Raw genomic sequence first — 57,671 nt, forward strand, 5'->3', positions numbered from 1 at the left:
TCGTCGAAAGCGGGGCGAATATTATCGGTGCCAATGATTGCTGTCAACTCTGTTTAAACAAGATTTTTATATACGGCGGCTGTTTGGTCAAAATACCGTCGAGAAGATGTAAGCTGTTGCTCATCCTATACACAACTTCTTTTGTTTGATGGACTCGGCTCACTGAGCAGCAAGAGAAAAAGCAACTAAACTGCCTGTGAAAAAGCAGCCAATGAGGCTGTGGGCACATCGTCGTCTCGAAAGCAGATACATTTTCATATTGATTCAAAAATGATGGCACTCGAGGGCTATTTAGGAACAGTGCTCAACCGTTACAGGTCATCGTTACTGCGCATAAATACAGATCGCTCAAAATATAGTCAACTCAAGTGTTTTTCACTTTCCTTTGACCATACATCGACTGTGTATACCGACTGTAAAACTGTGATTCAGGTCTAATTTGGTGGTTAATTCGTCGGTTGCTCAAATTTTACTGAATTACCTCAAAAAATTGTTGACTTTTCGGACGTCAAAAAGCGATTGGCATTACAGTAGTTACCCACAAATTCTGTGGATAAGTGTGTTAATCACCAAAGTTTTCCACTTTTAACCGCATGGGATACCTCCTTTGTGCCGGTGGATAATTATTCGCTTCGTTCGTTAAATCATCGTCATACGTTTTTAAAAGCCGTTTCAAATGAAGAATAAGCCTGTTTTATCTCGCTACAGTTGTACACAAGAGAGTGTTTTCATACAGTAATCTCAAAGACACTCCAATTTGAACTTGTGTCGATCTGCGTAATGACACAAGGTAATGTGATTGCTCATAGAGAGTTAAGGAGATGAATGTGCACGACCTGCCACAGTTGAATCTTAAAAATAAGGTTAGCGATATTGAATGGCAACTCAGGATTGATCTTGCTGCCTGCTATCGGCTGGTTGCCCATATGGGCTGGGATGACCTGATATATACGCATATTTCGGTAAAAATACCGGACACCGACACCTATCTGGTCAATGCGTTCGGTGTGGCTTTCGATGAGGTAACAGCTTCAAACCTGGTGAAAGTTGACCTTGATGGTAACGTGCTGGATGACTGTCCTTTTACTATCAACCCTGCTGGCTTCACGATCCACAGCGCAATTCACCAAGTGAGGCCAGATGCCCGCTGTGTCATGCATTTACACACCAACGAAACAATGGCCGTCGCGACGCAAAAAGAGGGTCTTTTACCCCTCTCTCAGTATTCAATGTTCTCAATACCATCCATGGCCTACCACAGGTATGAAGGATTAGCGGTAGATGAGGATGAGAGAAAAGTCCTGCAGGACGATCTCGGTGACAAAAATCATATGCTACTCGTTAACCACGGCGCATTGACGGTGGGTCCGAGTGTCGGGGATGCATTTATGCGTATGTACGACTTACAACGTGCCTGTGAAGTTCAACTGATGCTACAGGCGTCGGGTCAGGAGGTGATGCCTGTCCCACAAGCGATTCAGGATAATATATATGCTCAGGCAAAAGTTGTTCACTCTGGTGCGACAGGGGGCCAAAAAGCTTGGCCTTCACTGCTACGGAAAGCCCGACGTCTTGACCCGGGTTTTATGGAGTAGCAATTCCGATACATTTATATTGCAGCCCGCGAAAGCGTGAGCTGCATCGAAACGAACAAAGACATAATGGAGAACAAGGATGAAAGTTACTTCGGTTGAAGTTTTCGATATTCACTGTCCGGAGCGTCCACCGTGGAATCCGGTGTTTATCAGGATTCATACCGACGAGGGCATTTCTGGAGTAGGTGAAGCAGGACTTGCTTATGATTTAGGCCACAGTGCTGCTGCAAATATGATTAAGGAAATGGCAGAGGCCTTTCTGATTGGTCATGACCCTTTCCAGACTGAGAAACTCTGGTCCAGAATGTTGAGAGAGAGCTTCTGGGGGCTGGGCGGCGGTCCGGTTGTCTATGCTGCGATGAGTGCGATAGATACTGCGCTTTGGGATATCAAAGGCAAGGCACTTAATCTCCCTGTTTATCAATTACTGGGCGGCAAAGTAAATGATGAATTGAGAACCTATGCTTCTCAGTTACAGTTCGATTGGGACAAAGAGTTTAAGGCGTTATCACAGCCGGAAGAATATGCAGAGGCTGCGTTAAAAGCAGTCGCAGAGGGATATGATGCGGTTAAAGTTGACCCTATCATGTACGACAAAGACGGCAATACCTACTACGAGCGTACAAAAATCATCTCTCGTGCTGAAATGAAACTTTACCGCGCAAGAATGAAAGCAATTCGAGATGCTGTTGGTGATGAAGTAGATATTATCTTTGAATGTCACAGTCTTCCCGGTGCAACAACTGCTATTCAGTTGGGGGCCATCGCCGAAGAGTTTGATTGCATGTACTACGAAGAGCCAGTGAACTACTTAAACCACTCACTGCATGCAAAAGTGGCAGATAAAGTCGCCGTTCCTATTGCAGGTGGAGAGCGCCTGTATAATCGCTGGGGTGTTCGTCCTTATCTCGAAGATCAGAGCGTTGATGTGCTCCAGCCAGATATTGGTTTGTGTGGAGGATTTACAGAAACGAAGAAGGTATGTGATTACGCAGATATTTTTGATGTCCGTATCCAGGCTCATGTGTGTGGTGGGCCGGTAGCAACGGCGGCGTCTTTGCACTTGGAAACAGCTATACCTAACTTCCTTATCCATGAGCATCACACCTATGCGATAAAATCATGGAACCGAGAGCTCTGTTTGCAAGATCCACAGCCAGAAAACGGGACATTTAAAGTGTCAGAAGCGCCGGGAATAGGCATCGAACTCAATGACGAGGTCGTTAACCGTTCACCACGTATTACCGTGAAGTAACCAGCAATGATTGAGAGAAAAACCAGCCATTTGGCTGGTTTTTTTAATTGTCGAACCGGTAAAGCCGAAAGGCGTTATCGTGCAAAATATTATTCAATGCACCATCTGAAAGCGATGCTCGACAATATTGCTGCCAGAGTTCCTTATAGCTGTGGCTAAACAGACACAGTGGGAAGTTGCTCGCCAGCATGACCCGTTTAATCCCAAAATATCCAATGAGCTGTGTCAGAGCCTGCCAGACAAATGTGAAATGAAATGCCCTGTCTGTCATTTCCCAGCCTGATGCTTTAACAAATACATTAGGGAGTGCAGACAGTTTTTGCATGGACAGATGCCATTGATCCATCGAATGGATAGCAGGAAAAGCGGCATGGTTGAGTATGACATTCAATCTCGGCATTGATTTGATTACGGCCACCAATGCATCAACACCTCTTTCATCACTGCCACTGAGCTGTGCTTCAAAGAGGAGTGCTTGCTCAGCCAAATATGCAAGATTGGCAATGACTTCCGGTTTTGCTAATAGGATTGACGCCTGTTCATCAAGGATATGCCTCACTCCTGTCAGAGAGGGGTAGGCCTTTAGCTGGCAAATATTCTGCTGAAATATCGATTCGGATTGTGTCAGATCGACACAGGCAATAGACCTGAATGGTAGGTCGACCGTCTTCTCCAGCCACTCCACCTCTCGCCAAGGTGCTTGATTGTCAAAACCTGCCTCGATATGAACGAAGCCAGCCAGTTCTATGTCCTTTGGAGGTCTTAGTGAATCCTCACCGAAGTGCCGATTAATCGTCGCTTTGTCAGACCAGAACGGTGGATTCTCTGGCTTTAGCCAGTGATAATTGCCACGTTCAAGATCAAAAAGATGAAGGTGAGGATCAATGATTTTTCTCATCGCGTCGTATAGCCGCCGTCGATATTGTATAGGCTACCTGTTATGAAACGCGCTTTATCGCCGGCGAGAAAGATGACTAAGTCGGCGACTTCTTCTGGCTGTGCAATGCGTCCTAGAGGCTGAAGTGCTGCTTCTTCTTTGTGTACCTCTTCTTTATTTGCTCCGGAACGAGCACAGTAATTATCGATGGCCTGATGATATAAGGGTGTTTCTGTCGTACCTGCACATACGACATTTGCGCGAATATTAAAGTCTGCGTAATCAATGGCTGTAGTTTTACCCATTGAGGCGAGGGCGTGCTTGCTTAGGTTGTACGCAAACGAATTAGGTTTAGCGATATGGCACTGGTCTGAACCAATTAAGACGATACTGCCGTCCTGTTGGCTTTTCATCGTTGGCAGGCAGGCCCGAATAACGGAGTAGGCACCTTTTACATTGATAGCCATTACTCTATCGAGCTCATCCTCAGTGGTATTTTCAATGTTTGCGCTGTAATGGATCCCTGCATTACAAATTAGTGTGTCGATTCGACCAGCTTCGAGAATCACTTGCTTTACTGCTGCAGTGACTTCAGCGGAATTTGTGATATCGCATCGGATAAATGGCTGTGTATCACCCGATACTATATCTAGATTGTAGACTTGGTAGCCCTGTGAGATTAAACCTTTAACAATGGCCAGCCCAATACCTTTAGAGCCACCTGTTACAATTGCTACCTTTGTCATTTACGTCTCCACTTGGTTTTTGCGAGATAAACACCATATCAAGAAGCAAAGGTCTATCCGCTTCTTGGCTTAAGCCGTGCGCAGTCGACTTAATGGATGCCAATACAATTGGCGGTGATGTTCTCGGGTCGTACTAAATAAGTCAACCCAGATTGCTGTGACTCAACGTATTGAACAAAATACTGCAGTGTAATGGCAGTACATGGAAGTCATTATGTGTTCTTTTTACCGAAAAAGCTGTTGCAGTAAGTATTTGACTTCATCTCATGTGTCATCAAAATAGTAAGTGCTAACCAAAAATAACTCAGGATAAATCATGGAAAAAGCGTTCAAGCTGCAATCTCCCTTTAAACCATCGGGTGACCAGCCGACAGCTATTGCTCAATTGTTGGATGGTCTTGATTCGGGGTTAGCTCATCAGACGCTACTTGGAGTGACGGGGTCGGGTAAAACCTACACCATGGCAAATGTGATTGCGCAGACTGGCAGACCGACCATGGTTTTGGCTCCGAATAAAACGCTGGCAGCTCAGCTTTATGGAGAAATGCGCGAGTTTTTTCCCGACAACGCAGTTGAGTATTTTGTTTCCTACTATGACTACTATCAGCCTGAGGCGTATGTTCCCACGACAGATACTTTTATAGAAAAAGATGCATCAATTAACGAGCATGTTGAACAGATGCGCCTGTCTGCAACTAAAGCACTGATGGAGCGGAGAGACGTTATCATTGTTGCTTCTGTCTCTGCCATTTATGGTTTGGGTGATCCAGACTCTTATCTAAAGATGATGTTGCATGTTCGTCGTGGCGATATGCTCGACCAACGTCAGATCCTGCGCAGACTGGCAGAGTTACAGTACACTCGTAACGATCAGGCATTTACCCGGGGTACATTCAGGGTCCGGGGAGAGGTTATTGATGTTTTTCCTGCCGAGTCCGATCGTGATGCAGTGCGGATTGAACTTTTTGATGATGAAGTTGAAAATATTAGCGTCTTCGATCCGCTGACAGGCTCAATGACCGAGCGAAACCTGCCGCGATTCACGATTTATCCTAAGACTCACTATGTTACGCCGCGAGAAAAGATTCTTGAGGCGATTGATAACATAAAAGAAGAGTTAGTAGACCGTAAGAAGGTTTTGTTAGAAAACAACAAATTGTTAGAAGAGCAACGGATATCGCAAAGGACATCTTTTGACATCGAAATGATGACTGAGCTGGGGTACTGCTCAGGTATCGAAAACTATTCTCGTTACCTTAGTGGAAGAGATGAAGGCGAGCCACCACCAACCCTGTTCGATTATCTGCCCGCCGACGGCTTGCTGATCATTGACGAATCACATGTTACCGTGCCTCAGATTGGTGCGATGTTTAAAGGGGACCGCTCTCGTAAGGAAACACTGGTTGAATTTGGTTTTCGCTTACCTTCAGCGCTTGATAACCGTCCCTTAAAATTTGACGAATTTGAATCCCTGGCACCACAAACCATTTATGTGTCTGCCACACCCGGAAAATACGAGCTTGAGAAATCGGACGACGATATTGCGGATCAGGTTGTCAGACCAACAGGGTTGTTGGACCCTGAAATTGAAGTACGCCCGGTGGCAACACAAGTCGACGACCTGTTGTCTGAAATTCGGATTCGTGAAGATAAAAATGAACGAGTTCTGGTCACCACCTTGACCAAACGAATGGCTGAGGATCTCACAGAGTACCTCGAAGAGCATGGTGTCAGGGTGCGCTATCTCCACTCTGATGTCGATACCGTTGAGCGAGTTGAGATCATTCGCGACCTTAGGCTTGGCGAATTTGATGTTCTGGTTGGTATCAACCTATTACGGGAAGGACTGGATATGCCAGAGGTTTCGCTGGTTGCCATACTGGATGCCGATAAAGAGGGCTTCTTGCGCTCTGATCGCTCATTAATCCAGACTATAGGTCGTGCTGCACGTAATCTTAATGGTAAAGCGATTCTTTACGGTGATCGTATTACCGGATCGATGGAGCGTGCAATACAGGAAACGGAACGGCGCCGCGAAAAGCAGGTGGCATATAATGAAGCCAACGGCATTGTTCCTCAAAAGCTGAACAAGAAAGTCATGGATGTGATGGAAATTGGCGGCAGGAAACGCAAGAGCCAAAAATCACGTCCCATTCCAGCACTTAGCCAGGTTGCAGAACCTGACGGTGGGTATGCTTCTCAGACGCCACAACAACTGGACGCAGAAATTCAGAAGCTGGAAGGTTTAATGTACGAAGCTGCTCAGAATCTTGAATTTGAGCAAGCAGCAGCACTGAGAGATCAGATCACTGAGCTGCGTAAATTGTTTATCAATAATAGCTGATTGTGGATAAAAAAAAGCCAGCCCAAAAAGTGGCTGGCTATCTTGTTTGAGTGAACGAATTGCTCACAAACAACGTCAGTTGGCTAGGTGACCCAGAAGGGTCACAATAATCAAAGCATATTGCGTGCCATTTTTTATTTGACCAATGTGACTGTTTTTTTCATGGTTTTACCAGATTGAAAGAGTTTCATTTCGCATTTTGCAACGCAAAACGCTTCATGGGCAATTTTTTGAACTATTATCGTTATAACTTCAAACGTAACGACGTGATTCTCAGCATGGAAATGGGCTGGAGGAAGAATGCAACAACCATTTGCAGATAAACGAATATTGATGGTAGAGGATACTGCGTCGGTCGCTGCATTATACAAGTCTTACCTAAATCCGCTGGATATCAAGGTTGACGTGGTAACGTCGGGCGGTGCGGCATTAGCCTTGCTCCCGACAATGCATCAGTTCTCTCTGGTATTGCTCGATCTGAGGCTACCGGACATTTCGGGGTTTGAGGTGTTGTCTGACATTCGAAAACAACACCCTGATTTACCAGTGATAATCATGACAGCTCACGGCTCTATTGATGCTGCTGTTGAAGCCATTCGACACGGTGCCAGTGATTTCTTAATAAAACCCTGTGAGGCTGACATTTTGCGGATGACAGTCAATAAAGCACTGAAACCCAAAGGTGATTCTGTCCCCAACCTAGATAACGATGAAGAGGGCTCTTACTTCGGTTTTATCGGTAGCAGTCTTGCTATGCAAGCTGTCTATAGGGTTATCGAGTCTGCTGCGCCAAGTAAGGCAACCGTCTTTATTACTGGCGACAGCGGTACAGGTAAGGAAGTCTGTGCTGAGGCGATCCACTCAGCCAGTTCACGGTCGAAAAATGCTTTTGTTGCCATAAACTGTGCAGCTATACCTAAAGACTTGATTGAAAGTGAATTGTTTGGTCACGTGAAAGGTGCTTTTACCGGCGCTGTTGTCGATCGTGAGGGAGCCGCTGAGTTGGCAGATGGAGGCACACTTTTCCTTGATGAAATTTGTGAAATGGACCTCGATTTGCAGTCAAAACTTCTGCGTTTTATCCAGACAGGTGCGTTTCAGAAGGTTGGCTCATCCAAAATAAAAAAGGTAGATGTACGATTTATTTGTGCGACAAATCGCGATCCATGGAAAGAAGTGACAATAGGAAACTTCCGCGAAGACTTGTACTACCGATTGCATGTTATTCCATTAGCACTGCCACCATTAAAAGAGAGAGGGCAAGATGTTATTGATATTGCTCACTCATTACTCGCCCTTTTTTCAGCCGAGGAAAATAAAAGTTTTTCTAGGTTTAGTCCTGAAGTGAGACAAAGGTTACTCAGCTATGACTGGCCGGGTAATGTTCGACAGCTACAGAATATCCTTCGAAATGTAGTTGTTTTACATAATGGAGAGGAAGTCACAGAACATATGTTACCACCTCCATTATCTGACTTTTCTGGTGCTAAAATTGCATTAAGCTCCGGTAGGCCGCGAAAAACACCAGAGTCGGTTGTCAGTGAAAGTACTTCGACTGTGCAGTCGTGACTACAAAAGCTGACATAGAGCCGCTCTGGATAGTAGAAAAGCGCGCAATTGAAGAGGCTATCAATATATGCGAGGGAAATATTTCGCAGGCGGCGGGCCTCCTAGAGGTCAGTCCATCAACCATATATCGTAAGCTTCAAAGTTGGCAATTGTCTCAGGAAAGTAACAGGGAATAGCGGATGGGAACGACAATAAATCGGGAGACACTGCGTCGCCTTGCGGCGGAAGTTGGTGAAGAGACGGTAACCGTTTTACTGAATGTTTTCAGCGATGAGTTGAACCGTTACCAATCACAATTATCACATGAACCCAGTGTTTCCGATGTAAGAGATATCAGTCATGCTATCAAGAGCAGCGCAGCGAGTTTTGGTGCGGATGATTTAGCGGAGTTTGCTCAGGAGTGTGAATCCAGAGTGAAACTTGGTCAGGATGTGTGGGTCAGGGACCATCTCCCCGAACTCACATCTATGTTAAAAGGTGCCGCAACCGAATACCGTGCGTTAGCTATTGATGAGCATCTGCTCGATAGCCTTTGATAGACTGTCTCTGTCATGCCGCCATCTGTGGTTGGCAGAGGCAAGTTTTTCACGTCTGTAGTGATAACATTCATCTATTTCTGGCCTATCTTCCTCACCCAATACCAAATCGATTTTTCTTCCGCCCATAGCACGCTCACACCAATGCAGCATAGTGTTCAGGGTCATTTGGCCCGCAGGGCCTGTTTCAGCATCTAGGTTACATATGAAGATAACCTTTGCTTTCACTGTTTTCAGCGCCCTACCAATTTCTGGAAGTAGGAGAGGGGGCATAACACTGGTCAGAAAACTGCCCGGTCCCAACAAAATAATGTCAGCATTTACGATGGATTCCACAGCTTCATGAGTGGCAGGCACTGGTGGATCTATAAACAAGCGACTCGGCGGTTTTTCAAGTTCATCAACGCTCGTTTCTCCACTAATAATTTCACCGCAACTCGTTATTGCGGCTAGATCAGCTGAATGCTCGGACATCGGCAGGATATGTGTGTCCACTTTCAACATATCTCTGATCAGATTGATGGCTTCAAGGGGACGAATAGACAAGTTGCCTAAGGCTGTCAGTATCAGATTACCGAGATTGTGACCATCTAGCTCTCCATTTCCTTTGAAACGATACTCGAAAAGCATAGATCCGGTGGAGGGCTCTGTGATGAGCTGATTGATACAATTGCGGGTATCTCCCCAAGCAATACCTCCCTGACATGCTCTAATTCTGCCTGTAGAGCCGCCATTATCTGTGGTAGTCACGATACCCGTGACATTCTCACCGTGGTGAGTCAGGGCAGAAAGTACTCTACCGAGCCCATGGCCACCGCCAATAGCGACGAAACGAGGGGTTGTTAGACTGCTGTTCATGAAACGTCCGATCTTGAAGAGAGATGTAAATGATGTCGGAGGAATAATACTACAGCTCCAGTTTCTGTCTGAATAATCCGTCCTGTGTTTGAAAAATCCATCTTGAAAATGTGATGTTAGTTAGTTTTATCCATCAGACTCATTAAATAATCGCACGTACTTCTGCATGAATCACTTGCGACCAGAATTTGTTTTTCTTTGGCACACAGAGGCAACAGTTCTAGCCATCTCTGGCAAAGCCAAGTCAGGTTCTCAAATTCTGTATCTACATAGAGTTTCTGGAGGTCAGGGAAGCGCTCAAATAATATCAGTAGTCTATTTGCCAGTGCTTCAGTGTCCTCGCTAATGTCTTGCTGAGGCCAGTCCGGCAAAAGTGTACATTCTCCGGTCAATACGCCTTCACTTTCTTCAAAAACTCGATTCACTCTAAAGCAGCTCAAACCACGGAGTATCAGCATGATACGATTACCGTCTCTGCTACTGAAATCTTCGATAGCAACTTTGGTGATAATGGAGTTCGCCATTGGAGAGGTCATTCCCAATCCAAACTCCTGATTCGTTTTGAGAGCGTGAACCAAAGTGTTTTGTTGTTCACCCGGTAAAACGAGAAGAGGTAGACGCCCCGAAGGCAAAACATGACGTCGACTGAAGATCAGTGGCATCATTTCTGGCATGGGCTTTCTCCTCTCGGGTCATGCTGAATGACTCTGTGAACATGTACTTTATATGTTCGGCTCGTAATTACTTACTACTTAAAGTTATATGACAACTTTTCAATAAAGCAAAAACAGATGCCTACTTTGATGGTTTACTCCTGTTGAATTCACATGAAATCCGAGAGACGATTAAATTGTTGGTAGGTGCTCATTAACGATATTTCTTTATAAACGTAGGAAGCGTTTAAGTAATCTTCCTTTGATCTGTGTCAACGATAAGATAGTTTAATTGAAAATTTGACGCGACAAGGCGTTTTTTTCTCTTTTTTAACCCGTTCTCTTGTTACTCTTGAAATCCCGATTTACATTCAAATAACGTGCTGGCATCACACTACATTTTGTAATTTGTCAGCAGGCGACCAAAAACCGAAGCTTTCTTTGCTACGTCAGGGCTTAGCCCGATATGTAAAGTTGGCCGTGATCTCGCGATCACCAGGGCGGGCAATAGAAATGTTCCCGTCTCCCGAACTTGGAAAGGTGATTAGTTGCAATGCAATTAGAAGACAGTTATCAGCGCAAGTTTTATTACTTGCGTCTCTCTATTACTGATGTTTGTAATTTCAAATGTCAGTATTGCCTCCCTGACGGTTACAAACCCAAGGGAAAAAATTCAGGTTTTTTACAGCTTGAAGAGATTCGTCGTGTGATCGCGGCTTTCGCTCATTGTGGCACGACAAAAGTCAGGATCACAGGTGGCGAGCCCAGTTTGCGAAAAGACTTTTCTGATGTGATTGCTGTTGCCGCTGAGCAACCGGGCATTGAGAAAGTCGCAACGACCACAAACGGATACCGTCTTGCTAAGCAGGCTGCTGTTTGGCGAGAAGCTGGCCTGACCCATATAAACGTAAGTGTTGATAGCCTCGATTCCAGAATGTTTCACCAAATTACTGGTGAGAATAAATTTACTGAAGTAATGGCAGGGATTGATGCTGCGTTTGATGCTGGTTTTCCCCAGATCAAGGTTAATGCTGTTTTGATGAAGGATCTCAACAGTAACGAATTGCCTGCTTTTCTCTCTTGGATCAAAAGTCGCCCCATACAACTAAGGTTTATTGAGTTGATGCAAACTGGTGACATGGATGATTTCTTTTCCAGATATCATCAATCAGGCATCAGCATTCGCAACTATCTTATTGCCAATGGCTGGTTGATGAAGGCCAGAGAAGCCAACGATGGCCCTGCTGAGGTGTATACGCATCCAGAATATCAGGGTGAGATTGGCTTAATCATGCCCTATAAGAAAGACTTCTGTCAGACCTGCAACCGACTACGGGTATCTGCGCTTGGTAAACTACACATGTGTCTTTTTGGTGATTATGGTGTGGAGTTGAGGGATCTCCTTCAGGAAGACAGTCAGCGTGACCAACTGATCACGGCTATTCAAACCCAGTTAGCAGATAAAAAAGTAAGCCACTTTTTAGATGATGGATACACTGGAATGACTCCAAATCTTGCCTATATTGGCGGCTAATATAAATTTCAACCATAACGTTTTATTGAGGAAACAATCATGGGCCATGCGGTCAGCAGTTTTAAGCCAGCAAACATTGCCGTTCTTACCGTGTCTGATACCCGTACAGAAGAAACAGATACGTCGGGTGGTTATCTGGCAGATGCACTGAAAGAAGCGGGGCATCACCTAGCAGACAAAAAAATTGTTATTGATGATAAGTATCAAATCAGATCTATCGTTTCACAGTGGATTGCTTCAGATACTATAAAAGCGATTTTGATCACGGGCGGTACCGGCTTCACAGCTCGCGACCGCACACCTGAAGCGATAACACCATTATTTGATAAGCAAGTAGAAGGGTTTGGTGAGGTGTTTCGTGCCGTTTCATATGAAGAAATTGGTACATCTACGATTCAATCTCGTGCAATTGCTGGTTTCGCTAATAATACGGTTATTTTTGCTATGCCAGGCTCGACAGGTGCTTGTAAAACGGGCTGGACAAAAATTGTCAAAGAGCAATTGGATGCAAGCCACAAGCCTTGTAATTTCATACCGCATCTGGGGTAAATAAAGTGTCTGAACTGACCCACATAAATGCATCTGGTGAAGCGAACATGGTTGATGTTTCCTCTAAAAGTGAAACTGTTCGTGAGGCACGTGCTGAAGCTCTCATCGATATGGCTCCAGATACACTAGCGCTGATTTTGTCGGGAAAACATCACAAAGGTGATGTTTTTGCTACAGCGAGAATTGCTGGTATCCATGCCGCTAAACGCACTTGGGATCTGATTCCACTTTGCCACCCTTTGATGTTGTCTAAGGTCGAGGTTTCACTTGAACCGCTCCCTGATTCATCGCAGGTCCGAGTAGAGTCTCTGTGCAAGCTGACAGGAAAAACAGGTGTAGAGATGGAGGCATTAACAGCAGCTTCTGTCGCTGCTCTGACCATTTATGACATGTGTAAAGCTGTACAGAAAGACATAGTAATAAGTTCAGTCCGTTTATTAGAGAAAACTGGCGGCAAATCTGGCCACTTCAAGGTTGAGGCATGATTCGGGTTTTATTTTTTGCTCAAGTAAAAGAAATCACTGGTACTGCTGCAGTTGAACTGGAGCCAGTGTTTAATACTGCCGAAGCCGTGCGTCAACATTTGGCTGCACAGAGTGGAAAGTGGGCGTTAGCACTGGAGCAGGGAAAACTCCTGGTGGCAATCAACCAGACCATCGCATCGCTGGATACGCCAGTTAAAGATGGTGACGAGGTGGCTTTTTTTCCGCCTGTGACAGGGGGCTGAGGTGATTTCTGTTCAGGAGAAAGACTTTTGCGTTGGCGATGAGTACACAAATCTCAATCGCGACAATGCGGACGGGGCAGTAGTAACATTTGTTGGCAAAGTCAGGGATATGAATCTTGGTGACGAAGTAACAGGACTGACTTTGGAACACTATCCGGGAATGACCGAAAAGTCTCTGAGTAGCATTGTGTCGGAGGCGAAAACACGCTGGCCGTTAAATAGGGTACGAGTCATTCACCGTGTTGGAAAGTTAGCACTGGGCGAGCAGATTGTCTTCGTTGGAGTCAGCAGTGCTCACCGCAAAGCGGCTTTTGAAGCATGTGAATTCATCATGGACTATTTAAAAACCCGTGCACCTTTCTGGAAAAAAGAGCAGCTAAAGGATGAAGAGCGTTGGATTGAGGCAAAGGCATCTGATGATGTTGCAGCTGATCGCTGGTGACCTAATCACTCTACTTTTATTTTTAGATAAAAAAACGCAGCGATAATGCTGCGTTTTTTTGCTCGCTAGTTGACTACATTCTTTGTGACGTAGCCACACATAGCTTATTTATTTTTCTTTCGATTTAATACTTACTGGCAGTTAGCGTCACCAACGAGTTTCCAGACACCCCATGGACCAGTTGTTCCTGGCTCTTGGCCCTGTGTCCACCACTTCGCTGAATACTCTTTACCCTGATGGGTCACGACATCACCGCCTGTGTAGACAGCAGCGCTATCCCATGCGTTATCACAACCTACGTCAACTGCTTCAACGGTAACTGTTGCGCTCACGCTGTCTGACAGTTTGCCGTCAGAGACACTCACTGAGAATACTAATGCAGTATCAACTGAGTAGCTTCCCGCAACAAAGGTCACGACGCCGCCACTGAACTGTGCATCAACACCTGCTGGCACTGTCCAATCATATGACAGAGAGTCACCATCTGGGTCAGTAGAGCCTGTGGCATCCAGAGTCACTGTATCGCCAGATTTAGCCATAGAAGGTGCGACTACGTTAGCGACAGGGGCTTTGTTCGTGTCTCCTTCACCCAGAGCAGTGATTGATACTGAATCTGAGCTGGTAGCACCTTTATCATCAATTACCGTGAGGGTGAAAACATACGTGGTGTCACTTTGTACTTCTGGCACTGACACTGAGGCATTGGCAGTATTCGCATCGGTAATAGTTAAGGCCGGACCGGATGTTTGCGTCCATTGATGTTTTTCAATTTCACCATCTGCATCTGATGAGCTGCTGCCATCAAGTGTAACAAGGCTTGGACCTTTGACACTGACATCGTCACCTGCACGAGCGATAGGTGCTTTATTGCGTGGAGGACAATTATCGCCACAGCCTCCGCCTTTCAGTGATTCCTGCATCGCGTTAAGAATATCACCGTTATCTGCATCAATTTCCCAAGCAAACAGACCACCAAGTCCGAGTGAGCGAACATACTCACCTTTTGCCAAGACAGAACGCTCGTTGTCATACGTCACCAAGTCACCGTTAGATGGATCCCAAGCGTAAGGCGCTTCAGCTTGCTCATCGTAACCGACTTTTACATTCGGGTTATTGATATAGCGAGTTACCACATCTTTATAGTCAATAACGCCATCTTCCCAAGAGCCTGCAACTTTACCGTTACCGACACCCGTCATAGGATTGGAAGGATCAGACATTGAAGCTTCAGTTACACCAGTCCATCCTCGTGCGTACATCGCTGTTCCAACAACCAGTTTTTCAGCTGGCACGCCCTGTGCGAGAAGCAAATCAATAGCGTTGGACGTTGTGTAAGCGGGACCTTTACGCGGTTTGCCACTATCATCACGGCCAGTACCATCGCACTCTCCAGCAGAGACATGACTCGCACAGTTAAGTGCAGTCTGGTGACCGACTACATTACTCCAGCCGCCGTAGAAGTCATAAGTCATCGCTAAGATGAAGTCCATGTGCTTCGCAGCTTCTGCGTAGTCAACATCTTCGATTTTGTCATAGCCAGAACCGATGGCCGATGTCAGTTCATACTCGCGACCTGTATCAGCTTCTAGCTCATCCAGCATCTCGCGCAACTCTTGCATGAGTGCAATGTAAGCTGGTCCATCACGAAGTGGATCGCCTTTGGTCGGATGCGCGCCTTGTCCGCCCGGGAATTCCCAGTCGATATCAACACCATCGTAGAATTTCCAGGTTTGAAGGAAACGCTTCACTGAGGCAACAAAAATATCTCGTTTAGACTTATCAACGAAATCATAGAAAGGGTCAGATAGCGTCCAGCCACCTACTGAAGGGATGATCTTCAGGTCTGGATAGCGTTGTTTAAGTGCCATTAACTGACCGTATGTACCTTTGTACGGAGTGCTGAAACTATGTCCAGACTGAGGTTGTGGCATTTGCACCGCAGCCCATGGGTCATGAATAACCACTTCATAGTCTCCAGTACCAGCACAGGCCCGATTTAATGCAGCCAGACTACTACCGTTGTCAACTTCTCCCAGAGAATCATTCGGGCCACAGACTGGGATGAAACCATAAAAAATGTGAGTAAGATTTTGAGCCGGAATATTGTCTACCGAGAACTTGCGTCCGTATACACCCCACTCAACAAAGTAAGCACCAACGACTGTGTTGTCTGGTGTGTCATAGTTACCATTATTGGGGTCAACATTCATCGGTAACGGGTCTAGGTGTGCGCCGTCAGTGTCCGCGACCACAATGTCTTTCGCCGCACTGGCAGTACACTGTCTGTCTGCTGAATCACCACTACATAGTTCGACAGTCATTGCATATTGACCGCCTTTTTTGACCATCAGGGTTGTGCTGCCGCTCTGAGTGGCTGATTCAGTAATATCTGCTTCATAGACAACTTCGTTGTTGAGTAGTACTCGCCAATGGTTGCCCGCATCGCCTGACCAGCGGTTCCATGAGACTGGAACTTCAGCGGCATCTTTAACTGTAACCAAGCTTTTATACGCCGATGCTGACTGACTTACCTCAACAATTGCGAAGTCAGTATTCATCCATGAAATCTGCGGTGCGCCGGGGGCAGCAAAAACTGCCGGGCTGACTAATGTTGCGAATGCTGCTGGCGCAAGGCATTGCATCAGTTTGTTAGGTTTCATTTACAGATCCTTGAAAAATTGTAAAAAATGGCTTGAAGCTCGCTATGACAGCCAAAGGCTAACGAGTAAGACGAGTGTCTTTGTTATTAATCTGTTAGTGAAGGGTTAAAAAGAAGTTTTGGAGTGACTACAAATACAACGTTAGTCGTATACTTATTTTTTCAAGAGAAATTAGACCTGTAAGGGATAATAAGAATTTTGTCATTAATAACAAATCTATTTAAAACAGAGGTATATAATGTCAATAAAGTAAATAAGGCCTCACTGAATGCATGAGGCCCTACATTTACTTCTTCGGCGCTTCGTTTTTGTTTTTCTTGCTAGAGCAAGGAACAAAACCATGTCTCACACGTGAGCTGAGAGGACGAGACTGAGAACCGACTGGCATCATAAGCTTTATTACCTTTTCGTTCTTACTGTTGAACATTAAACACATGGGATTATTGTTTAATAACATGTGTTTAATGAAAGTATCAGCCTTAAATTCGTATTTGACAATCCAACTAAGTGGAAAAGCGTGATTATTCCCACACATAAAGTATGCTAATAGCGAAGGTCACAGTGGAGGTAGGGAGAAAATAGGGATATTAGTCTGTGAAAAAGGGATGTCGCATTTGTGAATATCACGTTATTTGAATGGTTTGCTAGACTTACTTTGCACAAGTAATTGTTCTCGTACTACTCGAATGGGAGTTCCACATGAAGCATAGACGTTATTCAAGCAAGCGATTAAAGCAAATGATGAATGAAGTATTGCCAGACAGAGCGAGTGATATGACTCAAACTGGGATAGTGGAAAAGAAAAACGAAGATAATGAAAAACAACATCCAGTAAATCTTGAAGAGCAGCAAAAATAATCAGGCTGTAAACTTTTATTTCCAGATGCCAGCTAACACAATAGCTGGCATTTTTATCTGTTTAATTGCTATCTGTGAGAACATTTTCCTGTAGTCAGTGGCATGATTTATAGCCCCAATTGTTATGATGTTAATCACATGTTAATTGTTTGTTTTTGGTTGGGCCTAACATTTTTATATTGAAATTTATGAAATCTTTAGCGGCAATCTTGAAACAAGATCTGAATTCTCATGCCAAAAAAATGCGTTTTAATGCGTGGTTAGAATTACTGCCAGTAGAACAAATGACCGTTCAAAATTTAACCTGATCGCATTATTCCTAGAAGAATCTGCTTAAAAAACTCTCCTCAATGGTTAATTCTCGCCAATAATTATATTAATTCTATTTTTTATGGGGTTTTAGACTGCTATATCATCACTATTACAGGATGATGTATTAAGTTTGACTCATATGTTGGTTTAATGTAACTTTTTAAGCTCTGTTTATGGTAAATTACTTTGATGCTTGGTAATGTTCAAAGCAGTTCTCCCACCTCCGACCTGTTGATGGCTCAGTGTTTGGCTATCACTTTTTAAGGTTGGGACAGGGAGAGGACATGGATGCAATTACGGACAGATTGGAGTTCTAAATGTTAAAGAACAAAATAACTCAAGCACTTATGATGAGTGCAGGCATGGCAGTCGCAGCAACCTCTTTTTCCTCTTTTGCGGCAGATGTTCCAGCCGGTGTAAAGCTGGCAGCGAAGCAAGAAATTCTTCGCGGTAACGGTGCGGAGCCTGAGTCTCTTGACCCACACAAAATTTCTGGTGTGACAGAATCGAACATTGCCCGTGATCTCCTAGAAACACTGGTTATTCAGGATGAAAACGGTAAAACGATCCCGGGTGCAGCAGAAAGCTGGAAGCAAGTTGACGATACAACATACGTATTCAACCTGCGCAAAGATGGTAAGTGGTCAAATGGTGACCCAGTAACAGCACACGATTTTGAATATTCTATTAAGCGAGTTACTGACCCGGCAACGGCTTCACCATACGCTTGGTATATAGAAATAATGCGTATTCAGAACGGTGATCAAATTGTTGCTGGTAAAAAACCAGCCGACACTTTGGGTGTGAAAGCGCTTGATGATTATACATTAGAATTTAAGTTGTCTGAGCCAGTACCATACTTCGTGAAAATGGTAGGCCACACAACTGTTAGTCCTGTACATAAAGCAACAGTTGAAAAATACGGCGACCAGTGGACCAAGCCTGAAAACTTTGTAGGTAATGGTGCCTATAAAGTGACCGATTGGGTTGTGAATGAGCGGATTGTTCTTGAGCGCAACAAAAACTACTGGAATGACGCTAAAACTGTCATTAATAAGGTATCTTACTTACCGATTGACGACCAAAATGCTGAGATGAACCGTTTCCTTGCTGGTGAACTTGAGCTGACAAGTTCAATTCCACCGGAGCATTTTAAGCGCCTTAAAAAACAACATCCTGAGAGCGTTTCTGTCGTAGGTAGTCTCTGTACCTATTACTATCGCTTCAACACTGGTGTTAAACCATTTGATGATGCTCGTGTTCGCAAAGCGTTATCATATGCAATCAACAGAGACGTAGTTTCTAACGCACTACTTGGTGCCGGTCAAAAGCCAGCATATTTCTTAACACCTGAGATCACAGACGGTTTTGATCCTGTTAAGCCAGACTATGCAAAACTGACACAAAAAGATCGAGATGCAGAGGCTAAAAAACTACTGGAAGCAGCAGGCTTCAGTCAGTCGAACCCACTTGATTTCACCCTTCTATACAACACTAGCGAATCACACAAGAAAATTGCTGTTGCACTTGCTTCTATGTGGAAGCGTCTCGGTGTGAAAGTGACATTGGAAAACCAAGAGTGGAAGACGTATCTCGACACTACTCGTAAAGGTAACTATCAAGTTGCACGTGCAGGCTGGTGTGGTGACTATAATGAAGCTTCAACATTCTTAACGCTAATGCAAAGCACGAATACCAGCGGCGGTATTCACTATGGCAGCACAGACTATGACAAGATAATCAATACTGCGTTGTCTGCATCATCTGACAATGAGCGTAACAGACTGTACCTAGATGCTGAAGCGAAGCTTGCGGAAGATATGCCAATCGCACCTATCTACCAATATGTCAATACTCGCCTTATCAAGCCTTCTGTAGGTGGTTTCCCATATGGAAACGCTGAAGGCAACATCTATACCAAGGACCTTTATTTAAAAGCTAACTAAGTATTAGCTTAGAGAAGCCAACTCTTTCGGTACAAGAGAGAGTTGGCTTTGTCTCATAAGAAACATGCGTGGTTGAGTTATGTTGAAGTTTATTTTTAAGCGAATTTTAGAAGCGATACCTACCATACTGGTATTGATCACTATCTCTTTCTTTTTGATGCGTTTTGCGCCCGGAACACCTTTTTCTTCTGAAAAGGCTCTCCCACAAGAAATTATCGATAACATAAATGAAAAGTACGGTTTTGATAAACCGTTGGCCGAACAGTATTTCAATTATCTAGGCAATATTCTCCAAGGTGATTTCGGTCCATCTTTCAAATACAAAGACTACACAGTCACAGAACTTATTAGCGGCGCCTTCCCAGTTTCTGCTCAGATTGGTTTATATGCCTTTATTTTTGCAGTGCTAGCAGGAGTGACAGCAGGTACTATCGGTGCTTTAAAGCAAAATAGCTGGGGTGATTACACTATCATGGCTTCGGCAATGTTAGGTATTGTGTTGCCTTCCTTTGTTTTCGCCCCGATCCTCATTTATGTGTTCTCCATTCAGTTAAACGTATTGCCAGCCGGCGGTTGGTTTAATGGCTCCCTCGAATATATGGTGATGCCTGTTGTTGCCATGTCGATTCTTTATGCGGCTGCTTTTGCCCGGATTGCCCGTGGAAGCATGATTGAAACACTAAACAGTAACTTTATCCGAACCGCTAGAGCGAAGGGTATGGGTTACGGCTACATCATTATTAAACACGCCCTCAAACCAGCTCTAATGCCTGTGGTTTCATACATGGGGCCTGCGATGGTGGGTATCATTACTGGCTCTGTTGTAATTGAAACAGTATTTGGTCTTCCCGGTATTGGCAAAATCTTTGTTCAGGCAGCATTTAACCGTGATTACTCATTGGTTCTCGGCATCACCATTCTTATCGGCACACTGACCATTACTTTCAACGCCATTGTTGATGTGATTCTTGCCGCTATTGATCCAAAGATTCGTTATTAAGGGCTGCGTTATGTTGACGACACATAAAGAAAAAATAGAAACCGTAGAGAAGCTATCTGAGCAACTGGAAATTGAAGGTCGCAGCCTTTGGCAAGATGCGTTTATTCGATTCAGAAGAAACCGTGCGGCTATGGCAAGTCTATGCGTCTTGGGTCTAATTACTTTAGCGGTGATTTTTGGACCGATGTTGAGCAAATATGCCTTCGATGATACAGATTGGAACGCGCTCTATGCAGCACCAAGTCTTGCTGAAGATGGTCACTTATTTGGTACTGATAGTCTTGGACGAGACCTCTTTGTTCGTACTTTAATGGGCGGACAAATCTCACTAATGGTCGGTATTTTAGGGGCACTGATCGCTGTTACTGTCGGTACACTTTACGGTGCAACTTCAGGGTTTTTGGGAGGGCGTGTCGATTCAGTTATGATGCGTATTGTTGAGATATTAGGCTCAATTCCCTTTATGTTCCTCGTTATTGTCCTGGTGACCATACTTGGCCGAGACATTGTTTTACTGTTTCTTGCTATTGGTATGGTGTCTTGGCTGGACATGGCGCGTATTGTTCGCGGGCAAACTCTCAGCCTAAAAAATAAAGAATTCATTGAAGCCGCGCACGTATGTGGTGTTAGTCAATGGAAAATAATTACTCGACACATTGTTCCAAACGTTTTGGGCATCATTGCTGTCTACTCAACACTGACTATACCTGGTCTGATTCTTTTCGAATCGTTCTTGAGTTTTATTGGACTTGGCGTTCAGGAGCCAATGACGAGCTGGGGCTCGTTGCTGAACGAAGGTTCAAAGACAATGGAATTTGCCCCTTGGATGCTTGTTTTCCCAACACTGTTCATGGTGACAACACTGTTTTGCTTCAACTTTGTGGGTGACGGTCTTCGTGATGCTTTGGATCCGAAAGATCGATAGGGAGGATGTATGAGCCTGTTAGATGTAAAAGACCTACGCGTTGAATTTGCGACCCAAGATGGCATTGTTACTGCAGTAAATGATCTGAATTTTTCGCTGGAGAAAGGTGAAACCCTTGGTATTGTTGGAGAGTCTGGCTCAGGTAAGAGCCAGACAGCTTTTGCCATTATGGGGTTACTGGCTAAAAACGGTATAACAAAGGGCAGCGCGACTTTTGAAGGTCGTGAAGTTCTTAACTTGCCTGAGGCGGAACTGAACAAAATCCGTGCTGAACAAATCTCAATGATTTTTCAGGATCCAATGACCAGCCTTAATCCCTACATGAAAGTCAGCGATCAACTGATGGAAGTCTTGATGCTTCATAAGGGCATGGGCAAAGCTGAGGCTTTTGAAGAATCAGTCAGAATGCTTGAAGCGGTCAAAATCCCGGAAGCTCGCAAGCGTGCCACTATGTATCCACATGAATTCTCAGGCGGTATGCGTCAGCGTGTGATGATAGCGATGGCACTGCTATGCCGACCAAAACTTCTGATTGCAGATGAGCCCACGACAGCGCTTGATGTGACAGTACAAGCTCAGATCATGGAACTGCTCAACGAACTAAAAAAAGAGTTTAATACTGCCATTATCATGATCACTCACGACTTGGGTGTTGTAGCTGGTTCATGTGACAAAGTATTAGTTATGTATGCTGGCCGAACCATGGAATATGGCAAGGTCAACGAGATATTTTATAGCCCAAGTCATCCGTATACAGAAGGTTTGCTGAAAGCAATACCGCGTCTTGATACGGAAGGTGAATTTCTACCAACTATTCCTGGTAATCCGCCAAATTTATTACAGCTTCCTCCGGGTTGTCCTTATCAGGACCGGTGTCATCGTGTGCAGTCTGGTTGTCGGGTAGAAACACCTGAGCTCAAACCATTTGCCGATGACAGACTAAGAGCGTGTTTTTCTGATCAGGGGACGTGGTAATGACAGTCGCAGAAAAGAAATTATTGCTGGATATCAATGATCTGAAAGTTCACTTTAATATTATGCCAGCATCTTCGTGGCCTTGGACTAAACCGGGCAAGCTTAAGGCAGTAGATGGCGTAAATATCCGTCTTTTTGAAGGTGAAACGCTAGGCGTGGTCGGTGAGTCGGGTTGTGGTAAATCTACCTTAGCACGCGCGATTATTGGCCTTGTTGAAGCAACTGATGGTAAAGCGGTTTGGCTGGGTGAAGATTTAACGCGCATGCCAGCGAGCCAAAAGCGCGAGAAGCGGAAAGAGATCCAGATGATTTTTCAGGATCCTCTTGCATCGCTTAATCCACGGATGACGATCGGTGAGATCATTGCAGAGCCACTGAAAACATTTTATCCGCAATTAAGTAATGATGAAGTCAAGGAACAAGTCAGAGCCATGATGAAGCGAGTCGGCTTGTTACCTAATGTAATAAACCGGTACCCGCATGAGTTCTCAGGCGGTCAGTGTCAGCGTATTGGTATTGCTCGTGCTCTTATTCTCAAGCCGAAGCTTGTTATTTGCGATGAGCCTGTGTCAGCACTGGACGTCTCTATTCAAGCTCAGGTTGTTAACCTGCTTAAAGAGCTGCAAAAAGAGATGGGATTGAGCCTTATCTTTATTGCGCATGACCTTTCAGTTGTTAAACACATCTCTGATCGTGTTTTGGTTATGTATCTTGGCAATGCGGTTGAATTGGCAGAAGGCGATAAACTTTTTGCCAACCCTCAGCATCCATACACCAAGGCGCTGATGTCAGCAGTGCCTGTTCCAGATCCAGATAAAGAGCGTTCAAAACAGATTCAGTTGTTGGAGGGCGATCTACCGTCACCTATGCATCCACCATCAGGTTGCGTGTTCAGAACCCGCTGTCCTATTTCGACAGAGTCTTGTGCGCAACAAAAACCTGTACTGAAAGGCGGTGATAGCCACGCTGTTTCATGTCTTCAGGTTTGAGGTGACGTGACGATTTGGATAAATGATAAAAAAGCGCGATGAAGGTCGCGTTTTTTTATATAAAAAAAACGGTTTATCTGGCGATAAACTCGATATAAAGACAACAAACACACCAATGCTCGCTTTTGGTAGCTGTGGACGCAAGGAGCGTGATTATGCAAAAGCTGTCTGTTCAATGGAAAGTAACACTGGTGTCAGGCCTTTGCCTGCTTTTTACTGCCATTGCATTGCTGTCGATTTCGGCTTACTTCAACAATCAAAGTAAGGAAACGATTGCTCAGTTATCTGTTTCATCCCTGAAAGGCAAAACAGAAAACTTGGTATTGAGCCAAGCGCAAAATGAGGCGACTCGAGTTAAAGGTTTTCTCGATGAGGCGATTTTTCGTTCTCAAACTTTGGCTCAAAGTGTTCTGTTCTTAAAACGAAATGCTGAGGAAAATTACACCAATAGTTCAGAATTACGTAACTCAGTCAGTGAGATACTCAAACTGGCTGTCGAAAACTTCAGTAATATTGAAGGTGCCTACGTTGTTTTCGAACCCAATCAACTGGATGGCGAAGATGGGAATTATGTTGATGCCGATTATGCAGGGGGTAATGACAAAGGCCGTTTTGCTGCATACTGGTTTAATAATGGAACTGAGCCAGACAGAAAAATTTTGACAGAGGCGCAAATCTCCGGCAGTGAGAGTATGCCTGGCTTCGTCTCAAACTGGTATCAATGCTCTGCCAGTTCTTCAAACTTCTGCATATTACCTCCATACATTAATGGCCAATCGGGTTCATCAGTGTTGACTTCATCAATAACGGTTCCCCTTATAGACAATGGAAAAGTTATTGGTGTCATGGGCTTGGATATTAATCTTAATCAGCTCGAGTCAATTCTGCTCGAAGTAGACAGTAAGCTCTATGATGGCGTAGGGAATGTTAGCATCATCAGTGATAATGGTGTACTCGCGGCATGGGATCAGGATAGTAGTCGCATCGGTGAGTTGATTTATCAGGATGAGAGCATGCCTCACTCGTTACCAGAGTGGCTAAATAGTGGTGAAACTCAAGTTAACTGGACGTCTGACGGTAAATGGCTTCAGGTTTTCCGTCCCATCGATACGGGAACGTCAAACTGGGGAGTTTACATTCAGCTTCCTGTCCAAAGCGTGTTGACCGACGCCTATAAATTAGAGAATGTGGTTGCGGAGCAATTCTCCAATTCTCAAAAAACCAACTGGTTAATTGGCGTGATCGTTATCGCTCTGGGGCTAGTGGTTGTTTACTTTGCTGCTTATCAGATTGTTAAACCTATCCGTGTGGTGGTGGAGCGCCTTAAAGATATCGCAAGTGGCGAAGGGGACTTGACTCAGCGTATTGAGCTTAAACAGCAAGATGAAGTCGGTGAGTTGGCAAACTGGTTTAACCGTTTCCTTGATAAGCTTCAGGGGATCATTCGTGATGTCGTCGAATCAGTATCTGAAATTGAGAAGACAGCGCATGGGGCCGCTGATGTGGCCGGTAACACCCGCGATGGCAGTGAGTCTCAGTTCCGTGAGGTTGATCTTGTTGCTACGGCAGCAGAGCAGATGACGATGACGGCCAGCGAGGTGGCAAGCCATACAGAAAATGCGTTGAATGCCGCTATCTCTGCAACCACTGCCGCTACCTCCGGGCAATCGGTGGCGACAGAATCTGCCAAGTCGATGAATACCCTTGTTGAGCGGATGAATTCTGCAAAACCTGTTGTTGAGCAACTTGAGCGCAGCAATGACAACATCAATCAAATCCTTACAGTTATCGAAGGTGTATCTGACCAGACGAATCTTCTTGCCCTTAATGCGGCTATAGAAGCTGCAAGAGCGGGCGATCAGGGCAAAGGCTTTGCAGTGGTTGCTGAAGAAGTCAGACAGTTATCGATTCGTACTCAGGAATCAGTCAGCCAAATCAGAGAAGTTATCGAAGAAGTGGGGGTTGGTACAAAGTTGGTTGTCGCAGCTATTGAGGACGGAAACCGTCTTGCTGGTGATACCTCTTTGCAAGTTGAAGAAGCCGCAAACAGTCTAGATAACATCGCTGAAGCGATTCGCTCAATTGAGGAGCTTAATGCTCAAATTGCCAGAGCAGCTGAGGAGCAACGGACGGTGTCTGCGGAAGTGAACGGAAATGTGTCCAATATCCGGGAGCAAAGCGAAGGTATTTTGACCAATGCAGAACGCTCGGCGGAAATTGGTCAACGGCTTGCTGCCCTGTCAGAGCAGCAGCAAAGCTTAGTTGGACAATTTGTCGTTTGATTCTCACCGCATAAAAAAGCCTTCCTAATTTGGAAGGCTTTTTTGTTGGCGCTCATCTATGCCTGCGGATACCAGTATCCCTGATTACAGAGCATTAACAGGAGGTCGAGAAATGCAGGATTTTCGGTCAGTTCTTGCATATGAGATCCAGTAAAACTCTCTTGGTCACAGAGAAGACTTGCTGCTGTTGTGCAGTTGTCCGGGAGTCGATAGGTTTCGCCATTAATGAAAATGACCGATGGATCTGCCTCATGGTAGAGCGCCTTTAATCCGGCCACGCGCTCAAGCACCAAACCATCATTAACAAACTCAAAGAGTTCAGCAGGCTGCCAAGGCGGCTCAGCTGGCATAATATCCAGTTCATGTCTGGATTGACTCAGTAACTCTCCCATCCAGCATGCTTTGATAGCATCATCATTGAGTAAAGACAGCAACATCTGATTCAATTCATCAGATTCGGATGAGGGGATCATGCCACTCTGTTTACGGCTTTGAAGCTTGGGTTGGTGGTAATGGCTATCGCCTTTTTCATTTGAAATGATATGGTCTGCGAAGCTGCTTAGTAGTTCCCGTTTCTTTGGTGAACGATAACCGATTGAATAACTTAATGAGACTTCACTAGTATCTCCCTCATGCGGGAAACCGGGCGGGATATAGAGGATATCTCCCGGGTTTAGTTCCTCATCAATGATTGGATCAAAACCAGTGATCTGGCGAAGACCTGTTTCGTGGTTAGCATCCTGATATTCACCTTGCGGTCCAACCCGCCACTGTCGTTTTCCCATCCCCTGTATGATGAACACATCATATTGATCAATGTGCGGACCTACACCGCCCCCGGGCATTGACAGGCATGTCATAACATCGTCGAAAAGCCAGTTAGGTAAGGCGCTAAAAGGAACAGACAGAGCTCTTGGACCCGGGTGCCAGTGATTAGAGGCCTGCACGATCAATTGAGAATGCGTATCGGGAAAATGTTCAAACGTGTCGAACGGGCCATGTTGAACTTCCCATTTTCCTTCTGCGTTTGAGATAAAACGGGAATCGATTTCTTCTTCCATGGCAAGTCCCGCCAGCTCATCCGGGCTGATTGGGTCTTCAAACTCTACAAAACCGTTTCGAATAATAGTGGGCTTTTTGTGCCAGTATTCAGCCAGAAACTGGTCGAGGTCAAAATTAAATTGATACATAGTGTTGGATGTTGTTCTGTATTTGGCTGAAGTATAGCGTTATTCCCTGCCAGATTTAACCTATCAGAAGAGCAAAGCATACATGACGGCTTAATACGCTCGCATGAGCAATGATGCGTTGAATATGAACATGCGCTGGTTTCTGTGTGATTGAGTGGGTGCTATTTACGTATCTGTGGATGCATAGATAGAAAAAACCCGGACAAATGCCCGGGTTCAACACATACTGACAAGGGTGTTTATAGTTTGTCAGTCAGAGAAATGGCATCACCAATATAATTCGCTGGCGTCATTTCTTTAAGGCGCTCTTTCTCAGACTCAGGCAGTTCAAGGCTATCGATAAACTGACGCATACCTTCACCATCTACACGTTTACCGCGAGTAAGTTCCTTCAACTTCTCATATGGCTTTTCAATACCATAGCGACGCATCACTGTTTGTACAGGCTCTGCCAACACTTCCCAGTTCTTATCCAGTTCAGCTTCAAGTGCAGCGCTGTTGACTTCCAGCTTGCTGATCCCTTTAAGGGTTGAAGTATACGCGATGATGGCATAACCACAGCCAACACCCAGATTACGGAGGACAGTAGAATCTGTCAGATCGCGCTGCCAGCGTGACACGGGAAGTTTCTGTCCCAGGTGGGCAAAAACGGCATTGGCCAAGCCGAGGTTACCCTCAGAGTTTTCAAAGTCGATAGGGTTGACTTTGTGTGGCATGGTTGATGAACCAATCTCACCTGCAATCGTTTTTTGTTTAAAGTGACCTAAAGCGATATAGCCCCAAACGTCACGGTCGAAATCAATCAAAATGGTGTTAAAGCGCGAAATGGCATCAAACAGTTCCGCGATATAATCGTGTGGCTCAATTTGAGTAGTGTAAGGGTTCCAATCAATACCAAGTGAGGTAACAAACTCTTCACTATACTGATGCCAGTCAATTTCAGGGTAGGCTGAAAGGTGCGCGTTATAGTTACCCACTGCACCGTTTATTTTACCGAGAATCTCAACATTTTCGATCTGACGGAACTGACGCTCCATACGATAAACAACGTTCGCCATTTCTTTACCCATGGTAGATGGCGAGGCAGGTTGACCGTGAGTACGAGAGAGAAGTGGTACTTCACGGTACTCGTTGGCGAGATTTTTTATCGCATCAATAACATTGCGAATTTCTGGCAAGATGACTTGCTCACGTGCTTCATTGAGCATCAAAGCGTGTGAAAGATTATTAATATCTTCAGACGTACAGGCAAAGTGAATGAACTCATTGACAGCATTCAGTTCTTCATTGCCAGCAACTTTCTCTTTCAGGAAATATTCAACTGCTTTTACGTCGTGGTTTGTTGTTCGCTCAATTTCCTTGATTCGCAACGCATCAGCTTCGTTGAAATCAGACGCGATAGTATCCAGCAACGCGTTAGCTTCCGCACTGAATGCGGGAACTTCTGCAATTGATCCGGTGGCAGCAAGCTTTTGTAACCAACGAATTTCAACGATGGTACGATATTTTAATAGTCCAAACTCGCTGAAGATAGATCTCAACGCAATCGTTTTCGTACCGTAGCGGCCATCAACCGGGGAAACAGCAGTCAGTGCTGACAGTTCCATTATGTAACTCCTGAACGTGTGTATTAAGAATGTCTGGCAAGAATAATTTTGGCCTGCTCAATCATGCTTTTTCGGCCAAAAATCAAGTGTCGGCGTTTTCCGCCGACCTGTCGCCATAAAACGGCGCTTCGCATACCCGAGAGCAACAGGGCGCGCACTTTGTGCTGAACGCCTGTCTGCTGAAGCTGGGCTGGCGAGCCTGTTACCTGAATACGAGGGCCGAGTGGGCTAATCGTATCCAGATAGACGCTGGCAAGATTGCTGATCATTTGATCATCAAGCAGGTCAAAGTGGGTAATTTGTCGCTGAATTGTGCTGATCCTATCGCCGAGTTGCGCAAGGCTGTCACGACGGGCGGAGAGCTTTCTTTCCAATGCGAGGATGTTGATCAGGTAATGGGTTAATTCTCCACCGTTGGTGCCGGTATCAAATTCTTCGACCATTACCTTCAAACCAGTCATGAGGTTTTCTTCTTTACCGAAAACTTCAACCGTGCCTTTAGGGTCAGTGACCACAATACTATTTAAGCTGGTGTGAAGCGCGTCATTGTCGCATTGTCCATTTCGCGCAATGTCCTGCACCAGTTTTACCGCCTGACAGATACCCGCAAATGCAATGGTACGATCATATGAAGTATTGGCCACTAACTAAACTCCTAAAAACGCTGTTCGATGATCCCGCCACCCAGGCAAACATCACCGAGATAAAAAACTGCTGACTGACCGGGAGTAACCGCGGCTTGTGGCTCGTCGAATATTACTTTTATGGTCAGCTCATCCACAGGCTCGATGGTACATGATATGTCCTGTTGGCGGTATCGCGTTTTCACGGTGCACTTCAATGATTGGCGAATCGGTGTACGGTCAACCCAGTGAAGTTGTGCAGCAATTAACCCATTTGAGAAAAGGGCAGGGTGGTTGTGACCTTGACCGACAATAAGCACATTCCTCTTAATGTCTTTATCGACGACATACCAAGGCTCCTCATTACCATTGCCCCCTTTTTGACCGCCGATATGAAGGCCCTTACGCTGCCCCAATGTGTGATACATCAAGCCTTGATGCTCACCAATCGCGTTTCCTTCTGTTGTTTCGATAAGGCCGGGTTGCGCGGGTAGGTATTGCGAGAGAAACTCAGTAAACTTGCGTTCACCAATAAAGCAAATTCCGGTTGAGTCTTTTTTCTTTGCCGTTACCAAGCCTTGCTCTTCTGCAATACGTCTAACCTCAGGCTTCTCAAGCTCACCAACAGGGAACAAGCTTCTGGCAACCTGATCATGGCTAAGCGTGTAAAGAAAATAGCTTTGGTCTTTATTGTTGTCTTTACCACGTAGCATTTGAGGCTTTTCGCCACTGTGCGTCGGGAATGTCCGACGAACATAGTGACCCATAGCAATGTAATCGGCTTCTAACACTTCCCCCGCAAATTCCAGGAAGGCTTTAAATTTAATTTCTTTGTTACAAAGGATGTCGGGGTTTGGGGTTCTGCCTGCTTTGTATTCTGACAGGAAATGTTCGAAGACATTGTCCCAGTACTCTGCAGCAAAATTAATGGTATGAAGTGTAATACCGAGCTTGTCACACACAGCTTGCGCGTCTGCCAGATCCTCTGCGGCTGAACAGTATTCTTCGTTATCGTCTTCTTCCCAGTTTTTCATGAACAGGCCTTCGACCTGATAGCCTTGTTGAAGAAGAAGGTAAGCGGAAACCGATGAGTCGACTCCTCCGGACATACCGACGATAACTTTTTTAGTGCTGTTGTCTGACATAGCGAAATTCATGCTGTAATTAAATCGGTGGCTGAGTTTAACAGAAAGAAGACGTTGGAAACAGATGAGAACCGAGTCACGTTTTCTTGACCATTTTAAGTGTCATTATTTGCTGACACTTCGCGCCATTCTCCGGGCTGAAGTCCGTCTACCGTCCACCTACCCATACTATATCGAACCAATCGTAAGGTAGGGTGACCGACATGAGCTGTCATTCGACGAACCTGACGATTTCTTCCCTCTCGAAGAGTAATCGCCAGCCAGGAGGTCGGAATATTTGCTCTGAATCTGACAGGGGGATTTCTGGGCCATAAATCAGGGCTATCAATTCTCTCTATCTCAGCGGGCAAGGTTAAACCATCCTTAAGTTCTACCCCTTTGCGGAGTTGATCGAGTGTCGCATCGTCTGGCACCCCCTCTACCTGCACCCAATATGTTTTCGGTTGCTTGGACTTAGGCTGGGTCAAGCGAGCTTGCAAAGCACCGTCATTAGTTAGCACCAAAAGTCCTTCGCTGTCCTTATCTAGTCTGCCTGCAGCGTAAATATCTTTGATCGGCACAAAGTCAGATAAGGTTGAGTCTCCGGGTTCACCGGTAAACTGGGTCAGCGTGTTGAAAGGTTTATTAAGTAATATGATGCGCTTGGGTCCACGCTCACGCTTTTTTGTTTGAATTTGTCGCGAAACAGGCTTCCTCTTGTTTGACTTAGACTGGTCGGAGGACGTTGATTTTTTTTGAAATGATTTTCGAGAAAAGGTCATTGGGTTATGTCAATCAGCTCAGGCTACAAATGAGACCTCAGTATTATACATAGAATAATCTGATTGGCCTGTTTCTGATTTTAAAGTATTCTTTCGGCCACATGTTACACCACACAGAACAATCTTTGTAATACTGCCACAGCATCCGCATCTAATACGTGAAAACATATAAACAAGCGATTTTAGACTGTACCCCGGAAGGTTGTGGAGTATGTTTTGATGGCATGTACACAGCATAAATGGACGCTAGGAGAGTATTAATGGAAACTAAAGTTGTCGTTCCGGCAAATGGCCAGAAAATCACCCTTGATGGAAGCAAACTGATCGTACCAAACAACCCAGTTATTCCTTACATCGAAGGTGACGGCATTGGTGTGGACGTGAGCCCTGCAATGATCAAAGTTGTGGATGCTGCAGTAGAGAAAGCGTACAGCGGTGACCGTAAGATTTCTTGGATGGAAATCTACACAGGTGAAAAATCTACTCAGGTATACGGTGAAGATGAGTGGCTGCCAAAAGAGACGCTTGATTTTATTCGTGATTACAAAGTAGCAATTAAAGGCCCTCTTACTACGCCAGTAGGCGGTGGTATCCGTTCGCTAAACGTAGCACTTCGCCAAGAGCTTGACCTCTATATCTGTGCTCGCCCAGTTCGCTACTTTGAGGGTGTGCCAAGTCCTCTGAAACAACCAGAGCTGACCGATATGGTCATTTACCGTGAGAACTCAGAAGATATCTACGCTGGTGTTGAGTTCAAAGCGGGCACTGCAGAAGCTGACAAAGTTATTAAATTCCTGCAGGAAGAAATGGGTGCAACGAAGATTCGATTCCCTCAGCAGTGCGGTGTTGGTATCAAACCAATTTCCGAAGAGGGTACAAAGCGCTTGGTTCGTGCTGCTATTCAATACGCGGTGGATAACGATCGTGACTCGATGACCTTGGTACACAAAGGTAACATCATGAAGTTCACCGAAGGTGCATTCAAAGACTGGGGCTATGAAGTAGCTCGTGATGAGTTTGGTGCTGAGTTGCTGGATGGCGGCCCTTGGATGTCATTCAAAAACCCAAATACCGGTAAAGAGATCATCATCAAAGACGTTATCGCAGATGCCTTCCTGCAGCAAATCCTGCTGCGTCCTGCAGAGTATGATGTGATTGCAACCATGAACTTGAACGGCGATTACATTTCTGATGCACTTGCTGCTCAAGTTGGCGGCATTGGTATTGCACCTGGTGCGAATATTGGTGATGGTGTTGCGCTGTTCGAAGCGACTCACGGAACGGCACCTAAGTACGCTGGTCAGGACAAAGTAAACCCAGGCTCACTGATCCTGTCTGCTGAAATGATGCTTCGTCACCTTGGTTGGACAGAAGCTGCTGACCTAATCATTTCCTCAATGGAAAAAGCAATCAGCAACAAGACTGTGACCTATGATTTTGAGCGTCTGATGGACGGCGCGACTCTGCGTAAGTGTTCAGAGTTTGCACAGGACATGATTGACCAAATGTAATCAGTCCCCGTTCTAATGAAAAAACCCAGCTTTTCGGCTGGGTTTTTTTGATCATGGGCATACAGTTTAGTTAATTCGTCTGTCGGTTGTTTTGCTGTTCTTTTACAAACGCCAAGACGTAAAAAAAGGATGATGATTTATCAAATCACCATCCTAGCTGAATTTTGTTGAGCCGCTCGATCTGTAGTTATTTAGCAGCTTCATTTTCTACCGGAACAATTTCACTGGCGTGAAATCCTTTTGGACCTTCCTGCACTTCGTAATTAACCGATTGGCCGGCTTTCAGAGTGCGGTAACCTTCCATCTGGATGGTCGAATAATGTGCGAAGATGTCACCATCTCCATCATCTGGACAAATAAAACCGAATCCTTTTGCGTTGTTAAACCACTTAACCGTACCAGTTGCCATGTGAAACTTCCCTCTTGCATTCAAATTGCATAACTATGAGTAAATACCTACATCTTTGAGAACACTACTCAGTTGAAATTGATGCAGCGTTTGTTAACTACAATCCACACTCTAGTAGAAACTTTTGGGCAGTCAAGCTCACAAATGATGATAGAGCAATATTTTAATTAAAATGAGTGGCTTTGTGCGCTATGAGGTATATGTGTTATTCATGTATCAGTTTGTTGCATTTTTGATACGAGGTGAGATTATTTATTGTCCATATATAGTGTGAGTTTGTTATCAATTACTCTATTTGGCGTATTATTGAACAAGGATAATAAAACTAATTTTTGTATGTAAAATAATTAATAACAATGACTTAAATTTAATCTCTGTATGATTTTCGTACATTTCCTTCATTCAAAAACTTGATATCAACAGACGAAAAAAAATAAAACTGTCTGCATATAGATTAGGCTTTAATAAAGTTTTTTTTAAATGTGAAATCGACAGAATCCTATTATTCGTTTTGTCTATTTACTTATACAGAAATAGTGGTCACATTTTTACGTTATAAAGAAAAGAAATTATCTGGGAAATGAATAATGTTCAAAAACACGCCTTTCGTATATTGGTGGTCTGCTAAATGATATTTGCTTTCATAATGTCGTAGGGGTTATAAAAAGTTTGTTTCCTGACAACAAGCATAGCAATGTGAGGTTTGCTGGAATACAATCTGTGAATTAGGTTTTAAGTAGTGGTGGTGATTCTTTTACTGTCTAATAAGGAAGAGGACGGGTTTCGGGATAAATGGTTGTTTCGAAAGAGAGATATAGCTACCTTTAAGATAATAAAACTGTTATGAGCAAATTGTACGAGTGGATAGTCCCAGATACTGATGTAGCGGAAACGCAGGAAACAAAAGCGAAACCGCCATCAATGTATAAGGTTCTTTTGAATAATGACGATTACACACCTATGGAGTTTGTCGTCGAAGTGCTTCAGCGTTTTTTTTCGAAAGATCTGGAAGATGCGACACAGCTAATGCTGGCAGTTCATTACCAAGGAAAAGCTGTTTGTGGCGTCTACACCGCGGAAGTCGCTGAAATGAAAGTTGCACAGGTAATGATGTATGCAAAAGAACATCAACACCCACTGTTGTGCACAATGGAAAAAGCCTGAGTTGAGGGAGTAGATTTCTCTCTCCGGCACACCAAATCGTGGTTTATTGAGGGAGGTGCCTTATGCTGAACAAAGAACTTGAAGCGAGCCTCAACGGAGCGTTTGCCAAAGCCAGGGAAAAACGGCACGAGTTTATGACTGTCGAACATCTCTTAATGGCGCTACTAGAAAACGTAGCGGCGAGAGAAGCACTCCTAGCTTGCCGTGCGGACATAGATGCTCTGAGAAAGGAACTCGATGCATTTATTGAACAAACCACCCCTCTAATACCTGCTGACGACGACAGCCGTGAAACTCAGCCAACCCTTAGCTTTCAGCGTGTGCTGCAGCGAGCTGTGTTTCATGTTCAGTCATCTGGCAGAAGTGAAGTGAGCGGAGCCAACGTCCTTGTCGCTATCTTTAGTGAGCAGGAGTCGCATGCTGCCTATCTCCTTAAGAAAAACGACATAAGCAGACTTGATGTCGTTAACTATATCTCCCATGGCACGACCAAGAGCTCTGATGAAGAGTTACCGGGGTCCGAAATGCCATCTGATGAGGCAGCAGTCGAAGGGAATGGTGAAGAGCGCCTTGAGAATTTTGCAACAAATCTAAATCAGCTTGCCAGAGTCGGGGGCATAGACCCACTCATCGGTCGTGAAAAGGAATTGGAGCGAACGATTCAAGTGCTGTGCCGCCGTCGTAAAAACAACCCGTTACTTGTCGGTGAAGCTGGCGTTGGTAAAACAGCGATTGCTGAGGGCTTGGCATGGCGGATTGTCGAAGGGCAGGTTCCTGAGATTATCCAAGATTGTGTGATTTATTCTTTGGATATCGGTTCTCTACTTGCCGGTACGAAATATCGTGGTGATTTTGAGAAGCGGTTTAAAACGATACTCAAGCAATTAGAGAAAGAAGATCATGCGGTCCTGTTTATCGATGAGATTCATACTATCATTGGCGCAGGTGCAGCCTCAGGCGGTCAAGTCGACGCCGCAAACCTGATCAAACCTCTGCTCTCCAGTGGTAAATTGCGCTGCATTGGTTCAACGACCTATCAAGAGTATTCAAATATCTTCGAGAAAGAGCGCGCATTGGCCCGCCGCTTCCAGAAGATAGATGTGGTTGAACCGTCAGTTGACGACACCACAAAAATACTCATGGGCCTCAAGCCGAAATATGAGGCGCATCACGAGGTAAGGTACACCAGCAAAGCCATCCGCGCTGCTGTTGAGCTATCAGCGAAATATATCAACGAGCGACATCTTCCCGATAAAGCGATCGACGTGATTGATGAGGCTGGCGCACGTTGTCGCTTGGCACCCGCAAGTCGTCGCAAAAAGACAATCAGCGTGGGCGATATCGAAAACATGGTCGCCAAAATGGCTCGTATTCCTGAGAAGTCAGTATCTTCAACAGACAAAGATATCCTTCAGACACTGGAAGGTAAGCTTAAAATGCTGGTGTTTGGTCAGGATGAAGCCATCGGCGCACTCTGTGAGGCGATAAAGTTAAGCCGAGCAGGTCTGGGTGCTGAGAATAAGCCTGTCGGTTCATTCCTGTTTGCAGGTCCTACTGGTGTAGGTAAGACCGAAGTAACAGTCCAACTCGCAAGGTCTATGGGGATAGAGCTTCAACGGTTTGATATGTCAGAGTACATGGAGCGCCACACAGTCAGTAGATTGATTGGTGCGCCTCCGGGCTACGTCGGATACGACCAGGGCGGTTTGCTGACTGATGCTGTAATTAAGCACCCACATTCTGTCGTGCTTCTTGATGAGATTGAGAAAGCGCATCCCGATGTCTTTAACCTACTGCTACAGGTCATGGATAACGGTACGCTGACTGATAACAACGGCCGTAAGGCTGACTTCCGTAATGTTATCTTAGTAATGACAACCAATGCGGGTGTCAGCGAGACAGTACGTAAGTCTATCGGCCTGATCCAACAGGACCACAGCTTAGATGCAATGTCGGAAATCAAAAAGGTATTCTCGCCAGAGTTCCGAAATCGCCTGGACAACATCATTTGGTTTAACCACCTTGATGAGGCTGTCATTCTTCAGGTTGTTGATAAATTTATTGTTGAACTGCAAGCACAGCTCGATGCGAGAGGTGTATCACTTGAAGTCAGTGACAAAGCCAAAAAGTGGCTGGCGACGAAAGGCTATGACAAGTCTATGGGAGCAAGGCCAATGGCGAGAGTCATGCAGGATCACATGAAGAAAAATCTGGCCAACGAGCTGTTGTTCGGTTGTCTGGTTAACGGCGGAACAGTAAAAGTTGGACTCAAGAGCGACAAGCTAACGTTCAGCTTCAGCGATGAGATGGAGCCGGCGTGATAGCGTAAAAAATTAACACAAAGAAACCCGGCGAAAGCCGGGTTTTTTCTATCTTGCCTGGCGTGAGGATTAACGCGCGCGGAAGATAATACGACCTTTAGACAGATCGTATGGAGTCATCTCAACGGTAACTTTGTCACCAGTCAGGATGCGGATATAATTTTTGCGCATTTTTCCAGAAATATGAGCAGTCACTACGTGACCATTCTCAAGCTCAACACGGAACATTGTGTTTGGCAGGGTATCCAGCACGGTACCTTGCATTTCAATTACGTCTTCTTTTGCCATTTAATCCTCTTGGACTATTCATCAGCCATTTTATAACCGGCAGATAATGCCTTGATTCTAGGAATCTGTAAACTTCAAGGCCGGAATTCTACCCCTTTGCATGGTCAGTGACCAGCAAAAATCATGAATAAGTGTCGCCGAAGTTAACAAAAAGAGGCTGAAACGGCTTAATCAGTGGCTTACCGCCATTTACCAGCAACAAATCGTTGGTGTGGTTTGAACCGTGACTTGTAATTCATCGCTTCGCAGCCATCGATTTGAAAGCCAAGATAGAGCCAATGAATTGTGTTTTCACGTGCATGGTTGAGTTGGGCCAGTACACAGAGAGAACCAAGAGACCATTTATGGTGGGGCTCAAAAAAGCTGTAGAGAGCACTGTAACCTCGTTCGGAGATATCTGTTACTGCAACGGCAATCAGTTTTTCTTCCTGGTAGAGGTGTAGGTAGCCTGTCTGCATCCAATCACTCTCGATAAAGCTGCTGAAGTCCTGTCTATCTGCCGGATACATTGATCCATTGCGATGACGTGCTTCAATGTATTTTTTGTACAGAGGAAACCAAGCTTCATCAAGGTTGGGTTTTAGCTCTGTTCGCAAGCGTTTCAGCTGGCTGAGTTGACGTTTCTGACTTTTCGTTGGCTCGAAGTCAGGGACAGATATTCGCAATGATTGGCAGGCCTGACAATGAAGGCACTGAGGGCGATAAATACTGTTTCCGCTTCGACGGAAACCTGACTCCAATAGTATCTGATAGGCATCGGTACAGTGAACGTCTGCATCCATGACGATAGCAACCGACTCCGTTTGTCCCGGAAGATAACTGCAAGGCGAGGGCGGCATAATCCCAAGCTGGATGGACTTCTTAATCATCGTTTTCCTGACCCATCAACCATTGAGGATCATAAACCTCATGTTTGAGATACTTATCTTTAAGTGTATCCAGCAGTGGAATAAATTCCTCCCTTTTGATGGCGACAGCGCCAAGCGATGCAAGATGTTCCGTCATCATTTGGCAGTCAATGACTTTGCCTCCAGCTGCTGAAAAGTGTTCGCAAAAAGCCCATAAAGCAATTTTTGACGCATTGGACCGTTTAGAAAACATGGATTCGCCACAGAACATTTGACCGACAGAGACTCCGTATAGACCGCCAATCAGCTCATCCTGATACCAAACCTCAACGCTGTGACAAAGTCCCTTGAGGTGCAGCTCAGTGTAAGCTTCTCGCATCTCTTGAGTGATCCAGACCTGATCGTCGCCACGAATGAGTGCGCAATTATATATGACATCTGAAAATGCAGTATTGATTGATACGCGGTAGTCAGCCTTGCGCGCGAACTTTCTCAGGCTTTTGTTGGGGGTAAAGTCCGGTGCGCTGAATATCGCGCGTTCTGATGGGGACCACCATAAATAAGGGTCATTGTTGCTAAACCATGGGAAAATACCGCGCCTGTATGCTTGGTGTAAACGCTTTGTACTAAGATCTCCGCCAATAGCAAGCAGGCCATCAGGGTCGTCCAGAGCGTCTGACACAGGGGGAAAGTAATTGGGATTATCTTCAAGTGGTGGCAAGTAAATGGTCATAAAACACCAGTTCGAAAAACCTTCTCGTTATATTCTCAACCAACCTGATAATGACTTTTTTCAAGCTGTTTGGGTTTATATCTATTAAAGCATTGAATATTTGTAAGTAAAATATAAAAGTCAGCTGACAAGGTCTATCGACGAGATGATTTCGCTCCTTTCCTGCTGTGTGATTGATTTTTCGTTCGTTTCTATGCAGGGAAGATTTCTTCGATAGCAAAAATAACAAAAGGGAGATTTCTCTCCCTCTGTTATTGTCATTCTATCTTATCAGCAGGTTGACAGACGGTTTAATAACGCCGTGTAGCGTCCGCCCTGTTTTTTGAGGGCTGTATGGCTCCCTTGCTCAATAATTCCACCCTCGTCCATAAGGCAAACCGTATCCATCTGTTGCAATCCGACCAAGCGGTGTGTGATGAAAAGTACGGTCTTATCTTTGGCATGTTCCAAGAGCAGGGTGAGGATCTGTTGCTCAGTTTTCGCATCAAGTCCTTCTGTTGGCTCATCGAGAAGTAAGATAGGTGCGTCTCTCAGCATGGCCCGAGCTATTCCCAGACGGCGTCTTTCACCGCCAGAGAGCAATCGCCCACCATCTCCAAGCCACATATCCAGCCCGGGCTCTTCCAGCAAGACCTGCAGTCCAACCTGATTTAGTACTGACACTAAGGATTCATCACTGGCATTAGGTGCTGCCATCCTGAGGTTATTGCGCAGGGTGCCATTAAACAGATCGACTCGTTGGCTAACAACAGCGATTGACTGACGCAATGTAGACTCTTGCCACTGGGTAAGAGGGACATCATCAATGAATATTTGTCCCTCACGAGGATCCCAGTTCCTCGTAATCAATTGAAGCAGCGTTGATTTACCACAGCCTGTTCTTCCCAGTAGCGCGATTTTCTCACCCTGTTTGATACTGAGGCTGATATCGGAGACTGCATCCTGTTGTGCGCCGTGGTAGCGGAACGTTACACCGTCAAACCTGATGTTACCTCTTGCTAGTACTTGGTGACCTTGAGGATCAAAGACAGTATCCGGTGTCGTTTCGAGAATTTCATTGAGACGACCAGCAGAGGTTATGGTCTGCCCTAAATACTGAAATGCACCTGCAACTGGAGCCATGAGCTCAAAGCTAGCCATAGTGGCGAAGGCAACCATAGCAACCATAGGATCTGGCTTGTTACCGCCTATACCGTCTGCAGCGAGCCAAATCATTAGCACCAGCGTTAAACCATTTGCCGCCACCATAAAAGCACTGGCGAGGCCCGTGATCGCGGCCATCCGTCTTTGTGATGCTAACAGAGTATTTTGTTGTGATTCTGCATCGTCACGATAGCGTTGTGCTGCGCCAAAAATATTGAGTTCGGCATGCCCCTGAATCCAGTCAAGCAAAGATATCCGCAGGCTTGATCGGGTCTGAGCAATCGACTTGCCGTGATCCGCACCCAAGCGATAGAAAATAACCGGTAACGTCAGCATAAGTGTCAGCAAAATCGCGCCAAGTGTCAGTCCAAGCGTGGGCTCGAACCAATACAGAAAACTGCTGACAGCAATAATACCTAACGAGCCAACCAATAATGGGCTGACCAGACGCAGGTAGACATGATCCATGGCGTCGACATCAGCAACCATGCGGTTAAGAATATCGGCATCTCGAAGCGATCCAAGGCGACCCGGTATTAACGGCGTCAGTCGCTGGAAAAAGAAGATACGCAGGTCTGCAAGTAACTTGAAGGTAGCATTATGGCTTACCACTCGCTCTCCCCATCGTCCCGCCGTTCTTGCGATTGAGAGACCTCGCACTCCGCCAGCTGGCAACATGTAGTTAAAGTTGCTGCCAACCGTTAAACCAGCTACTGCAGATGCTGCAATAAACCACCCGGAGAGGGTTAATAGACCAATGGCTGCGCATAGTGTTGCCAAGGCCAGTATCATGCCAAGGGTCAGGCCAACCCAGTGTTTTCTGTATAGACGAAGGAATGGTAGAAGATCACGCATCTAAATCACTCCGGTCGATTGAGTTGTACATCTCGGCGAGTAGACCTTGCTCTTTTAAGTCTGAAAATTTTCCTTGCTGAACCAACTGGCCGTTTTCCATCACCCAGACTTGATCTGCGTTGTGTAATTCATCAAGACGATGGCTAATCATCAGGGTCGTTGTTCCTTGGGTCGCAATTTTAAGGCTATCGAGAACTAATTTTTCACTGTTAGCGTCAAGGCTTGCTGTGGGTTCATCCAATAACCAGAAACTACCATTCTGCAGGAGCGCCCGTGCAACAGCGATACGCTGCGCCTGACCCACCGAGATCCCGCTTGCGCGGTCGCCGACCGGGTGTTGATCGCCTTTTTCGAGACGCTGAATGAATTCATCGGCAAATGCTGCTTTTGATACTGCCTTCACCTCATCATCTGAAGCTTCAGGGTTAGCCAAAACAATATTGTCTCGCAGGGTGCCATGGAATAGCTGAGGGTTTTGTCCCACCCAACTGATGTGGCTACGCCAATGTGCCAAGCTTAAGTCCCGCAACTCGATGCCATTTATCTTTAAACTTCCCCTGTAAGGGAGAAAACCCAGCACTGCATTCATCAGACTGGTTTTTCCTGCGCCGCTAGGGCCGACCAATACGGTCTGCTGACCCGGCAGAATCCTAAATGTCATCGGCCCGGCAAGGACAACACCGTCAGGACTTACCACCTCACAATCAACAGCTTCAATAGTGACTGACTCAAGTGGTGTCGTCTGAGTACCAGTAGACTGGCCCTCTGGATCGGCATTCAGAAAGTTAACAATCGACTCTGCGGCACCTATCGCCTGTGCTTTGGCATGATAGTAGGTCCCTAAATCTCGCAGTGGTTGATAGAACTCAGGCGCTAACACCAGCACGAAAACGGCTGTGAACAGGGTGATAGTCACACCATAGTGGCCGAAGTCTAGTTCCCCCAGGAAGCTGAAGCCAAAATATACAGCGGTAATAGCAATAGAGATAGCCGTGAAGAACTCCAATACTGCCGAAGAGAGAAACGCCATTCGCAATACTTCCATGGTACGGCGACGGAAGTCATCTGAGGCAGCTCTAAGTTGCACCGTCTCGGCCTCTGCATGATCCAGTAAACGGATCGTTGATAGGCCGCGCAGGCGGTCATAAAAGTGACCAGACAATCGCTGCATCGCCTTAAAGTTTCGGCGGTTTGCGTCAGCTGCACCCATGCCAACCAAGGCCATAAACAGCGGGACGAGCGGAGCCGTGATCAGAAAAATCAGTCCCGCAGCCCAGTTGATTGGGAAAACAGCTACCAGAATGATGAACGGCAGTAATACGGCAAGAGACATTTGCGGCATGTATCGTGCGAAGAAATCCTGCATCTCCTCGACTTGCTCAAGGATCAGACTTGCCCAGCTTCCAGCGGGCTTTCCGTGAATTGTTGCAGGACCTAATGCATGGAGCTTATCAAGAATCAGTTTTCGAATATGAAGGCGAATGACCTCGCCTGCTCGGTAACCTGTTTGCTCTTTTGCCCAGCTCAGAAAGGCACGGACGCACACAATGACAGCCAGTCCAATAAATGACGAGATCAGTTCAGACTTAGGGGTCTGCTCCATGATTAACTGATGAAGAATATTGGCAAGCAGCGCAGCCTGTGCGAGTAGGAGAAGCCCGGATGTAAAGGCCAATGCAACAGTGGCCATCATCCAGGATTTGGCTAGCTGATTTTGACTTCGTAGCCATTTGAGCAGCGAGCGATGTTTTTTCTTATCCATAGGATCTAATAGTTGATGCCAGGGGAGGCTCAGGAATAAAAAGCCCGGCGTAAAACCGGGCCGTAAGATAAATATTTCTTAGTTGTCGTTTAGAGCATCAAGATAACGCTCAGCATCCAGCGCAGCCATACATCCTGTTCCTGCTGAGGTAATTGCCTGACGGTAGGTGTGATCCATGACGTCACCCGCGGCAAAAACTCCTTCCACACTGGTTTGTGTTGCGTTGCCTTCCAGTCCAGATTGAACCTTAATGTAACCGTTTTCCATGTCTACCTGGCCTTCGAATATCCCTGTGTTAGGTTTATGGCCAATAGCAACGAAAACACCCATTACATCAAATTCTTCAGTCGCATCCGACGTAGTATCTTTAATACGTACACCTGTTACACCCATGTCGTCGCCTAGCACTTCATCAAGCACGCGATCGGTGTGGAGAACAATGTTGCCATTCTCGACTTTGTCCATCATTCGATTTACAAGAATTTTCTCTGCGCGGAATGAGTCGCGGCGGTGAATAAGATGAACTTCTGAAGCGATGTTAGCGAGGTACAGTGCCTCCTCAACCGCAGTGTTACCGCCACCGATCACGGCCACTTTCTGGTTGCGATAGAAAAAGCCATCACAGGTTGCACAGGCTGATACACCGCGGCCTTTGAAGTTTTCTTCTGATTCCATACCCAGATACTGTGCTGATGCGCCAGTCGAAATGATCAGTGCATCGCAGGTATAAGCGCCGTTATCACCAATTAATCTGAATGGTCGCTGACTGAAATCAGTTTCGTTGATGTGGTCGAAAATAATTTCGGTATCGAATTTTTCAGCGTGTTCTTTCATACGATCCATCAGCGCTGGACCAGTGAGTCCTTCCGGGTCGCCGGGCCAGTTTTCGACTTCTGTCGTTGTCGTCAACTGTCCGCCCTGCTGCATGCCAGTGATCATTACTGGTTTCAGGTTTGCCCGCGCAGCATAAACGGCTGCTGTATAGCCTGCAGGCCCTGAGCCCAGAATTAGAAGGTTTGCATGTCGTACGTTGCTCATTTGTTCTCCGGACTATCTGTATTCTTAATTTATTTTGTGATTGTAGGGAAATTAGAGGGGTAAAGAAAGAGGGCACCCACTGGGCGCCCTCTCGTAAGCTGTAAATCTTATCTGTGATTAGTGCTTAAGTGCGGTCAGTGGATCTACAAACTCGAGGTCGAAAGCTTCAGCGACTTCTTTACAGGTTACTTTCCCGTCAATAACGTTCAGGCCACCAAGGAAACCACGGTCATCTAGCAATGCTTCGCGATAACCTTTGTTAGCCAGTTTAACTATATACGGAAGAGTCGCGTTGTTTAGTGCAAAAGTGGATGTACGTGCAACTGCACCAGGCATGTTAGCAACACAATAGTGAACAACGTCATCGACAATATAAGTAGGTTCCGCGTGCGTCGTTGCATGAGAGGTTTCAAAACATCCACCTTGGTCAATCGCAACGTCAACCACTGCTGCACCCGGCTTCATGTTTTTGATGTGGTTTTTGTTAACCAGTTTAGGTGCTGCAGCGCCTGGAATCAGGACAGCGCCGATCACTAGGTCTGCATTCAGTACGTGTCTTTCCAGCGTTTCTTCAGTTGAGTACACAACTTTCGCTTTGCCTTCAAACTCTTCGTCGAGAGCGCGTAGGGTATCGATGTTTCTATCAAGGATAGTAACGTCTGCACGCAGGCCAACAGCCATTCTTGCTGCATTTGAACCTACAACACCACCGCCAAGTACAACAATCTTCGCTGGTTCAACACCCGGAACACCACCTAGTAACACACCTGCGCCACCATGCGACTTCTCCAGTGCTTGAGCACCGGCTTGAATAGACATACGTCCTGCAACTTCAGACATTGGTGCAAGAAGTGGCAGTCTACCTTTAGCGTCTGTAACCGTTTCATAAGCTATACAGATGGCTTTACTCTTGATAAGGTCTTCGGTTTGTGGAAAATCTGGTGCAAGGTGCAGATAGGTAAACAATATCTGTCCTTCACGAAGCATGGCACGTTCAACTGCCTGCGGCTCTTTAACTTTGACAATCATCTCAGCTGTGGCAAATACTTCTTCTGCGCTGCCGAGAATAGAAGCACCAGCTTTAATGTAGTCGTTGTCACTGAAGCCAATGCCTGCGCCAGCTTTTGTTTCTACATAAACAGTGTGACCATGTGAAACAAGTTCACGTACACTGGCAGGGACCATGCCTACACGATATTCATGGTTTTTAATTTCTTTAGGTACGCCAATGATCATCCTGAATTCTCACTCCAAATTGGTGTTATTTGCTACAAATGTTCTTGAAATGTTATATTTAAAGCTAGTATAGTTCTCGTATGGCAACATTTGATACTGAATATTTGTTATTTATTAATAAAAACGGAATTTATTATTGCAAGGAAGAAATAAGGTGGAATAAAAAATGGTAGACGCCAAGAAAAAACCCTCCAAGGAGTTGGACCGGATAGACAGGAATATTCTGAATGAACTTCAGAAGGACGGCCGGGTGTCAAATGTTGAACTTTCAAAGCGCGTGGGCCTATCGCCTACACCTTGCCTTGAAAGGGTTAGACGCCTCGAACGTCAGGGATACATCAACGGCTATACTGCGTTGCTCAACCCCCAGTTTCTTGATGCTTCACTGCTTGTGTTTGTTGAGATCACGTTAAACCGTGGTGCGCCTGATGTGTTTGACCAGTTCAATAAAGCTGTTCAGCAACTAGAAGATATTCAGGAATGTCATCTGGTATCTGGTGATTTTGACTATCTGCTCAAGACCCGTGTATCTGATATGTCTGCTTACCGTAAGCTTCTGGGTGAAACCCTGCTGCGCTTACCGGGCGTTAACGACACCAGAACATATGTTGTGATGGAAGAAGTGAAACAAACCAATCATCTGGTAATCAAAACCCGCTGACAGTTCATTTAACTAATTGTGTGATTCATCACACAATTAGTTATTTAGCGTATAAGCAATGATCAACCATCCAAACCGGGCAACTATGTTGCTCGGTTTGTTTTTTTGTTTGGTGTACACTTTTTCTGGTAGCTGCAAACACATTCAAATCGGTAAAATGATGGCGAATGCCGAGGTATCACTCGCTGGAGCCAACATGCAATGGGTACCGCTTACAAACAAATGAACAATAAAACGGGTGATAATGGAGTTTTCCTTACAACAAGAACAAAAAGCGCAGGATAAAAAACTGTCCCGGCTTAATGGTGCTCAAAGACTCAAAGAAAGTACGCTGATTTTGGCGTTGCTGGCAGCTGTCTTCATTGCTGTTGCCCTCATGACGTATGACCCAGCTGACCCGTCTTGGTCGCAGACTGCGCAAGACAGCCCAATTGGCAATGCGGCTGGTTCATTGGGCGCTTTTGTTGCAGACACTTTATTTTTTGCTCTTGGCAAACTGGCTTATCTTCTTCCAGCGGTATTATTGTTGGCAGGTTGGGTCTTCCTCAGACGACGCACCGAATCCGAACCTCTGCAATATACGATTTTAGCCAGTCGTATCCTTGGTATGATCACACTCTTTTTGTCGAGTTGTGGCTTAGCCGATCTTAATTTTGATGATTTTTGGTACTACTCCTCAGGCGGAGTTGTTGGCGATGTGCTCAACAGTGTGTTGATTCCGTTGCTAAATGTTCTTGGTACCACGTTATCGCTACTCTTTTTCTGGGCTGCCGGGTTCACCCTATTCACTGGGATCTCATGGCTGACCATTGTCGATAAGCTGGGTGAAGTAACGCTTAACGGGGTTACATGGGCGATAAATCGAATCCGCAACGACAAGCCGCAAACCTTCTCCTCAAATACAAAAAGTATTGGAGAGAGCGAAACGCCTGATTTTTCTGTCCCTGCTAATCATGGGAGCAGACAACTCACCGATATTAGCCGCTTGAATAAAGCTCAGCGAGCGGTGCCGGATACGTTCGAAAAACCTGAATCCAAACCCAAAATCGTCTTTGCGGGTGAGGATAGACCTGAGGGCCCAGAACAAGCTGTTGAACAGTCCGAGATGAATGAGCCAGAGATTGGCGATTTAAGTCTTGTAGAGCCAGCTTCTCAACAGGAAATGATCGAGTCACCAGTTTTGTTGCCGACAGATCAAGAGTCTTCATCAACTTCAGAAGTTCACCACGCAGAAGAATTCACTGCGGACAAGACAGATATAGCGTTGGATGAAGAAGAAACTCATGATGCAAGCAGTGCTCAACATACAACCGAAGATACGGTAGCTGACATCGAATTTGAAAATACTGATGGATTGTCAGAGCTTGAACGCCTCGAGCAAGCATCCAATGGAGCTGACGACGAGCAAGCATTGTCTGATGACGAAGCTTTTCTTGAAACGGTTCGTGAGGCACAGAAAAACGCAGCAGGTGCAACCCATCCATTCCTTATGAAGCACGAACCTGACATGCCTAAGCCGGCGGAACCTCTTCCGACGTTGGACCTTCTTGATCCTCCCCGTAAAACAGCAACTCAGGCATCAAGGGAAGAACTTGAGCAAACTGCAAGGCTGGTTGAGGCTCGGCTCGAGGATTACAAAATTCAGGCTCGGGTTGTCGGCGTTTATCCAGGGCCAGTTATCACTCGCTTTGAACTGGAGTTGGCCCCGGGCGTAAAAGTGAGTCGAATTGCTGGCTTAGCAAAAGATCTTGCCCGCTCGTTGTCCACTAGTGCGGTTCGTGTGGTAGAGGTTATACCGGGTAAACCTTATATTGGCCTTGAATTGCCAAATAGTAGCCGGGAAACGGTCTTCATGTCTGAGGTGGTTGGCAGTGAGAGATTTTCGAGCTCAAAATCTCCTCTCTCTGTGGTGTTGGGTAAAGACATCGCTGGCGAAGCCATTGTGACTGACCTTTCCAAAGCGCCTCACTTGCTGGTGGCGGGTACGACGGGCTCTGGTAAGTCGGTCGGTGTTAACGTGATGATTGTTAGCATGCTCTACAAGGCATCGCCGGAAGATGTTCGTTTCATAATGATCGATCCCAAGATGCTCGAGTTGTCTGTTTATGAGGGAATTCCGCATCTGCTTACTGAAGTTGTGACGGACATGAAAGATGCTGGCAATGCCTTGAGATGGTGTGTGGCGGAGATGGAACGTCGTTATAAACTTATGTCCGCACTCGGTGTCAGAAATATTAAGGGCTTTAATGACAAGGTCAAAGAAGCCAATGACGCAGATCATCCCATTCCAGATCCGCTCTGGAAACCGGGGGACAGCATGGATGAAAACGCGCCTGAGTTAGAGAAACTGCCCTATATCGTCGTGATTGTGGACGAGTTTGCTGACCTTATGATGGTAGTGGGCAAAAAAGTCGAAGAGCTAATTGCTCGTCTTGCCCAGAAGGCGAGGGCGGCAGGTATACACTTGGTGCTGGCAACACAGCGCCCGTCGGTAGATGTTATTACAGGTCTAATTAAGGCCAACATACCAACCCGTATGGCATTTACCGTGTCAACCAAAACAGACTCTCGTACCATTCTTGACCAAGGTGGAGCAGAGTCGCTGTTGGGTATGGGTGATATGCTGTTTATGCCAAATGGCTCCAACCATCCAGCTAGGGTGCACGGCGCTTTTGTGAACGATGATGAAGTGCACCGTGTGGTAAGTAACTGGAAAGCACGCGGTAAACCTCAATATATTTCTGAGATAACCAGTGGTGATCAGGGGAGCGATGCGTTACTTCCCGGTGAGGCACCCACTGCAGGAGATGGCGAGGAGCTTGATCAGCTTTTTGATCAGGTTGTCGAATTCGTGACAGAGAGCCGCAGAGGGTCTGTATCCGGTGTTCAGCGCAGATTTAAAATTGGTTATAACCGGGCAGCCAGAATCGTCGACCAGCTCGAAGCGCAAGGTATAGTGAGTCCACCCGGACACAACGGTAACCGTGAAGTTTTGGCCCCACCGCCGCCACCACGCGATTAAGCGGCCTAATAAATGGAATATAGAATGAAGAAATACCTGTTGGTAGCCACACTGCTACTCCCAACCATTTGCTTTGCAGCCACACCGCAACAGGAGCTCAGTGAGCGGCTGTCTCGTGTGAATGCATTCTCTGCAGACTTCAGTCAGACAGTGACCAGTCAGGAAGGTGATATCCTTAAAAAAGGCAAAGGGACACTGGCTGTTAAACGCCCTAACTTGTTCAATTACACCCCAAGCTCTGATGAAGAGAACATGTTGGTGTCTGATGGTAAGACCCTCTGGGTTTATGACCCTTTCGTTGAACAGACCACTGCAATGTGGCTCAACGATGGCACTGACCAGACACCTTTTGTACTGCTGACGCGAAATGATCAGAAAGACTGGCTCAATTATCAGGTTAGCCAAAAGGGTGACCGCTTTACACTGACTCCAATCAAGGCGTCAACTCAGAATGCCCTGGTACTGGATGTATTGCCAAACGGTGAAGTAAAAGGCTTTACCGTCGAAGAACAAAACGGCCCCACTATCGAGTACAAGCTAGTCACGTTTAAAGCAGATACCCCACCAGCCAACTTATTCCAATTTATCTCACCGCAGGGTGCCGATATTGATGACCAAAGACAGTAATTAAAAGGAGGGGATGTGAGCAATATGACACTGGACTTTGCTGACGACTTTCGTCCTCTTGCGGCACGTATGCGGCCAACGACTCTGTCTGAGTATATTGGTCAGGGGCACTTGCTGGCAGAAGGAAAACCGCTCAGGCGTGCGCTTGAAAGTGGTCAGTTGCATTCTATGATCCTCTGGGGCCCTCCCGGCACAGGCAAAACAACACTTGCTGAAGTGGCGGCAGGCTATGCTGATGCGGAAATCGAGCGGGTATCTGCAGTGACATCGGGCGTTAAAGATATCCGCATAGCGATTGATAAAGCAAAACAGAATAAATTGACAGGACTTCGGACTATTTTGTTCGTTGATGAGGTACACCGCTTTAATAAAAGCCAGCAAGATGCATTTTTACCCCATATTGAGGATGGCACCGTCACCTTCATCGGCGCGACAACCGAAAACCCATCTTTTGAGCTTAACAATGCGCTATTGAGCCGTGCTCGGGTTTATAAGCTTAAATCACTGGATGAGAGTGATATCCAGACGGTGATTTCACAGGCACTGACAGACAAAAAGCGTGGTCTTGGAGATCAGGCTCTTAACTTACCCGATGAGGTTCGTGAGCAGTTATCGCGATTCACGTCGGGTGATGCTCGCATGACACTCAATTATCTTGAGCTGTTATCTGATATGGCTGAGCCCGATGAAAATGGGAGCAAGCAAATAACGCTGACATTGTTAGCTGAAGTGGCAGGCGAGAAAGTTGCCCGATTCGATAATAAAGGTGATATCTGGTATGACTTGATATCTGCATTCCACAAGTCAGTCAGAGGCTCAAGTCCGGATGCTGCACTTTATTGGTATGCGAGAATCATAACGGCGGGCGGGGATCCTCTCTACGTTGCCCGGCGTTTGTTGGCAATTGCGTCAGAGGATATTGGCAATGCCGATCCAAGGGCAATGCAAATTGCCATTAATGCATGGGACTGTTTTACCCGAGTTGGACCGGCTGAGGGCGAGAGAGCGATAGCTCAGGCTACTGTGTACATGGCATGCGCACCGAAAAGCAATGCAGTTTATACCGCGTGGAAGCAGGCATTGTCTGATGCAAGAGAGCATCCTGACTATGAAGTGCCTCCGCATTTGCGTAACGCCCCGACATCTTTAATGAAGGATTTGGGCTATGGGGCAGAGTATCGTTATGCTCACGATGAGCCTAATGCCTTCGCCGCTGGCGAAACCTATTTGCCGCCTGAATTGTCAGGTTCTCAATATTATCAGCCGTCTGATCGGGGGCTGGAAATAAAAATTGGTGAAAAGCTGGCATTTCTTGCGCAGTTAGACGCAAAAAGCCCGCGAAAACGCTAGGAAAAAAGGCCTTTTTGGGTATTGTTTTAGATCCAATTGTCTCTGCGCTGTGTTTAGAAATATTCCTTTTCCCAGAGATTGACTAAATAACTCAGATGACACACTCAAAGGTCATCAATCACTGTCAGATATCGTCAGAAATAATCACAGGATTAGCATGCTGGATTCCAAATTACTCCGAACTGAGCTGGACGCAACAGCTGAAAAATTAGCGCGTCGTGGCTTTAAGCTAGACGTTGAAACTCTCCGTGAACTGGAGGAAAAACGTAAGTCGTTACAAATTCGCACTGAAGAATTACAAGCGGTTCGTAACTCCCGTTCGAAGTCCATTGGTCAGGCAAAAGCGAAGGGGGAAGATATTCAACCTCTGCTGGCTGAGGTGGCTAATCTTGGCGATGAGCTGGACAAAGCTAAAGCGGATCTGGCTGCATTGCAGGTTGAGTTAAATGACATTGTGATGTCGGTACCTAACCTTCCTGATGATGCTGTGCCTGTAGGTAAAGACGAATCTGAGAATGTTGAAATCTCCACATGGGGTGAGCCGAAATCTTTCGAATTCGAAGTGAAAGATCATGTTGATTTGGGTGAGATGAGCGGCGGTCTTGATTTCGCCAGTGCCGTGAAGCTCTCGGGTTCTCGCTTCATCGTGATGAAGGGCCAAATGGCTCGCCTGCACCGTGCGCTTGCACAGTTTATGCTGGACCTGCACAGTACAGAACACGGTTATACCGAGATGTATGTGCCTTATCTGGTAAATGCTGACAGCCTTTATGGTACTGGTCAGTTACCGAAATTCGGTGAGGATCTGTTCCATACCAAACCTGCTACCGAGGAAGGTGTCGGTATGTCACTCATCCCGACAGCAGAAGTGCCACTGACCAATATGGTGCGTGACACGATTGTTGACGAGGCTGAGCTGCCTATTCGTATGACCGCACACACGCCGTGTTTCCGTTCAGAAGCGGGCTCGTATGGTCGCGATACCCGTGGTCTTATCCGCATGCACCAGTTTGATAAGGTTGAACTGGTTCAGGTTGTGCGCCCGGAAGACTCAATGTCTGCACTTGAAGAGCTGACTTCACAGGCAGAAAAAGTGCTCCAGCTCCTCGAACTGCCGTACCGTAAGGTTATCCTGTGTACAGGTGATATGGGCTTTGGTGCAACTAAGACCTACGATCTTGAAGTATGGCTACCCGCTCAGAAAACTTACCGTGAGATCTCATCGTGCTCAAACATGGGAGATTTTCAGGCTCGCCGCATGCAAGCGCGTTTCCGCCGTAAAGCAGAGAAAAAACCTGAACTGCTTCATACACTGAATGGTTCTGGTTTAGCTGTTGGCCGCACCATGGTTGCTGTGTTGGAGAACTACCAACTTGAGGATGGCCGCATTGAAGTCCCTCAGGCACTAAGGTCTTACATGAGCGGACTCACTCACATAGGCTAAGCTTTCCTCATTGTAAAATCTTGCAAGGCTGACACAACTTGTGTCAGCCTTTTTTATTGGAAATAAAATACCAATAAATAACTTTATATTGTTCGGTAAACATGTATATAAAAATAAAATTCCAATATGAATTTTTGATGTAATTATCTGAATAATAATAAAATAGTTATTTATGAATTTTATATATTTTGTGCCGATTTAATAGCCACATATAAAACGTCAATTTATAAAACTCGTCTACTATTAAAGTCACCAGCAAAAAAGTCTTAAAACTGAGAGGGATAAATTTGTATGCGAGTAAATACCCCCATAACGGGAAAAGAGAATAGGTTCCCTGCTCAGTACAACCTTCTGTCCACCACTGATACTCGCGGCGTTATCAAATATGCCAGTAAAGAATTTTGTGAGGTAGCTGGATACACACAAAAAGAACTTATTGGGCAACCACACAATCTTGTCAGACACCCAGAAATGCCACCAGCAGCATTTAAAAACATGTGGGACTACATTCAAAATGGCAGATCGTGGATGGGTTTAGTGAAGAACAGAACCAAAGCTGGCGACCATTATTGGGTAAACGCATTTGCCTCCCCCATTACCAAAGACGGTAAAATTGTAGAATTTCAGTCTGTGCGTTCAGTTCCTGACAGAAAGTCAGTGGACAGAGCAGAGAAAATATATCCTCAGTTGCTGGCAGGTAAAACGCCGTTAGAACTTAAAATGCCGAGATCAAGGCTGTGGCAGCGAGCTCTGCTATGTTTCATTCCTGGCGCAATTTTGTCAGGTGTTGCTGGATATTTTGGTGGTGCAGCGGCTGCGGTTATTGTACAGCTGGTGCTGAGCATTGCCATCGTATACGGATTGACCCGTAGACTAGAATCCCTGTCTTCGATGGCGAGGGAAGCGTATGACAACCCATTGATGGAATACCTTTACAACGGCGCAATTGATGACCTTTCAGAAGTTGAGTTGGCGTTAAAAATGCGAGCATCAGAATTGAATGCCGTGGTCGGACGTATCCTTGATGGGAGTGATCAGGTGCTGGCATCAGCCGAAGTTGCCCGAGAAAATGGTAAACGTACATCAACCAATCTTGAGTCGCAGAACACTGAAACTGAGCAGATTGCTGCTGCGATTAACGAAATGGCCTCAACAGCTGGCAACATGGCAGGTAATACGCAGAGTGCCTCAGATTGTGCCACCGAAGCGAGAGCTGCGACATTAAATGGTATGGAAAGCGTCAGTACCACAGTAGGTGCGATCAAAAATCTTGCCAAACAGTTAGTTGATGCGTCCTCCGTGATATCAAGCTTGGAAGAGCATGGTAAGCGCATTGGCGCCGTTTCAGATGTCATTCAGGGGATTGCAGAGCAAACGAACCTGCTGGCACTTAATGCTGCCATTGAGGCTGCTCGTGCGGGTGACCAAGGCCGGGGATTTGCGGTGGTAGCTGACGAGGTCAGGGCTTTGGCTCAACGCACACAGGAATCAACCTCAGAAATACAAGAGGTAATCACACAGATTCAGCACGCGACAGATCAGGCTGTTCAGTCAATGGATCGCGGCAATGAGTTGTCTGAAGAATGTGTTCACAACGCTGAAACGGCTGGTGATGTGCTGAAGCGGTCGCAGGAGTTGGTTGCCGATATTAATGATAGGAGTGAGCAGATTGCTGTCTCTGTGCAGGAACAGGCTGCCGTGGCTAATCAGATGAATGAGGGTATTCAATCAGTTTCTGAGCTGTCTGAGAGCACAATTGGTATTGCCAGTGAATCGGTGAAAGAAGCGAACAGGCTTTATGAACAGCTAGCAGAACAGAGAACGCTGGTTTCACAGTTCAGACGTATCAGTGGTTAAAAAAATCGGTATGAAATTACTGAGTAAACAAAAAAGAGCCAATATTCATTTGGCTCTTTTTTATAAAGAGTTAAACCTCTTCTCTGCTGAAAAGACAATTCTTGTTGTTATTATATTTGGCAATTAACATATCATTTCCACACTCTTTCTGAGTAATAAATTGAAGCGAGATTTATTGTTAAAGACTGCCTGCTGTTTTAAACCCTTCAATTACCTCACAGTATATTTAATGGCAAGCACATGTTTTTTTATATCGTCTGTCATGACTGCGTTCTGAGATGTTAAAACGTCCAGTTTCTCATCTAATAAAGAAAATATAAGTTTATTTGCATTGTTGTAGATATTTAATAAGTGAGTATATGAGACGTCAGTGTCGCTATAAATACCCGGAATATCTGATATATTCCTACTAATAGCTTGGATGTTAGATTGACTTTGGCAGGAGACGAAGCTTCTCAGTTTTAAAATGCGCTTTTGAAGAATTTTCGATTGTAACATTACTGACTGGTGTGCAGATGTTATACGCTTACCCAGTTTATGCACGGCAAACTCAAACCTCGTGTTTGCCTCGTTGACATCTGCCCAGGTTTGCCAGAACCAGATATAGTCGTCAAAGGCTTTTGTATTGGTCTCTTCTTTTAATAGGCAGTGGCAAACTTCACCAATGACAAATACAACCTGCTCAATCAAGGTTCTCTGTATGTGAGTCCAACTACGGGTAGTTTCATCACTCAAACTATGCGATACCGCCTTGACCCGCTCGCGCAACAAACGAAACATTAGCCGTTGTTTCAAGTTACTTTGCTTTACCAGTAGATCACAGTTGCCAATCATCTTACGCAGAGCTGCCTGCTGTTCGTGATTGACAGAGAGCGGGTTAGCATCTGATAAACCAGCGATAAGAGAGACCTGACGTCGCAGAATCGTCAGCTGATAACGGTAATATTCGCATTGGCTCATGGGGTAGGGGGTACGTTCCAACGCAGTAGAAAGCCGTGTAAGCCAGACTTTAGTGAGTGAAATAACCTTCTTCATTGTCTACCTCCTTTCTCTTTTCAAGAAGAAGAGTTGCAGACACTATGCCAAATTTAAATTATTGAAATTTAATGATTTAATTTTTTATAAAGTGGTTTTTACGCCCACGTTAGTTCTTTGTTGCACTGATATTGTGCAGATAAGCAACAAAGAAAAAGGGAGCAATTACGCTCCCCTGTGGTGATGTTTCGTATCAGACGAAGTCGGTTACATAACTCGCATGCCAGCCTGAGCACCTTCATGCGGTTCGAGTAGCCAAAGGTCTTTTCCACCCGGGCCAGCAGCCAGAATCATTCCCTCAGACATACCAAACTTCATTTTACGGGGCTTAAGGTTAGCAACCACAACAGTGTACTTACCGATTAGCTCCTCAGGTTGATAAGCTGACTTGATACCAGAGAAGACCTGACGTGTTTCACCGCCAATATCCAGCTGGAATTTGAGCAGTTTGTTTGCTTTTGGTACCGATTCACACGATACAATCTTAGCGATGCGTAAGTCGACCTTTGCAAAGTCATCGAACTCGATTTCATCTGCAATTGGCTCTGCTTCCAGAGGGTTTTTCGCACTTTCAGCGGCTTTCTCTGCAACCGCTTTTTCTGCTGCGGCATCTTCTTTCGATGCTTCAATCAGCGCTTCCACATTTTTCGGGTCAATGCGGCTGAACAAGGCTTTGAACTTACTGATCTTGTGAGACGTCAGCGCGGTTGCGACACCATCCCAAGTCAACGTCTCGTTAAGGAACGCTTCTGAGCGCTCAGCCAGTTCAGGCATAACCGGTTTGAGGTAGGCCATTAATACGCGGAACAGGTTGATACCCATAGAGCAGATAGCCTGCAACTCAGCTTCTTTACCTTCTTCTTTAGCGATAACCCAAGGTGCTTTTTCATCGACGTATTGGTTGGCTTTGTCAGCCAGCGCCATAATTTCACGAATAGCACGGCTGAACTCGCGGTTTTCGTACATGTCGCCAATACGCTCAGCAGCAGCAGTAAACTCAGCATATAATGCTGGCTCTGCAACATCCGCTGAGAGTTGACCGCCGAAACGTTTGGTAATGAATCCAGCATTTCGTGATGCCAGATTAACCAGCTTATTAACGATGTCTGAGTTGACACGTTGCACGAAATCATCAAGGTTCAGGTCGAGATCATCGATACGGTTGTTCAGTTTTGCCGTGTAGTAGTAGCGCAGACACTCTGGGTCGAGATGCTTGAGGTACGTGCTGGCTTTAATGAAGGTGCCTTTTGATTTTGACATCTTGGCACCATTTACTGTGACATAGCCATGCACAAACACATTGCTTGGTTTGCGGAATCCGGCACCTTCGAGCATTGCAGGCCAGAAGAGGCTGTGGAAGTACACGATGTCTTTGCCAATGAAGTGATACAACTCGGCATCGCTATCGGCTTTCCAATATTCGTTAAAGTCGACGTCATCGCGTTTGTTACAGAAATTTTTGAACGAGCCCATGTAACCAATCGGTGCATCGAGCCAAACATAGAAGAATTTGTCTTTTTCGCCCGGGATCTCGAAGCCAAAATAAGGCGCATCGCGAGAAATATCCCATTGCTGCAAACCAGACTCAAACCATTCGTTCATTTTGTTGGCGGTTTCTTCCTGCAGTGCACCTGAGGTCGTCCACTCTTTTAACATGCTCTCAAACTGCGGCAGGTCAAAGAAAAAGTGCTCAGAGTCTTTCATCACCGGTGTTGCACCACTGACAGCAGACTTTGGATTGAGTAGGTCAGTTGGGCTGTAGGTCTCACCACAGTTATCGCAGTTATCACCATACTGATCTTCTGTCTTACACTTAGGACAGGTGCCTTTGACAAAGCGATCAGGCAGGAACATGGACTTTTCTGGGTCGAAAAGCTGAGAAATAGTTCGGTTTGTAATAAACCCTTTGTTTTTCAGCTGAGTATAGATATAAGAAGCCAGCTCGCGGTTTTCATCACTATGGGTGCTGTGGTAGTTGTCATAGCTGATATCGAAGCCTGCAAAATCTGTTTCGTGTTCTTTTTGCATCTCCGCAATCATGGCTTCTGGCTCAATGCCCAGTTGTTGCGCTTTCAACATGATAGGTGTGCCGTGTGCATCATCTGCGCAGATGAAGTTCACAGTGTTGCCGCGCAGGCGCTGGTAACGCACCCATACGTCTGCCTGGATATGTTCCAGCATGTGGCCAAGGTGAATAGAGCCGTTTGCGTAAGGCAAGGCACAGGTAACCAGAATTTTTCTTGGGTTTGCAGCCATAGTTCAGATAATTCGCTTTTGACAGAGTTAATCTAAGTAATCGACGAATCTTACCTGATACAAGGTAGAATGCCTAGCCGGAGACAGAGGTTCCTCTTCGTTTTCCGGTTGATACACAATAAGGTGGTGAGATTTTGCAAGGGTTAAAAGGAGCATTCATCGCATATGTTTTTTGGACGTAACAAAAGCCAGCCTGTTGAGAAGTCGGCGTTGTCGGCACTACTAAATACGTTTTCTCATCCCATGCTTGTGGAAGGTTGGGCTGATCAGCCGGGTGTCGTTATCCTGAAAGGTGATGATCAGGTGATAGTGCGCTTTCCATTTGCCAGTGGCGATATACGCCAAGAGTTAGAGTCGTGGCTATCGCAGCATGCGTCTGAGTTTCCCGATGGCATAACAATTCGCATTGAACAGAAAGTGGCGCCGCTCAAAACGGGTGACAAAGCCAAAATACGCGGCGTAAAAAATATTCTTGTTGTCAGTTCCGCAAAGGGCGGTGTCGGCAAATCGACGACGTCTGTCAACCTTGCACTGGCACTACTCTCTCAGGGGGCCAGGGTCGGAATATTAGATGCAGATATTTATGGCCCCTCGGTTCCATTGATGCTGGGTACGCAGGGAAAACAGCCCACATCTGAAGATGGTAAGACAATGATACCGATTGAAGCTCATGGTCTTTTCGCCAATTCAATCGGCTACCTGGTGCCTGACGATAATGCGATGGTATGGCGTGGCCCCATGGCGTCAAAAGCGTTTGCTCAACTGATGCAAGAAACCAATTGGCCATCTCTTGATTATCTTGTCGTTGATATGCCCCCTGGCACAGGTGACATCCAACTTAGTCTCGCTCAGCAGTTTCCGGTAACGGGAGCCATTGTGGTCACCACGCCTCAGGACCTTGCACTGGCGGATGCAAACAAGGGCATTGCCATGTTCAATAAAGTGGACGTGCCTGTTGTCGGTGTAGTGGAAAACATGAGCTACCATACTTGTAGTAAGTGCGGTCATCACGAATTTATTTTTGGTCAGGGTGGAGCAGAGAAAATGGCGTTGCAGCACGGTGTGGCGTTGTTAGCGCAAGTCCCTTTGCATCTCAGTATCCGACAGGATATTGATGAGGGAATACCGACGGTAGCTGCAAGGACCGACGATG

The 57,671-nt window shown here is 45.8% G+C and carries 46 protein-coding genes, 1 pseudogene and 1 riboswitch (1 of these 48 running past the window's edge); of the genes and pseudogenes, 27 read left to right on the forward strand and 20 right to left on the reverse strand.

Going from position 1 to position 57,671, the window contains the following annotated elements; all coding sequences use genetic code 11:
* Nucleotides 1-821: 821 nt before the first annotated feature.
* Both A8L45_RS06735 and A8L45_RS06740 read left to right on the forward strand, forming a co-directional pair.
* Nucleotides 822-1,595, forward strand: coding sequence for a class II aldolase/adducin family protein (locus tag A8L45_RS06735; RefSeq protein WP_068900517.1), 774 nt, complete (start codon nt 822-824; stop codon nt 1,593-1,595).
* 79 nt (nt 1,596-1,674) lie between these two features.
* Nucleotides 1,675-2,850: a mandelate racemase/muconate lactonizing enzyme family protein gene (locus A8L45_RS06740; RefSeq protein ID WP_068900519.1), complete on the forward strand. Its 1,176-nt coding sequence runs from the start codon at nt 1,675-1,677 to the stop codon at nt 2,848-2,850.
* 43 nt (nt 2,851-2,893) lie between these two features.
* On the opposite strand, the gene A8L45_RS06745 is transcribed toward A8L45_RS06740, so the two are convergent.
* A complete protein-coding gene (locus tag A8L45_RS06745) occupies nt 2,894-3,748 on the reverse strand; it encodes an amidohydrolase family protein (RefSeq protein ID WP_068900520.1) in 855 nt (284 codons plus the stop codon).
* Nucleotides 3,745-4,473 (reverse strand): SDR family NAD(P)-dependent oxidoreductase, encoded by a 729-nt coding sequence (locus A8L45_RS06750; RefSeq protein WP_068900522.1) that lies wholly within the window; start codon nt 4,471-4,473, stop codon nt 3,745-3,747. Before A8L45_RS06750 ends, A8L45_RS06745 begins: the two co-directional genes overlap by 4 nt.
* Before the next feature lie 316 nt (nt 4,474-4,789).
* Here A8L45_RS06750 and uvrB point away from each other — a divergent pair, with 316 nt between their 5' ends.
* From uvrB to A8L45_RS06765, 3 genes and pseudogenes are all read left to right on the forward strand, one after another.
* The gene (gene uvrB / locus A8L45_RS06755; RefSeq protein ID WP_068900524.1) at nt 4,790-6,817 is read left to right on the forward strand and encodes an excinuclease ABC subunit UvrB; all 2,028 of its coding nucleotides are present in this window, start codon (nt 4,790-4,792) and stop codon (nt 6,815-6,817) included.
* A 300-nt stretch (nt 6,818-7,117) separates the two neighbouring features.
* Nucleotides 7,118-8,562 (forward strand): annotated as a pseudogene (gene luxO / locus A8L45_RS06760) (quorum-sensing sigma-54 dependent transcriptional regulator LuxO).
* Between the two features lie 3 nt (nt 8,563-8,565).
* Complete coding sequence (locus A8L45_RS06765) at nt 8,566-8,922, forward strand: Hpt domain-containing protein (RefSeq protein ID WP_068900526.1); 357 nt, start codon at nt 8,566-8,568, stop codon at nt 8,920-8,922.
* On the opposite strand, the gene yvcK is transcribed toward A8L45_RS06765, so the two are convergent.
* On the reverse strand, nt 8,887-9,780 hold the full coding sequence (yvcK, locus tag A8L45_RS06770; RefSeq protein ID WP_068900528.1) for a uridine diphosphate-N-acetylglucosamine-binding protein YvcK: 894 nt from the start codon (nt 9,778-9,780) through the stop codon (nt 8,887-8,889). The two genes, A8L45_RS06765 and yvcK, sit on opposite strands and share 36 nt — an antisense overlap.
* 116 nt (nt 9,781-9,896) lie before the next feature.
* Nucleotides 9,897-10,454, reverse strand: coding sequence for an LON peptidase substrate-binding domain-containing protein (locus tag A8L45_RS06775; protein WP_068900530.1), 558 nt, complete (start codon nt 10,452-10,454; stop codon nt 9,897-9,899).
* Nucleotides 10,455-10,848: 394 nt separating this feature from the next.
* Nucleotides 10,849-10,992: riboswitch (molybdenum cofactor riboswitch) on the forward strand.
* Here A8L45_RS06775 and moaA point away from each other — a divergent pair.
* From moaA to moaE, 5 genes are all read left to right on the forward strand, one after another.
* Complete coding sequence (gene moaA, locus A8L45_RS06780; RefSeq protein ID WP_068900532.1) at nt 10,987-11,967, forward strand: GTP 3',8-cyclase MoaA; 981 nt, start codon at nt 10,987-10,989, stop codon at nt 11,965-11,967. (Overlaps the previous riboswitch by 6 nt.)
* Nucleotides 11,968-12,006: 39 nt before the next feature.
* On the forward strand, nt 12,007-12,516 hold the full coding sequence (gene moaB / locus A8L45_RS06785; protein WP_068900534.1) for a molybdenum cofactor biosynthesis protein B: 510 nt from the start codon (nt 12,007-12,009) through the stop codon (nt 12,514-12,516).
* Nucleotides 12,517-12,521: 5 nt separating this feature from the next.
* Nucleotides 12,522-13,001: a cyclic pyranopterin monophosphate synthase MoaC gene (gene moaC, locus A8L45_RS06790; RefSeq protein ID WP_068900536.1), complete on the forward strand. Its 480-nt coding sequence runs from the start codon at nt 12,522-12,524 to the stop codon at nt 12,999-13,001.
* Nucleotides 12,998-13,243: a molybdopterin synthase sulfur carrier subunit gene (gene moaD / locus A8L45_RS06795; RefSeq protein ID WP_068900537.1), complete on the forward strand. Its 246-nt coding sequence runs from the start codon at nt 12,998-13,000 to the stop codon at nt 13,241-13,243. The genes moaC and moaD overlap by 4 nt, the downstream gene beginning before the upstream one ends.
* A gap of 1 nt (nt 13,244) precedes the next feature.
* Nucleotides 13,245-13,685, forward strand: a complete 441-nt coding sequence (gene moaE, locus A8L45_RS06800) for a molybdopterin synthase catalytic subunit MoaE (protein WP_068900539.1) — start codon at nt 13,245-13,247, stop codon at nt 13,683-13,685.
* Nucleotides 13,686-13,816: 131 nt separating this feature from the next.
* Here moaE and A8L45_RS06805 read toward each other — a convergent pair whose 3' ends face one another.
* Nucleotides 13,817-16,345, reverse strand: a complete 2,529-nt coding sequence (locus tag A8L45_RS06805) for a glycosyl hydrolase family 18 protein (protein ID WP_068900541.1) — start codon at nt 16,343-16,345, stop codon at nt 13,817-13,819.
* 699 nt (nt 16,346-17,044) lie between these two features.
* On the opposite strand from A8L45_RS06805, the gene A8L45_RS24475 reads away from it, so the two are divergent.
* The 7 genes from A8L45_RS24475 (at nt 17,045) to A8L45_RS06835 (ending at nt 25,632) form a co-directional block, all read left to right on the forward strand.
* Nucleotides 17,045-17,203 (forward strand): hypothetical protein, encoded by a 159-nt coding sequence (locus tag A8L45_RS24475; RefSeq protein WP_175401932.1) that lies wholly within the window; start codon nt 17,045-17,047, stop codon nt 17,201-17,203.
* A 629-nt stretch (nt 17,204-17,832) separates the two neighbouring features.
* Nucleotides 17,833-19,461 carry an ABC transporter substrate-binding protein gene (locus tag A8L45_RS06810; protein WP_068900543.1) on the forward strand — a complete coding sequence of 543 codons (1,629 nt, stop codon included), beginning with the start codon at nt 17,833-17,835 and terminating at the stop codon, nt 19,459-19,461.
* Nucleotides 19,462-19,540: 79 nt separating this feature from the next.
* Nucleotides 19,541-20,461, forward strand: a complete 921-nt coding sequence (gene oppB / locus A8L45_RS06815) for an oligopeptide ABC transporter permease OppB (protein WP_068900545.1) — start codon at nt 19,541-19,543, stop codon at nt 20,459-20,461.
* 13 nt (nt 20,462-20,474) lie between these two features.
* On the forward strand, nt 20,475-21,386 hold the full coding sequence (gene oppC, locus A8L45_RS06820; protein WP_139122328.1) for an oligopeptide ABC transporter permease OppC: 912 nt from the start codon (nt 20,475-20,477) through the stop codon (nt 21,384-21,386).
* Between the two features lie 9 nt (nt 21,387-21,395).
* Nucleotides 21,396-22,361: an ABC transporter ATP-binding protein gene (locus tag A8L45_RS06825; protein ID WP_068900549.1), complete on the forward strand. Its 966-nt coding sequence runs from the start codon at nt 21,396-21,398 to the stop codon at nt 22,359-22,361.
* Nucleotides 22,361-23,350, forward strand: coding sequence for a murein tripeptide/oligopeptide ABC transporter ATP binding protein OppF (gene oppF / locus A8L45_RS06830; protein WP_068900551.1), 990 nt, complete (start codon nt 22,361-22,363; stop codon nt 23,348-23,350). The genes A8L45_RS06825 and oppF overlap by 1 nt, the downstream gene beginning before the upstream one ends.
* A 155-nt stretch (nt 23,351-23,505) precedes the next feature.
* The gene (locus tag A8L45_RS06835; RefSeq protein ID WP_068900558.1) at nt 23,506-25,632 is read left to right on the forward strand and encodes a methyl-accepting chemotaxis protein; all 2,127 of its coding nucleotides are present in this window, start codon (nt 23,506-23,508) and stop codon (nt 25,630-25,632) included.
* Between the two features lie 56 nt (nt 25,633-25,688).
* Here A8L45_RS06835 and A8L45_RS06840 read toward each other — a convergent pair whose 3' ends face one another.
* From A8L45_RS06840 to A8L45_RS06860, 5 genes are all read right to left on the reverse strand, one after another.
* On the reverse strand, nt 25,689-26,822 hold the full coding sequence (locus A8L45_RS06840) for a ribosomal protein uL16 3-hydroxylase (protein WP_068900560.1): 1,134 nt from the start codon (nt 26,820-26,822) through the stop codon (nt 25,689-25,691).
* Nucleotides 26,823-27,061: 239 nt separating this feature from the next.
* Nucleotides 27,062-28,429 carry an adenylosuccinate lyase gene (purB, locus tag A8L45_RS06845; RefSeq protein WP_068900563.1) on the reverse strand — a complete coding sequence of 456 codons (1,368 nt, stop codon included), beginning with the start codon at nt 28,427-28,429 and terminating at the stop codon, nt 27,062-27,064.
* A 23-nt stretch (nt 28,430-28,452) separates the two neighbouring features.
* On the reverse strand, nt 28,453-29,073 hold the full coding sequence (hflD, locus tag A8L45_RS06850; protein ID WP_068900565.1) for a high frequency lysogenization protein HflD: 621 nt from the start codon (nt 29,071-29,073) through the stop codon (nt 28,453-28,455).
* A gap of 11 nt (nt 29,074-29,084) precedes the next feature.
* Nucleotides 29,085-30,197, reverse strand: a complete 1,113-nt coding sequence (gene mnmA, locus A8L45_RS06855; RefSeq protein WP_068900567.1) for a tRNA 2-thiouridine(34) synthase MnmA — start codon at nt 30,195-30,197, stop codon at nt 29,085-29,087.
* Between the two features lie 95 nt (nt 30,198-30,292).
* The gene (locus A8L45_RS06860) at nt 30,293-30,958 is read right to left on the reverse strand and encodes a pseudouridine synthase (protein WP_068900570.1); all 666 of its coding nucleotides are present in this window, start codon (nt 30,956-30,958) and stop codon (nt 30,293-30,295) included.
* A 260-nt stretch (nt 30,959-31,218) separates the two neighbouring features.
* On the opposite strand from A8L45_RS06860, the gene icd reads away from it, so the two are divergent.
* Nucleotides 31,219-32,469 carry an NADP-dependent isocitrate dehydrogenase gene (icd, locus tag A8L45_RS06865; protein WP_068900571.1) on the forward strand — a complete coding sequence of 417 codons (1,251 nt, stop codon included), beginning with the start codon at nt 31,219-31,221 and terminating at the stop codon, nt 32,467-32,469.
* A 187-nt stretch (nt 32,470-32,656) separates the two neighbouring features.
* Here icd and cspD read toward each other — a convergent pair whose 3' ends face one another.
* Nucleotides 32,657-32,878, reverse strand: a complete 222-nt coding sequence (gene cspD, locus A8L45_RS06870; protein ID WP_068900573.1) for a cold shock domain-containing protein CspD — start codon at nt 32,876-32,878, stop codon at nt 32,657-32,659.
* An 843-nt stretch (nt 32,879-33,721) separates the two neighbouring features.
* Here cspD and clpS point away from each other — a divergent pair.
* Both clpS and clpA read left to right on the forward strand, forming a co-directional pair.
* Complete coding sequence (clpS, locus tag A8L45_RS06875; protein WP_068900574.1) at nt 33,722-34,042, forward strand: ATP-dependent Clp protease adapter ClpS; 321 nt, start codon at nt 33,722-33,724, stop codon at nt 34,040-34,042.
* Between the two features lie 62 nt (nt 34,043-34,104).
* Nucleotides 34,105-36,363, forward strand: a complete 2,259-nt coding sequence (gene clpA / locus A8L45_RS06880; RefSeq protein ID WP_068900576.1) for an ATP-dependent Clp protease ATP-binding subunit ClpA — start codon at nt 34,105-34,107, stop codon at nt 36,361-36,363.
* Nucleotides 36,364-36,432: 69 nt separating this feature from the next.
* Here the strand turns inward: clpA and infA are convergent, their stop codons facing one another.
* The 7 genes from infA to ald all read right to left on the reverse strand — a co-directional run bounded on the left by infA (nt 36,433) and on the right by ald (nt 44,266).
* A complete protein-coding gene (gene infA, locus A8L45_RS06885; protein WP_002539157.1) occupies nt 36,433-36,651 on the reverse strand; it encodes a translation initiation factor IF-1 in 219 nt (72 codons plus the stop codon).
* Nucleotides 36,652-36,830: 179 nt separating this feature from the next.
* Nucleotides 36,831-37,520 (reverse strand): arginyltransferase, encoded by a 690-nt coding sequence (locus A8L45_RS06890; RefSeq protein WP_068900578.1) that lies wholly within the window; start codon nt 37,518-37,520, stop codon nt 36,831-36,833.
* Nucleotides 37,513-38,232: a leucyl/phenylalanyl-tRNA--protein transferase gene (gene aat, locus A8L45_RS06895; protein WP_068900580.1), complete on the reverse strand. Its 720-nt coding sequence runs from the start codon at nt 38,230-38,232 to the stop codon at nt 37,513-37,515. The genes A8L45_RS06890 and aat overlap by 8 nt, the downstream gene beginning before the upstream one ends.
* 270 nt (nt 38,233-38,502) lie before the next feature.
* A complete protein-coding gene (cydC, locus tag A8L45_RS06900) occupies nt 38,503-40,230 on the reverse strand; it encodes a heme ABC transporter ATP-binding protein/permease CydC (RefSeq protein WP_068900583.1) in 1,728 nt (575 codons plus the stop codon).
* Nucleotides 40,223-41,992, reverse strand: a complete 1,770-nt coding sequence (gene cydD, locus A8L45_RS06905; protein WP_068900585.1) for a heme ABC transporter permease/ATP-binding protein CydD — start codon at nt 41,990-41,992, stop codon at nt 40,223-40,225. The genes cydC and cydD overlap by 8 nt, the downstream gene beginning before the upstream one ends.
* Nucleotides 41,993-42,070: 78 nt before the next feature.
* On the reverse strand, nt 42,071-43,030 hold the full coding sequence (trxB, locus tag A8L45_RS06910) for a thioredoxin-disulfide reductase (protein WP_068900586.1): 960 nt from the start codon (nt 43,028-43,030) through the stop codon (nt 42,071-42,073).
* A gap of 117 nt (nt 43,031-43,147) precedes the next feature.
* Nucleotides 43,148-44,266, reverse strand: coding sequence for an alanine dehydrogenase (ald, locus tag A8L45_RS06915; protein ID WP_068900588.1), 1,119 nt, complete (start codon nt 44,264-44,266; stop codon nt 43,148-43,150).
* A 166-nt stretch (nt 44,267-44,432) separates the two neighbouring features.
* Between ald and lrp the strand changes: the two genes are divergently transcribed.
* The 6 genes from lrp to A8L45_RS06945 all read left to right on the forward strand — a co-directional run bounded on the left by lrp (nt 44,433) and on the right by A8L45_RS06945 (nt 53,227).
* On the forward strand, nt 44,433-44,927 hold the full coding sequence (gene lrp, locus A8L45_RS06920; RefSeq protein WP_068900590.1) for a leucine-responsive transcriptional regulator Lrp: 495 nt from the start codon (nt 44,433-44,435) through the stop codon (nt 44,925-44,927).
* 244 nt (nt 44,928-45,171) lie between these two features.
* Entirely contained in the window at nt 45,172-47,949 is a 2,778-nt protein-coding gene (locus A8L45_RS06925) for a DNA translocase FtsK (RefSeq protein WP_068900592.1), read from the forward strand.
* A gap of 24 nt (nt 47,950-47,973) precedes the next feature.
* Nucleotides 47,974-48,576, forward strand: coding sequence for an outer membrane lipoprotein periplasmic chaperone LolA (gene lolA, locus A8L45_RS06930; protein WP_068900595.1), 603 nt, complete (start codon nt 47,974-47,976; stop codon nt 48,574-48,576).
* A gap of 24 nt (nt 48,577-48,600) precedes the next feature.
* Entirely contained in the window at nt 48,601-49,926 is a 1,326-nt protein-coding gene (locus A8L45_RS06935) for a replication-associated recombination protein A (RefSeq protein WP_281181497.1), read from the forward strand.
* Between the two features lie 157 nt (nt 49,927-50,083).
* Nucleotides 50,084-51,370 (forward strand): serine--tRNA ligase, encoded by a 1,287-nt coding sequence (gene serS, locus A8L45_RS06940; RefSeq protein ID WP_068900599.1) that lies wholly within the window; start codon nt 50,084-50,086, stop codon nt 51,368-51,370.
* A gap of 291 nt (nt 51,371-51,661) precedes the next feature.
* On the forward strand, nt 51,662-53,227 hold the full coding sequence (locus A8L45_RS06945) for a methyl-accepting chemotaxis protein (RefSeq protein WP_068900602.1): 1,566 nt from the start codon (nt 51,662-51,664) through the stop codon (nt 53,225-53,227).
* Between the two features lie 210 nt (nt 53,228-53,437).
* Here A8L45_RS06945 and A8L45_RS06950 read toward each other — a convergent pair whose 3' ends face one another.
* Together A8L45_RS06950 and metG are read right to left on the reverse strand one after the other, a co-directional pair.
* On the reverse strand, nt 53,438-54,262 hold the full coding sequence (locus tag A8L45_RS06950) for a hypothetical protein (protein ID WP_068900603.1): 825 nt from the start codon (nt 54,260-54,262) through the stop codon (nt 53,438-53,440).
* A gap of 207 nt (nt 54,263-54,469) precedes the next feature.
* Nucleotides 54,470-56,518, reverse strand: coding sequence for a methionine--tRNA ligase (gene metG / locus A8L45_RS06955; RefSeq protein WP_068900606.1), 2,049 nt, complete (start codon nt 56,516-56,518; stop codon nt 54,470-54,472).
* 165 nt (nt 56,519-56,683) lie between these two features.
* Between metG and apbC the strand changes: the two genes are divergently transcribed.
* A protein-coding gene (gene apbC, locus A8L45_RS06960; protein WP_068900608.1) for an iron-sulfur cluster carrier protein ApbC crosses the window boundary here: on the forward strand, nt 56,684-57,671 show its 5' portion. The gene runs 104 nt beyond the window's last position; only the first 988 of its 1,092 coding nucleotides appear in the window; its start codon is at nt 56,684-56,686; its stop codon lies off the right edge, out of view.

Source organism: Veronia pacifica, assembly GCF_001707825.1.
Lineage (GTDB): Bacteria > Pseudomonadota > Gammaproteobacteria > Enterobacterales > Vibrionaceae > Veronia > Veronia pacifica.

Excerpts from the sequence above, each read along its gene's own strand:
- A8L45_RS06735 (WP_068900517.1), top strand. The coding sequence starts at position 822 with ATGAATGTGCACGACCTGCCACAGTTGAATCTTAAAAATAAGGTTAGC.
- A8L45_RS06740 (WP_068900519.1), top strand. The coding sequence starts at position 1,675 with ATGAAAGTTACTTCGGTTGAAGTTTTCGATATTCACTGTCCGGAGCGT.
- A8L45_RS06745 (WP_068900520.1), bottom strand. The coding sequence starts at position 3,748 with ATGAGAAAAATCATTGATCCTCACCTTCATCTTTTTGATCTTGAACGT.
- A8L45_RS06750 (WP_068900522.1), bottom strand. The coding sequence starts at position 4,473 with ATGACAAAGGTAGCAATTGTAACAGGTGGCTCTAAAGGTATTGGGCTG.
- uvrB (WP_068900524.1), top strand. The coding sequence starts at position 4,790 with ATGGAAAAAGCGTTCAAGCTGCAATCTCCCTTTAAACCATCGGGTGAC.
- A8L45_RS06765 (WP_068900526.1), top strand. The coding sequence starts at position 8,566 with ATGGGAACGACAATAAATCGGGAGACACTGCGTCGCCTTGCGGCGGAA.
- yvcK (WP_068900528.1), bottom strand. The coding sequence starts at position 9,780 with ATGAACAGCAGTCTAACAACCCCTCGTTTCGTCGCTATTGGCGGTGGC.
- A8L45_RS06775 (WP_068900530.1), bottom strand. The coding sequence starts at position 10,454 with ATGCCAGAAATGATGCCACTGATCTTCAGTCGACGTCATGTTTTGCCT.
- moaA (WP_068900532.1), top strand. The coding sequence starts at position 10,987 with ATGCAATTAGAAGACAGTTATCAGCGCAAGTTTTATTACTTGCGTCTC.
- moaB (WP_068900534.1), top strand. The coding sequence starts at position 12,007 with ATGGGCCATGCGGTCAGCAGTTTTAAGCCAGCAAACATTGCCGTTCTT.
- moaD (WP_068900537.1), top strand. The coding sequence starts at position 12,998 with ATGATTCGGGTTTTATTTTTTGCTCAAGTAAAAGAAATCACTGGTACT.
- A8L45_RS06805 (WP_068900541.1), bottom strand. The coding sequence starts at position 16,345 with ATGAAACCTAACAAACTGATGCAATGCCTTGCGCCAGCAGCATTCGCA.
- A8L45_RS24475 (WP_175401932.1), top strand. The coding sequence starts at position 17,045 with ATGAAGCATAGACGTTATTCAAGCAAGCGATTAAAGCAAATGATGAAT.
- A8L45_RS06810 (WP_068900543.1), top strand. The coding sequence starts at position 17,833 with ATGTTAAAGAACAAAATAACTCAAGCACTTATGATGAGTGCAGGCATG.
- oppB (WP_068900545.1), top strand. The coding sequence starts at position 19,541 with ATGTTGAAGTTTATTTTTAAGCGAATTTTAGAAGCGATACCTACCATA.
- A8L45_RS06825 (WP_068900549.1), top strand. The coding sequence starts at position 21,396 with ATGAGCCTGTTAGATGTAAAAGACCTACGCGTTGAATTTGCGACCCAA.
- oppF (WP_068900551.1), top strand. The coding sequence starts at position 22,361 with ATGACAGTCGCAGAAAAGAAATTATTGCTGGATATCAATGATCTGAAA.
- A8L45_RS06835 (WP_068900558.1), top strand. The coding sequence starts at position 23,506 with ATGCAAAAGCTGTCTGTTCAATGGAAAGTAACACTGGTGTCAGGCCTT.
- A8L45_RS06840 (WP_068900560.1), bottom strand. The coding sequence starts at position 26,822 with ATGTATCAATTTAATTTTGACCTCGACCAGTTTCTGGCTGAATACTGG.
- purB (WP_068900563.1), bottom strand. The coding sequence starts at position 28,429 with ATGGAACTGTCAGCACTGACTGCTGTTTCCCCGGTTGATGGCCGCTAC.
- mnmA (WP_068900567.1), bottom strand. The coding sequence starts at position 30,197 with ATGTCAGACAACAGCACTAAAAAAGTTATCGTCGGTATGTCCGGAGGA.
- A8L45_RS06860 (WP_068900570.1), bottom strand. The coding sequence starts at position 30,958 with ATGACCTTTTCTCGAAAATCATTTCAAAAAAAATCAACGTCCTCCGAC.
- icd (WP_068900571.1), top strand. The coding sequence starts at position 31,219 with ATGGAAACTAAAGTTGTCGTTCCGGCAAATGGCCAGAAAATCACCCTT.
- cspD (WP_068900573.1), bottom strand. The coding sequence starts at position 32,878 with ATGGCAACTGGTACGGTTAAGTGGTTTAACAACGCAAAAGGATTCGGT.
- clpS (WP_068900574.1), top strand. The coding sequence starts at position 33,722 with ATGAGCAAATTGTACGAGTGGATAGTCCCAGATACTGATGTAGCGGAA.
- clpA (WP_068900576.1), top strand. The coding sequence starts at position 34,105 with ATGCTGAACAAAGAACTTGAAGCGAGCCTCAACGGAGCGTTTGCCAAA.
- infA (WP_002539157.1), bottom strand. The coding sequence starts at position 36,651 with ATGGCAAAAGAAGACGTAATTGAAATGCAAGGTACCGTGCTGGATACC.
- A8L45_RS06890 (WP_068900578.1), bottom strand. The coding sequence starts at position 37,520 with ATGATTAAGAAGTCCATCCAGCTTGGGATTATGCCGCCCTCGCCTTGC.
- aat (WP_068900580.1), bottom strand. The coding sequence starts at position 38,232 with ATGACCATTTACTTGCCACCACTTGAAGATAATCCCAATTACTTTCCC.
- cydC (WP_068900583.1), bottom strand. The coding sequence starts at position 40,230 with ATGCGTGATCTTCTACCATTCCTTCGTCTATACAGAAAACACTGGGTT.
- cydD (WP_068900585.1), bottom strand. The coding sequence starts at position 41,992 with ATGGATAAGAAAAAACATCGCTCGCTGCTCAAATGGCTACGAAGTCAA.
- trxB (WP_068900586.1), bottom strand. The coding sequence starts at position 43,030 with ATGAGCAACGTACGACATGCAAACCTTCTAATTCTGGGCTCAGGGCCT.
- ald (WP_068900588.1), bottom strand. The coding sequence starts at position 44,266 with ATGATCATTGGCGTACCTAAAGAAATTAAAAACCATGAATATCGTGTA.
- lrp (WP_068900590.1), top strand. The coding sequence starts at position 44,433 with ATGGTAGACGCCAAGAAAAAACCCTCCAAGGAGTTGGACCGGATAGAC.
- A8L45_RS06925 (WP_068900592.1), top strand. The coding sequence starts at position 45,172 with ATGGAGTTTTCCTTACAACAAGAACAAAAAGCGCAGGATAAAAAACTG.
- lolA (WP_068900595.1), top strand. The coding sequence starts at position 47,974 with ATGAAGAAATACCTGTTGGTAGCCACACTGCTACTCCCAACCATTTGC.
- A8L45_RS06935 (WP_281181497.1), top strand. The coding sequence starts at position 48,601 with ATGACACTGGACTTTGCTGACGACTTTCGTCCTCTTGCGGCACGTATG.
- serS (WP_068900599.1), top strand. The coding sequence starts at position 50,084 with ATGCTGGATTCCAAATTACTCCGAACTGAGCTGGACGCAACAGCTGAA.
- A8L45_RS06945 (WP_068900602.1), top strand. The coding sequence starts at position 51,662 with ATGCGAGTAAATACCCCCATAACGGGAAAAGAGAATAGGTTCCCTGCT.
- A8L45_RS06950 (WP_068900603.1), bottom strand. The coding sequence starts at position 54,262 with ATGAAGAAGGTTATTTCACTCACTAAAGTCTGGCTTACACGGCTTTCT.
- metG (WP_068900606.1), bottom strand. The coding sequence starts at position 56,518 with ATGGCTGCAAACCCAAGAAAAATTCTGGTTACCTGTGCCTTGCCTTAC.